32 protein-coding genes are annotated in these 40,804 nt (G+C 63.5%); 16 read left to right on the top strand and 16 right to left on the bottom strand.

Annotation, left to right across the window (positions count from 1 at the left end):
• Positions 1–197: 197 nt before the first annotated feature.
• Both meaB and RCO31_RS33100 read left to right on the top strand, forming a co-directional pair.
• Positions 198–1,199 carry a methylmalonyl Co-A mutase-associated GTPase MeaB gene (gene meaB / locus RCO31_RS33105; protein WP_308972648.1) on the top strand — a complete coding sequence of 334 codons (1,002 nt, stop codon included), beginning with the start codon at positions 198–200 and terminating at the stop codon, positions 1,197–1,199.
• On the top strand, positions 1,196–1,843 hold the full coding sequence (locus RCO31_RS33100; RefSeq protein ID WP_308972647.1) for a pyroglutamyl-peptidase I: 648 nt from the start codon (positions 1,196–1,198) through the stop codon (positions 1,841–1,843). Before meaB ends, RCO31_RS33100 begins: the two co-directional genes overlap by 4 nt.
• A 137-nt stretch (positions 1,844–1,980) precedes the next feature.
• Here the strand turns inward: RCO31_RS33100 and RCO31_RS33095 are convergent, their stop codons facing one another.
• Positions 1,981–2,298: a TIGR03809 family protein gene (locus RCO31_RS33095; RefSeq protein WP_308972646.1), complete on the bottom strand. Its 318-nt coding sequence runs from the start codon at positions 2,296–2,298 to the stop codon at positions 1,981–1,983.
• A 604-nt stretch (positions 2,299–2,902) separates the two neighbouring features.
• On the opposite strand from RCO31_RS33095, the gene RCO31_RS33090 reads away from it, so the two are divergent.
• Positions 2,903–4,105 carry an EAL domain-containing response regulator gene (locus tag RCO31_RS33090; RefSeq protein WP_308972645.1) on the top strand — a complete coding sequence of 401 codons (1,203 nt, stop codon included), beginning with the start codon at positions 2,903–2,905 and terminating at the stop codon, positions 4,103–4,105.
• A gap of 39 nt (positions 4,106–4,144) precedes the next feature.
• Here RCO31_RS33090 and RCO31_RS33085 read toward each other — a convergent pair whose 3' ends face one another.
• Positions 4,145–5,887 carry a cytochrome c biogenesis protein CcdA gene (locus RCO31_RS33085; protein ID WP_308972644.1) on the bottom strand — a complete coding sequence of 581 codons (1,743 nt, stop codon included), beginning with the start codon at positions 5,885–5,887 and terminating at the stop codon, positions 4,145–4,147.
• A gap of 77 nt (positions 5,888–5,964) precedes the next feature.
• The gene (locus RCO31_RS33080) at positions 5,965–6,768 is read right to left on the bottom strand and encodes an SDR family oxidoreductase (RefSeq protein ID WP_308972643.1); all 804 of its coding nucleotides are present in this window, start codon (positions 6,766–6,768) and stop codon (positions 5,965–5,967) included.
• A gap of 390 nt (positions 6,769–7,158) precedes the next feature.
• Here RCO31_RS33080 and RCO31_RS33075 point away from each other — a divergent pair, with 390 nt between their 5' ends.
• Positions 7,159–10,083, top strand: a complete 2,925-nt coding sequence (locus tag RCO31_RS33075; protein ID WP_308972642.1) for a winged helix-turn-helix domain-containing protein — start codon at positions 7,159–7,161, stop codon at positions 10,081–10,083.
• A 33-nt stretch (positions 10,084–10,116) separates the two neighbouring features.
• Here the strand turns inward: RCO31_RS33075 and RCO31_RS33070 are convergent, their stop codons facing one another.
• From RCO31_RS33070 to RCO31_RS33055, 4 genes are all read right to left on the bottom strand, one after another.
• The gene (locus RCO31_RS33070; protein ID WP_308972641.1) at positions 10,117–12,372 is read right to left on the bottom strand and encodes a DUF4384 domain-containing protein; all 2,256 of its coding nucleotides are present in this window, start codon (positions 12,370–12,372) and stop codon (positions 10,117–10,119) included.
• Positions 12,373–12,671: 299 nt separating this feature from the next.
• Positions 12,672–13,907 carry a S8 family serine peptidase gene (locus RCO31_RS33065; protein ID WP_308972640.1) on the bottom strand — a complete coding sequence of 412 codons (1,236 nt, stop codon included), beginning with the start codon at positions 13,905–13,907 and terminating at the stop codon, positions 12,672–12,674.
• Between the two features lie 546 nt (positions 13,908–14,453).
• Positions 14,454–15,125, bottom strand: a complete 672-nt coding sequence (locus RCO31_RS33060; protein ID WP_308972639.1) for a hypothetical protein — start codon at positions 15,123–15,125, stop codon at positions 14,454–14,456.
• A complete protein-coding gene (locus RCO31_RS33055) occupies positions 15,122–15,691 on the bottom strand; it encodes a sigma-70 family RNA polymerase sigma factor (protein ID WP_308972638.1) in 570 nt (189 codons plus the stop codon). Before RCO31_RS33055 ends, RCO31_RS33060 begins: the two co-directional genes overlap by 4 nt.
• A 300-nt stretch (positions 15,692–15,991) precedes the next feature.
• Here RCO31_RS33055 and RCO31_RS33050 point away from each other — a divergent pair, with 300 nt between their 5' ends.
• Positions 15,992–17,098 (top strand): DUF2336 domain-containing protein, encoded by a 1,107-nt coding sequence (locus RCO31_RS33050; protein ID WP_308972637.1) that lies wholly within the window; start codon positions 15,992–15,994, stop codon positions 17,096–17,098.
• On the opposite strand, the gene gcvA is transcribed toward RCO31_RS33050, so the two are convergent.
• A complete protein-coding gene (gene gcvA, locus RCO31_RS33045; protein ID WP_308972636.1) occupies positions 17,093–17,971 on the bottom strand; it encodes a transcriptional regulator GcvA in 879 nt (292 codons plus the stop codon). The genes RCO31_RS33050 and gcvA overlap by 6 nt on opposite strands.
• Positions 17,972–18,062: 91 nt before the next feature.
• On the opposite strand from gcvA, the gene RCO31_RS33040 reads away from it, so the two are divergent.
• Together RCO31_RS33040 and RCO31_RS33035 are read left to right on the top strand one after the other, a co-directional pair.
• Positions 18,063–18,821: a sulfite exporter TauE/SafE family protein gene (locus tag RCO31_RS33040; RefSeq protein WP_308972635.1), complete on the top strand. Its 759-nt coding sequence runs from the start codon at positions 18,063–18,065 to the stop codon at positions 18,819–18,821.
• A gap of 16 nt (positions 18,822–18,837) precedes the next feature.
• Complete coding sequence (locus RCO31_RS33035; RefSeq protein ID WP_308972634.1) at positions 18,838–19,125, top strand: hypothetical protein; 288 nt, start codon at positions 18,838–18,840, stop codon at positions 19,123–19,125.
• Here RCO31_RS33035 and RCO31_RS33030 read toward each other — a convergent pair.
• Positions 19,122–19,760, bottom strand: a complete 639-nt coding sequence (locus tag RCO31_RS33030; protein WP_308972633.1) for a DUF1109 domain-containing protein — start codon at positions 19,758–19,760, stop codon at positions 19,122–19,124. The two genes, RCO31_RS33035 and RCO31_RS33030, sit on opposite strands and share 4 nt — an antisense overlap.
• A 3-nt stretch (positions 19,761–19,763) precedes the next feature.
• Positions 19,764–20,309, bottom strand: coding sequence for a sigma-70 family RNA polymerase sigma factor (locus RCO31_RS33025; RefSeq protein WP_308972632.1), 546 nt, complete (start codon positions 20,307–20,309; stop codon positions 19,764–19,766).
• A 241-nt stretch (positions 20,310–20,550) separates the two neighbouring features.
• On the opposite strand from RCO31_RS33025, the gene RCO31_RS33020 reads away from it, so the two are divergent.
• Positions 20,551–21,282: a hypothetical protein gene (locus RCO31_RS33020; protein ID WP_308972631.1), complete on the top strand. Its 732-nt coding sequence runs from the start codon at positions 20,551–20,553 to the stop codon at positions 21,280–21,282.
• A gap of 116 nt (positions 21,283–21,398) precedes the next feature.
• Entirely contained in the window at positions 21,399–22,178 is a 780-nt protein-coding gene (locus RCO31_RS33015) for an enoyl-CoA hydratase (RefSeq protein ID WP_308972630.1), read from the top strand.
• 12 nt (positions 22,179–22,190) lie between these two features.
• Here the strand turns inward: RCO31_RS33015 and RCO31_RS33010 are convergent, their stop codons facing one another.
• Both RCO31_RS33010 and RCO31_RS33005 read right to left on the bottom strand, forming a co-directional pair.
• Positions 22,191–24,059, bottom strand: coding sequence for an acetyl-CoA hydrolase/transferase C-terminal domain-containing protein (locus tag RCO31_RS33010; protein WP_308972629.1), 1,869 nt, complete (start codon positions 24,057–24,059; stop codon positions 22,191–22,193).
• A 21-nt stretch (positions 24,060–24,080) separates the two neighbouring features.
• The gene (locus RCO31_RS33005) at positions 24,081–25,637 is read right to left on the bottom strand and encodes a carboxyl transferase domain-containing protein (RefSeq protein ID WP_308972628.1); all 1,557 of its coding nucleotides are present in this window, start codon (positions 25,635–25,637) and stop codon (positions 24,081–24,083) included.
• A gap of 320 nt (positions 25,638–25,957) precedes the next feature.
• On the opposite strand from RCO31_RS33005, the gene RCO31_RS33000 reads away from it, so the two are divergent.
• Genes RCO31_RS33000 through RCO31_RS32970 form a run of 7 tightly spaced genes read left to right on the top strand, consistent with a single transcriptional unit; the run spans position 25,958 to position 32,585 of the window.
• Positions 25,958–27,037 (top strand): ABC transporter ATP-binding protein, encoded by a 1,080-nt coding sequence (locus RCO31_RS33000; protein ID WP_308972627.1) that lies wholly within the window; start codon positions 25,958–25,960, stop codon positions 27,035–27,037.
• Positions 27,034–28,074 carry an oligopeptide/dipeptide ABC transporter ATP-binding protein gene (locus RCO31_RS32995; RefSeq protein WP_308972626.1) on the top strand — a complete coding sequence of 347 codons (1,041 nt, stop codon included), beginning with the start codon at positions 27,034–27,036 and terminating at the stop codon, positions 28,072–28,074. The genes RCO31_RS33000 and RCO31_RS32995 overlap by 4 nt, the downstream gene beginning before the upstream one ends.
• The gene (locus tag RCO31_RS32990; RefSeq protein WP_308972625.1) at positions 28,071–29,639 is read left to right on the top strand and encodes an ABC transporter substrate-binding protein; all 1,569 of its coding nucleotides are present in this window, start codon (positions 28,071–28,073) and stop codon (positions 29,637–29,639) included. Before RCO31_RS32995 ends, RCO31_RS32990 begins: the two co-directional genes overlap by 4 nt.
• A gap of 3 nt (positions 29,640–29,642) precedes the next feature.
• Positions 29,643–30,599 carry an ABC transporter permease gene (locus tag RCO31_RS32985; RefSeq protein ID WP_308972624.1) on the top strand — a complete coding sequence of 319 codons (957 nt, stop codon included), beginning with the start codon at positions 29,643–29,645 and terminating at the stop codon, positions 30,597–30,599.
• Positions 30,596–31,480, top strand: a complete 885-nt coding sequence (locus RCO31_RS32980; RefSeq protein ID WP_308972623.1) for an ABC transporter permease — start codon at positions 30,596–30,598, stop codon at positions 31,478–31,480. The genes RCO31_RS32985 and RCO31_RS32980 overlap by 4 nt, the downstream gene beginning before the upstream one ends.
• A 29-nt stretch (positions 31,481–31,509) precedes the next feature.
• Positions 31,510–31,731, top strand: coding sequence for an acetyl-CoA carboxylase biotin carboxyl carrier protein subunit (locus RCO31_RS32975; protein ID WP_308972622.1), 222 nt, complete (start codon positions 31,510–31,512; stop codon positions 31,729–31,731).
• Between the two features lie 38 nt (positions 31,732–31,769).
• Positions 31,770–32,585, top strand: a complete 816-nt coding sequence (locus tag RCO31_RS32970; protein ID WP_308972621.1) for an enoyl-CoA hydratase/isomerase family protein — start codon at positions 31,770–31,772, stop codon at positions 32,583–32,585.
• Positions 32,586–32,596: 11 nt separating this feature from the next.
• On the opposite strand, the gene RCO31_RS32965 is transcribed toward RCO31_RS32970, so the two are convergent.
• The 4 genes from RCO31_RS32965 to RCO31_RS32950 all read right to left on the bottom strand — a co-directional run bounded on the left by RCO31_RS32965 (position 32,597) and on the right by RCO31_RS32950 (position 40,042).
• Positions 32,597–33,991 (bottom strand): CoA transferase, encoded by a 1,395-nt coding sequence (locus RCO31_RS32965; protein ID WP_308972620.1) that lies wholly within the window; start codon positions 33,989–33,991, stop codon positions 32,597–32,599.
• 231 nt (positions 33,992–34,222) lie between these two features.
• The gene (locus RCO31_RS32960) at positions 34,223–37,714 is read right to left on the bottom strand and encodes an error-prone DNA polymerase (RefSeq protein WP_308972619.1); all 3,492 of its coding nucleotides are present in this window, start codon (positions 37,712–37,714) and stop codon (positions 34,223–34,225) included.
• Complete coding sequence (locus RCO31_RS32955) at positions 37,711–39,351, bottom strand: DNA polymerase Y family protein (RefSeq protein ID WP_308972618.1); 1,641 nt, start codon at positions 39,349–39,351, stop codon at positions 37,711–37,713. Before RCO31_RS32955 ends, RCO31_RS32960 begins: the two co-directional genes overlap by 4 nt.
• Positions 39,242–40,042 carry a DNA repair protein gene (locus tag RCO31_RS32950; protein ID WP_308972617.1) on the bottom strand — a complete coding sequence of 267 codons (801 nt, stop codon included), beginning with the start codon at positions 40,040–40,042 and terminating at the stop codon, positions 39,242–39,244. The genes RCO31_RS32955 and RCO31_RS32950 overlap by 110 nt, the downstream gene beginning before the upstream one ends.
• Positions 40,043–40,804 lie beyond the last annotated feature (762 nt).

Raw genomic sequence — 40,804 nt, 5'->3', positions numbered from 1 at the left:
TCAGAAATTCGCACCATCGTTGCCGCGAGTCCGTCGTGCGAATTTCTGATCCATAAACGACACTAGAATCATAAACTTGCTAGTGTCCTGATCGAATCCGAAGTTCGCTCTGAGCTCGCTGTAAAGTATGGCGAACTTCGGATTCGGGACACTAGCATCCCCTCGCCTGCGTTCGGCAATCGTTGTAAACCGAACCCATGAATCGCTTGGAACCACCCGGCGCAATCGATCCGTCCGCGCTTGCGGCCGGCCTGCGCAAGGGAAACCGCGCAGCGCTGGCGCGCGCGATCACGCTGGTCGAAAGCCGGCGCAGCGATCATCAGGCCGCCGCCCGCAACCTTGTTCAGGCGCTGCTGCCCCGGACTGGCAAAGCGATCCGCGTCGGCATCACCGGCTCGCCCGGCGTGGGCAAGTCCACCACCATTGACGCGCTCGGCATGTACCTGATCGGCCTTGGGTTGAAGGCCGCGGTCCTTGCGGTGGACCCTTCGTCCGCGCGCACCGGCGGTTCGATCCTCGGCGACAAGACGCGGATGGCAAGGCTCGCCGCGTCGGACGCCGCGTTCATCCGCCCGTCGCCCGCGGCCGGCACGCTGGGTGGGGTCGCCGCGAAAACCCGCGAGGCGATGCTGCTGTGCGAGGCGGCTGGATTTGAGGTGGTGCTGGTGGAAACCGTCGGCATCGGCCAGTCGGAAACCGCGGTCTGCGACATGACGGATTTCTTCCTCGCGCTGATGTTGCCGGGCGCAGGTGACGAACTGCAAGGCATCAAGAAAGGCCTCGTGGAGCTCGCCGACATGATCGCGGTCAACAAGGCCGACGGCGACAATATCGCGCGCGCCAATGCGGCGGCAGCGGAGTATCGCGCAGCGCTGCATATCCTGTCGCCACGCTCCGAGCATTGGCATCCGCCGGTCGTGACCTACTCCGCGCTCACCGGCGACGGCATCGCGGATCTCTGGCAGAAGGTTCTTGATCACCGCACGGCGATGCAGGCGTCCGGTGATTTCGCCGCGCGGCGCCGGGAGCAGCAGGTCAAATGGATGTGGTCGATGCTCGACGAGCGCTGGAGGTCACGCCTGCGGGCCGATGCCGCCATTCGCGCCAAGGTTCGGCAAACCGAGGCCGCCGTCGCTGACGGCCGCATGAGCCCGGCCGTCGCCGCCGAACAGATCGCGCAGCTTCTGGAGCGGCCGTGACCCTGCGCGTCCTGATCACCGGCTTCGGCCCATTTCCCGGCGCACCGTTCAATCCCACTGAGCTGCTGGTGGCGCGGCTGATGAAGCTGCGACGGCCGGCGTTCGCCGACATCGAGCGTACGTCGCACATCTTCACGGTCAGCTATGGTGATGTGGACCGCGATCTGCCGCGCCTGCTCAAGGACTGCCGCCCCCACATTCTGTTGATGTTCGGGCTCGCCGCACGCACGCCATATGTGCGGATCGAAACACGCGCGCGCAATGCGATCACCACCATCTGGCCGGACGCCGCCAATACCCAGGTCCGCCTTGGCAAGATCGCCGCGGGCCAGGCCGACGCGCTGGTTTTCGGCCCGCATACCAAGCGCCTTTTGCGCGCATCGCTGCGCTCCGGCGTCGCGACGCGATCCTCGCGCGACGCCGGACGCTATCTCTGCAACTATCTCTGTTGGCGGGCGATCGAGACGGCCGCGGCCTCGCCTCGGCCGCCGCTGACGGCATTCATCCACGTGCCGCTGGTCCCACGCGGCACCGTCTCGCGGCGCAGCGGTGCCACGTCGCGCGTCAGCTTCGATCAGCTTGTCGATGCCGGTGAAGCGATCCTGCTCGAGATGATGCGGTCGGCAAGGGGCTCGTGCGGTTAGAGCATGATCCGGAAAAGTGGGAACCGGTTTTCCGAAAAGATCATGCTCCAAACAAGAGGCTAGTGCGTGATCGCGATTCGAAGAAACGCTGTCACGGCTCTAGCCGACCGATACCGCTGCCCCTCCGTTGCCCGCGTTCAGGCGACCGAGCGCTGCGCCTCGATCGTTGCGAACGGCGAAGGTGGCGGTTGAGTGCGAACGAAGGCGGAATCAATTGATGGCATTGCGATAACTTGCGCGGCCGCGGCCGGAGTCTCCTGCGGAGCAATCCGCCGCCAGGCATCTGCGGCGGCTTTGGTCTCGCGGATGACGCTGAGAAACTTCTCTTCGCTGAAGTATCGACGCCAGCGGCCGCTCTCGTAGAGCTGCGTCATATGCTCTAGCCGGCCTTCAGCGAGCGCACGCCAACCTTCCAGCGCGCGCTGGTATCGCAAGGCATCAAAAGCGGTTGTCATTCGGGCGCCCGGCGCAATGCCGCTTGGAGGAAAATGGACTGGAATACTGGGATGGTACCGCGCTTCCAACGCTGCCGATCAATCGCAGCGGGCGGCACCTGAGAAACACGCTCACAACAATCACGGCACACCACTTGCGAATCGACCCTTATCTGATTCGTGGTTCGGAGAAAATCCGCAAGCCCGGTGCCGCAGTTATCCACTGAGGTTCGCGCGAGCCAGTCTTGCAAATCGCGCGCCTTCCGCGTGCGGCTTGTCGGCATGTCGAGGCCAGACGAGTCCCGACGCGCAATGTGGCGGCAAGCAACTATATTTCAACAAAATTTTAACGAGTATTTACACCTAATCAACGGTTAGCGCATTTGCCTGCACGATCTTAACCGAAATTGCGCTGGTTCGGCGGCATAATAGCCGCTTAACCGACGCTCGCATCGACTATTTGCCGGATGTCACAGCACCGTTTGCGACTTCTCGTCAAATTTTCAGAGGATTGTCGACGTTAGCGTTACCGCGATGTTCCCGTGCTTAATTGTCATACTCCTCGTTTAGGTCAGGATGCGATTCCATAAGACCGTCCTCTGCAAAGAAACCGCGAGGCACGTTTATGGGGATCGCCTTTCAAGCCGACGCGCGACGGACATTCGGCAAGCGCCGGATCGCACCGCGTGCGTGTGTCGTCGACAGCAAGCAACACCTTCAGACCTTTCTGAGTGAGGCGCTCGAAGAACTCGGCTTTATCGTCTGCCGCTGTGCGTCCGCCGAAAGCCTGGGCGCAGCGCTCGGTACGCACTTTCCGGATATCGTGATCTTCGGCCTGTCGGCCGGCGGCATGGAAGCCGCAGGCGCGCTGGAAACCGCCTCCGCGAACGGATTCAAGGGCAAGGTACTGCTGCTCGGGCCGGCGGCCTCGCCGATGGTGACAGCCGTTCACGCTTACGGCGAAGGACTGCGACTCTCGATGCTGCCTGTGCTGAAGACCCCTTTCAGCGACCGCGATTTGCGCGGCGCCGTGTCCGATTTCATTCCCGTTGAAGCGCCGCCTGCTCCTCCAGTCGATGCCGCCGAAGCGCTCGAGGCCGGCTGGCTCGAGCTGTGGTATCAGCCGAAGCTCGATAGCAAAACTCTTGCGCTGCATAGCGCGGAGGCGTTGGTCCGCCTAAGGCACCCCACCTGGGGAATCGTGCCACCGGCATACTTCGTACCCGCGGAAACGGATCCGAACTTCCAGGCTCTTTCCAAATTCGTGATCGCCCGGGCACTGCAGGACTGGCGCTATTTCGTCACCAAGCACGGGCGGATCCAGATCGCGATCAATCTGCCGCTGTCATTCTTCAGAAATCTCGGTGCGGCCCAGCTTCTCTGTCAGATGCTGCCGAAACACGCCGCGTTCGACGGGCTGATCGTCGAAATGAACGGTGCAGAAATCGCCGAGGACCTGTCGTTCAGCAACGAGCTGGCACGCACCCTGCGATTCCACAACATTGGCATTTCGATCGCCGATCTCGGCGAGGAGTGGCCAACGCTGATCGAGGCCGACGAGTTTCCGTTCGTCGAGGTCAAGCTCGACCAGACCTTCGTCTCCGGTTGCGCCGACGATCGGCTACGACGGGCCGCGTGCCGGCAGATCGTCGATTTCGCGCAAAGTTCCGGCGCGCGTACCGTCGCCGAAGGCGTCGAGAACCGCGACGACTTTCTGGTCATGCGCGAGCTGGGCGTCGACCTGATTCAGGGATTCATGTTCGCCAAGCCGATGCCGGCGCAGAAGTTCGCGCGATTCCACATCGGCCGGCTTGAAGCGCCTGCGTGAGGGCGTGAGATTGCGCCATCCGGCGACCGGACCGAAATGCTAGCCGAACGTGAAAGCATAGGCGCGAACGCCGGGGTCGAGAAATTCGATTTCGAACGTATGCTCCTTCACAGGCCCCGCTTGCCGGGCGAGCTGATACAGACGCTCCTCCTCAACACGTCCGTAGCCTTCGGCGTCCACGTCGACGCCATGGTCTGCGCCCGGTGGCGCGCCGTCGATCGTCACGCGAAAACGCACGGACTGGCCTTGAGCGGCAGGAGCCAAGACGAGGTGAAGGTCGCGCGCGTGAAACCGATAGGCGACACGGCCGCGCGCCTCGTTTAGCGTCGCAAACTCGCCGCCGATCGTCCAGTCGCCCTCCACGCTCCATCGGTTGAGCGAAAGCACGGATGCCGCGCGGTAGCGGCTGGGCGTATCCCTCTTGATGCCGCCGGGTGAAGCGAAGTTGCTGGCGTGCCTATAACCGACGTAGGTTTCCGCCGAACGCAGATTGCGTACGTCCGGCGCCGCCTGCGCGCCTTCGCCCCGAATGCCCGTGAGATCCTTGGCGGCTGTTCCAGTGGTCGTTTCGGACAGAAGCTCTTGGATCAGCCGTTCCGATTGATCGTAGTTGCCCTCACCAATCGCGTGATCGCGTATCCGGCCGTCGGCACCGACGAAATAGATCGCCGGCCATGCCTGATTGTTGAAGGCGCGCCAGACTGTAAAGTCGTTATCGATGACGACTGGATAGCCGACGCCAAGCGAAGCCAACGCCTTGCGCACATTGGCGACATCTTTCTCGAACGCAAACTCGGGGGTGTGCACTCCGACCACGACGAGCCCGCGATCCTTGTACTTCTGGGCCCAGGCACGGAGGTAGGGGAGCGTCCTTAAGCAGTTGATGCAGGAATACGTCCAGAAATTCACCAGAACGACCTTGCCGCGGACCTCGTCGGGCCGAAGCTGTGTGTTCAGCCACGGACCTGCCTCGAACAAGGATTTAAGCGGCGCAGGCAATGTAACACCTGAAGTGGCGGCGGCGTCTGCCCGGGCAGTCGCGGATACCGGAGCGCCACGCAGGGCCGCGATCAATCCTTGTTCCAGACTGTTCGTGCTGGCCGACGACAAGCGGGTGAGCAGGCCCGTGTCGGCACCGAGCCAGATGGTTACGGCGCCCGTCACGATGGCGGCGCCGAGAACGCGTCGAAACCAATCGTCCCATCGTGCCGATTGCCTGGTGAAAGCCAGCACACGGCGGCCGAACAGCATCGCAGCGCCGAGCGATGTCGCCGCTCCCAGTCCATACGTCAATAGCAGAAGCGCCGTCTCGATGCTCGGTCCCCGTAGTGCGGCACCCGTCAGGATCAATCCGAGCACCGGCCCGGCACAAGGCGCCCAAAGCAGACCCGCGGCAACACCAAGCAGGATCGACGAACCGGCTGCCCCCTCCTTCTCCTTGAGATGCTGTCCAGCGCGTCCAGACAGCCATGATCCGAGCGATACGAACGGGGCCATCATCCACACCGCCAACGCGGGAAATAGCATCGCCAGTCCGAACAGTGCCATGGCCGCAAGCGCCACGCTCCTGCCGTACCTGTTCACGTCCACGGCCCAGCCTCCCGCGACCGAAGCGAGGCTCGCGACAGCTGCAAAGGTCAGGGCGAGACCGATGAGCAATGGCAAGCTGCCCCGCCTGAAAGGCTGGCCCGCCCGCACCAGGACGAAGGGCACGATCGGAAGGATGCAGGGGGTCGCGATCGTCAGCAGACCGGCCGCATAGGCAAGCACGAAGAGCGTCATGGGTTGCACCGTTCAGAAACGTGATATGCAGGACGTGGTGGCAGTTTTCGGCGCGGGCGCCGCGAGCCGGTCTCGTTTCAAGTCTGTGCCACCCGGTAGCGCGCCGCCGGAGAACTGAGCGAGAGCCTCGGGATCAGTTTCTGCCGCGCGGCCTCGTAAGCCGCCCAGTCGGCGACATCCGGCAGCGACGGAATGGTGATCAGTTCGCCTTGATCGAAGCCGGCAAACGCCGCATCGACCATCGCATCGGTTTTCATCACGGTGGCGCTCGCGAGTTTCCCGACCGGCGTTCCGGCCTTTTCCCAGAAATCGGTCTCGGTCGCTCCAGGCAGAACCGTTTGAATGTGAATGTTGCTGTCGGCAAGCTCCTTGTGGAGGGACCTGCCGAACGCCACAACGAACGCTTTCGTTCCGGCATAAACGCCGTTCAGAAGCTCCGGCGCAATCGCGACGATCGATGCGATATTGACAATGGCGCCTCCCCCCTGCCGTACGAACGACGGCACCACCGCGTAGGTCAACCGCATCAGCGCAGTGACGTTGAGCGCAATCGTCTGCTCCATTTTGTCGACGTCAGACTCGAGCAGCGGCCCGACTCCGCCGATGCCGGCATTGTTGACCAGCATGGTGATGCTGGCGTCGCCGCGCAGGATCTGCTCCACACCTGCGAGCTCCCCCTTGTCGTTCAGATCGGCGGCGACGACCTGGACGGAACGGCCGGTTTCCCGCGTCAGCCGCGTTGCCAGGGCGTCGAGGCGTTCCCGATGGCGTGCGACCAGAATGAGGTCGTGACCTCGCCGCGCCAATCGATCGGCATAGACAGCGCCAATGCCGGAAGAAGCACCAGTTACCAGCGCCGTGCCTTTTGACGAAGCCGTCATGGATAACATCCTCCTTGGCGATCGACGACACCCAAGCAGAGGATTGAGGAAACCGCCCGTTATCGCTTGTGAGCGGTTGTTAGCAGTCGGAGATGAGCCCGAAACCGGTCGCAGAAAGCGAAGTCTCTCGCACGGCCCAAGACGCGCGGCCGACTGCGGGACGCGGCGGGACGTGGCAGGAAAGCCGCGCGACAGAGCCGCCTGCGGTTCAGGATCTGTCTCTATTTAATGAAAAAGGTGAGCCGCCCGCAGGCGAAAATCAGCGGCCAAATCAAAGCATTGTGTGGTTATCTTTCCAGCGGCGCATGAGAGAAGCGGCTCCCCCGCAGCTTCGCTACAACCTTCTTTTTGACCAGGGCTACAAGCAATGCAGTGGCGAAAGTTCGCTCAATGAAGACGGCAACGGCGACCGCAGACGCGATCGGCTTTGGCCCGTTCTGCCTGAGCACCAGCGAGCGGCTACTGACCAAGGAAGGTGTGCCCGTCGAACTCGGCGCGCGAACGCTCGATACGTTGATCGCCCTGATATCCCGTCCCAACGAAGTCATCAGCAAGAACGAGCTGATGGCTCAGGTCTGGCCCGATGTCACGGTCGAAGAAGGCAGTCTGCGCTTTCATATGGCAAAGCTACGTAAGGCGCTCGGCGATGGGAAGGACGGCGCCCGTTACATCACCACCCTGGCCGGCCGCGGCTACTGCTTCGTGGCGCCGATTTCGGTGGCGGCGGCCCCCGAGATCGCGGCATCAGATATCGCGAATGTCCCCCGCGCCAATTTGCCCGCACGGTCCACGCGGATGTTCGGGCGCGCAGACGGCGTCCGCGCGCTCTCGGCACAGTTGACCACATCGCGTTTCGTGACAATCGTCGGCTCCGGCGGCGTCGGCAAGACCACCGTCGCCGTTGAGGTCGCGTATGAGTTGCTGGAGACGTTCGCCGGCGCCGTCACTTTCGTCGATCTCAGCGCCCTGAACGATCCGAAACTGGTGGCCAGCTCGCTCGCCGCAATGCTGGGGCTGCCTGTGCAGTCCGACGATCCACTGCCCAGCCTGATCGCATATCTGCGCGACAAGCGGATGCTGGTGATCTTTGACAATTGTGAACATGTCATCGACGCCACGGCAGCTTTGGCTGAGCGAATATTCCTCGCCGCGCCTCAGGTTCATATCCTGGCGACGAGCCGCGAAGCGCTCAGAGTCAAGGGCGAGCAGATCCACCGGCTGGCGCCGCTCGCCGTCCCGCCAGCCGATAGCCAGCTCACGGCGGCGGCGGCGCTGGCGTTCCCAGCCGTGCAACTGTTCGTGGAGCGTGCGGCGGCCAGCGGCGCTCGGCTGGAGCTTAGCGATGCGGACGTCGCGACAGTCGCGAACATCTGCCGACGGCTCGACGGTTTGGCGCTCGCAATCGAGCTGGCCGCTGGTCGGGTTGAAGGTTATGGGCTGCAGCAAATCGCAACGCTTCTCGACGAGCGCCTGACTCTGATCTGGCTCGGCCAGCGCACCGCACCGCCACGCCAAAAGACCCTGCAGGCCACGTTGGACTGGAGCTATGGGCTGTTGTCCGAGACTGAACGGGTTGTGCTTCGACGGCTCGCCGTGTTCGTCGGCACCTTTACGCTCGAAGCGGTGCGGGACGTTGTGACCAGCGCCACCATCGATCAGCAGGCTGTCCTTGGCGCGCTGGACAGCCTCGTCGCCAAATCAATGGTTGCGACCACTCGCATCGGACCAGCGATGCGTTATCGGCTTCTGGATATGACGCGCGCCTATGCCCTGGGCATTGCCACTGACGATACTGAAATCCCCAGCCTGGCGGCGCGTCACGCGAACTATTGCCGGCGATCGCTGGAGCGGACGGACGTCGACCGGTCACCCCTGACGACCACCAACGAGCGTGCGCCGAACCTCGCCGACCTTGGCAATATACGTGCAGCCCTGGAGTGGTGCTTCGGCGAGAGCGGCGACACCGAAATCGGCGTCGGACTCGCCGCCGCCGCCGTTCCGGTGTTCTTGAAGATGTCTTTGCTGACTGAATGTCACCGCTGGTCGGAGCGGGCGATCCTCGCGCTCAACGACGCCAGCCGCTCGCAGTCCGAGGAGATGCATCTTCAGGCAGCGTTGGGGCTGTCGTCGATGTTCGCGCACGGCGAAAGCGAAGACGCGCGTGCGGCGCTGATCAGGAGCCTCGCGATCGCCGAACAGCGTGGCGACACCCATAATCAACTGCAGCTGCTGGGACCGCTGCACATGTTTCATCTGCGAACCGGAGACTTCAGGGCGGCCCTGCGGTATGCCATGCGCGGCGCATTGATCTCCAAGGACGACCCGGATCCTACAATTGTGGCCCTCGCGCTCTCGTTGCTGGGGATCTCCTTCAGTCACATGGGCGACCTCGACAACGCCCGTGCCGAGCTGGAGGCTGCGTTAGAACGTGGATTGGACTCGCCGCATACCAGCACGATTTACCTCGGCTTCGATCATCACAAGGTCGCCGAAGCAACGTTGGCAAGAACGCTGTGGTTGCAAGGACACCCGGCCGCCGCGCTGGAACGGGCGCGCAGAACCATCGAAGACGCCGCGGACTTGGAGCAGCCGGTGACGCTTTCCGTCGCGCTGATCTGGGCTGTTTCGATCTTGCTCTGGGCCGGCGATCTCGACCAGGCCGAAGCGCACATCGATTGGTTCATGTCTCATGCCGAGACTTATTCCATGGCACCATTTCTTGCGGTCGCACTCGGTTTCAAAGGTGAGCTCGCGATCCATCGCGGCGACGCGATGGGCGGGATCGAGAGCTTGCAGCAAGGCCTGGAGAAGCTCCATGCGTTGCGTTACGAACTGTTGACCCCGACGTTCAATATCGCGCTTGTCCAGGGATTGACGGCGGTTGGGCGCCATGCCGAAGCGCTTGCGCTGATCGACGAGACGATCCGGCAGGCCGAAGCGAACGAAGCGCTTTCGCACATGCCGGAGCTGTTGCGCGTGAAAGGGTGCGTCCTGCTCGCAATGGCACCGCCGATGCGAGATGAGGCCGAATCCTGCTTTGCGCAGTCGCTCGAATGGAGCGGGCGTCAGGGGGCGCGCGCATGCGAACTGCGCACTGCGGTTGATCTGGCGGCGCTTTGGGCGGATCAACGCAAATCGGACGCAGCAAGAAGCCTTCTGCAGCCGGTCGTCGAACAATTCGCGGCAGCCGCGAACACGGCGGACCTGACGGCCGCGCGACAGCTGCTCGCGTCCCTCAAGCAAGCTCGCGGCAGTTCTTCAGGTCAGCGGGGAGCATCGGCAAGCTCCACGGCAGAAACGGCCAAGAGACGGTAGCGCCGCGCGGCAAGACCGCACCTGCAGGCGATCCTATCGCACCGTCACCTGGATAGCCGCACGGAAGGATTGACGCGCGCCGGGCGCGTGCGGCGGACCTTGCAGCCTTTCCGCAGCGTTCGGCGCGCTGGTCGGCGCGGGCGACGACGAGCCTGTTGCGGCTGCGCCGGCGGGCACCACCTCCAGCGCACGTCCGACGGCCCGCGTGTAGTTCGGCACCGAGGTGAACGCCTCCCGCGAAAAGTCATGCGTGATGCCATCGTTGTCGCCGGATCGCACCCTGCAGACGGCGACGATGTTCTCCACGCCTTTGTCCTTCGTGCGATATTGAAACGGTGCATTGGATCCCGGAAACCGGATCGGGGAACCTGCGCGTATCAAATTGTCTTGCTGAAAGCGGTTCGGCAGCAAAACAGTACCCTCGCCCTTCTCATCGACATTGGTCAGCGTCAGGTAACAATCGCGCGGCGAAACGATGGTGAACACCGGTCCGTCACCCGGTCGATAGAAATCCGCATCCGAAGTAAGCGACAGCTCGTCAGTGCGCGACGCTTCGGGCAATCGTTCCCGGGCGCGAAATCCCGCAAGCCGGACGATCTTCTGATCCGTCATGGCTTCCGCCAGCTCGCGATAGCTGACCTCGAACTGATCGCGCGGAACGACCCCCTGCTCCAGCCGGCGCAGCAACGGATAGAATTTCTGGTCTGCTGACGACGACTTGATTTTCGCCTTGTCGATGCCGAGCTCAGCCGCCGCCGCTGCGAGGTCGATGTCGTGTTCATAGCGCTTCGCCAGCGCGTTGATTGGCTCGACTCCATTGAGTTTCAGCGCGGGATCCAGGCCGGCCGCCAGCATGGCTTCCGTAAAGCGCTTCATGTCGGCTGCTATCAGCGCATCCATCCGCATCTGGGGTGGGTGCAGTGCTTCCACCTTGTCGCGGATGTCGCGCGGCAACGTTTTTGATCCGAGCACGACGTCACGCACCTCGTCGCGTGCCCTGCGCAATCCCTGATCGTGGCAACCCATGCAGGAGACGCCATTGGTGACGGCAAAATCCTTTCGCGACGGATCGCGCACCATCGCCGTCGGCGCCTTGTCGAGACGCCCACCGGTCGCTGTGCTGAGATAGTAGGCCTGAAACCCGTTCGGCAGGCTGAAGATCGTCTCGCCACCATCGTGCTGGAATCCGTCCGGCCCCGGCCCGAGCGGGAACGCGAACAGGTTCTGGTTGCCGCGATTGGCCGCGAAATCGTACGAGGTCCACAGGTATCCACCGGGCGCCGTGTGCCGCTCGATCATGCGGTTGTTCTGGCTGACACCGGAACGCTGGAAGCCGGCGCGCTGCGCGACGAAGCTGCGGATGTTCGCTTCCATATTCACGCCCTGCTCGCGCGCGAGCTCGGTGAGGCTGTTCGGCAGTCGCATCAGGTCGTCGTAAAGCGGTGGCTGTGAGGCTGCATAGGCGAACCAGTCCGCGCGCACGATCGCAATTGGCGTTTGCGTCGCCGCCGCGATCGTCACACTCGATGGGCCTGCGGGTTGCATGTTGTAGGGATAGGCAGCCAGCACAGTTTCCCAGTCCGACGTGGTCCAGCCAATGTCTGCGAGGTTGAGACGCAAGATCGACGCATCGGCATCGATGGTCTCGACTTTCACGATGTTCGCCGACCGGCTGAGCGAGTTGACAAGCTTGATCGCTCCCTGCCGGTAGACCTTCATTGCGTTCGCGCCCGCGCAGCTATTGGCGAGGTGCGTCAGGGTCAGGTAACGCGTGGTGGCGCGCCGCTCAGCCGGCTGCCGTTCGAGATCAGACATCACGAGGTTTGCCATCGCGGCGGGCGTGACGACGGCGCGATTGGCGCAAGTTGCAGCGGAACGTGTGCCGAGTGAGACGATCCAGCGCTCCAGCGCCTGCAGATCATCGGCGGTGACGTGCGGATAGCGCGTGTCGCCCTCATAGGCCACATCGTAGGGCATTTCGCGGTCGGCGATCTGACGAAACAGTTTCGAACCGAGCGCATTGCCCGGCAGCACGTAGTGCGGACTTGCCGCCATCTCATCAAGCTTCAGGATGTTGCCGAAATTCTTGGCGGGCCTGTCGCGGTTGATCAGCCGGCCCTCCTGATGGCAGCGGGCGCAGTGCTTGTCGAGCACCTCAAAAGCCTGCCTAGCGATCGGGTCGGAGGGTGGTCCGAGCGCTTGAGCGAAAGACACCTGTGCCGGGAAAAGTACCAATACCGCGAGCAAGCCGACGCTCGCGGCACATTCCCAGAACTTCCAACGGTGCATGGATGTCCCTTCCACGACGAACCGCACACGGTTCAAACACTCCACCGTGTCATACGTCGCGAAAGCGCGGCTTAAGGTTCAACCCACCGCGTCACAAAACGAAAAGGCCCGTCCGGGGGGACAACCGGACGGGCCAGCCGTATTGGCGCTTGGGGTGGATGGGCGCTCGCGCCGAACACAGCCTTTCTGGGAGGGGATTGGGCTCCCTCGCCTCAATTGGTCATGGCACCCGGGACCCAGGTTCAACAGCCTTCAAAATTTTCTCAAAGAAAGTCGGCGGGCAAAAAATCGCCGATTTGTCAGCGATTTCCGCTGGGAAGTTCGATCGAACGCGAAGCTGCGCCGGCGGTCACGGACCGGGCAGCCTGAGCCGCAGCCAGGGCGTTTGCGAGCCCGGCACCAAACTGATCGTCTTTGCCCTTGGGTCCGAGGTCCCGGGCCGTGTCGGTCAGGATCCGGCGCACGAGGTCGGGCCCGGCGCCCGGATTTCGTTCGATGATCAGTGCTGCGAGCCCGCTCACATACGCGGCCGCGAACGAAGTGCCGGAGGCGACCTGATACTTTTCGTCCGGCGCCGGCAGCAGCAGATCGACGCCCGGGGCGGCAAGAGCAAGATGGTTGCCGCGGTTCGAAGCTGCGAACAGCTTATCCGCTGAGTCGGTAGCGCTGACCGCAATCACGTTGCGATCGGCGGCGGGAAAAAGCGGCGGTGATTTCGGGCCGGCGTTGCCGGCGGCCGCGATCAATACGATGTTGCGCTTGGCGGCTGCCGCCAGCCCGCGCTCGAGCAGCGGATCATTCGGCCCCGCAAAACTCATGTTGACGATCTGCGCACCGTGCTCGACTGCGTAATTGAGGCCCTTCAGTACGACGAACGAGGTGCTTTCGGCGCCGCTGACCGTGGCGCCGAAGGCGCGGATCGCCAGCAACCGCGCCCCGGGGGCGCTGCCGAGCAACCGCGACCTCGCTGCAATTGCGCCGGCGATGCCGGTGCCATGAGCGTGCGGGCCTTCCGTCGCGCGAAGCGCGTCGTAAGTTCCGGCAACCACCCCGGCGAGTTCGGGATGCGCCACGTCGATGCCGGAATCGATGACGGCAATACGGACCTCGTCGCCCTTCGTCACTGCATGTGCGTCGGCGAGGTAGAGCTTGCCGACGGCATATTGTGCGGGATCACCTTTCGCGCTCGCCGCCTGCTGCAATGTGAAGCGATAGTTGCGCTGCACGGATCGCACGCTGCCGTCGGCCATCAGCCGTCGCGCCACCACATCGATCGAGCGGCGGTCCGGAATGCGCCATCGGAACATGGTCGCGCCGATCAGCGGGAAATTCTGCGATTCCAGCCGCGTGAGACGATGACGTTGCGCAAGTGCAATCGCCTGGCCTTCCGTCACCGCGCCATCGACCTCGATGATGATCTCGTTCGGCACGAAGTCGTTCGATGCGACGACAACCGGTCCGCCCCCCTTCGGAGCAGCCCTCTTGGCGATGGCCGCCGCAGGCGGGCGATTGCCGGCGCCACCGCCCGGCCTCACAACGCGTTTTGCTTTTTGCGAGCAAGGCCTTCCGCCGAACCCTTCAAAATTCCGGTAAGAACTGCAGTTCGGGTTTGAGCCGAACGAAAAGCCCGATTGCGCCGGACCGACCAATGTATCGGGTGGCCGAGGATCGACGTGGCGTGTCGGGATGGAAGCGGCTCTTGGCGCTGGCGTTGCGCCGGGAATCGTCGCCGGTGCCGGAGCCGCACCTGGACCGAAGGTCGGCGACCCAGCCGGTGCACCAGTCGGCCGTGGAATGGTCGCTCCCGGAGCTGTGGGGCCGGAGGCAGCCGGCCCAACCGGTCCCAATCGCGGCGGCACCGAAGGCGTGAGCGGCGTCAGACGCGGTATGTTCGGAATCGATGGCGCTACGCCCGGAGCCGTCTGCGCGAAGCCGATGCTTGCACCTATGGCCGTCGCGATCGTGGCTGCGACGAAGGTTGTCAGGACAGGACCAGCATGCCGCACTGAACGACGCGACGTCGCCTCGGCTCCGCAATCGCTGGCCATCGTGACCTCTGCGCTCCCGCGTCTACCAGCCGGCTACTGCGCTGGAGCGACGAAGCTGACGATCTTGTCCTGTTCAACCTTCTTGATCAGGTCCGCGGCTTCGTCCTTCGTCATCCGCTGGTCGCCGAACTGAATGCGAAACATCCCGCCCTTCAGACCGGCAACGATCGACGCATGGTAGCTGTCGAGGAACTGGGTGATGTCCGACATCCGCGCGTCCGGCGTGAAGCGAACCAGGACGCGGGTACCGCCGTCGACCTGGCCTTCGTAGGCCGCCGACTGGAAATTGCTCTGGCTCTGCCTCATCAAGACCGCGCCGATGATGCCGGCCTGCAGCAGCAGTGCGATTGCGGCTGCAGCGGCCGAATATGCAAGCGTGCGAGGCGAGAGGCTTGCGAAGAACTCAGCAATGCGCGCGCCGAAGACCGACGAAGCCGGAGGCTTCCGTTCGGGCTCCGCGTCGATGCCGGCAAACAGGCGTTGCATGGCCCGCGACGAAGGCGCGCCCAAGCTTTCGTTGAGATGAATGGTCTCGGCGAACTCTTCCTGGATCACCGCGTACTGCTTTGCGAGCTTTGGATCACGGGCCAGCGCCTCGTCGACCCGCCGCGCATCGCGCGCACTCAGCGTTCCGGCGGCATGCCAGGGCAGCAGAGCCTCGACCTCCTCGGGAGGCATGTCCGGAACCTTGCTCAGAGCAGTCATGGCCAACCTCGCTCGACGCCGGCTGCCTTCAGCAGCTCAGCCAGTTTCTTGCGCGCATAGAACATCCGCGTCTTCACGGTGTTCTCCGGAATACCAACGATCTCGGCCACCTCCTCCACAGACTTTTCGTGGTAGTAGACCAGATCGATGATTTCCCGATGGTCCGGCGTCAGCGCCGCCAGGCACTGTCGCAGAACCCTCCCCGTATCCGTCTTCTGGGCCGTGACCTCCGGATCGTCCGACGGATCCTCGATCGCGGCCGCAGTCTCGTCGTCAAGCTCCGCGTCCTTCCTCTTGCGAAGAGCGGACAGCGCCTTGAACCTCGTTATCGCCAGCAGCCAGGTTGAGACGGTGGAACGCCCTTCGAACTTTCCGGCCTGTCGCCACACGTCGAGAAAAACCTCGCTGATGAGATCCTCCGCGACCTGTTCGTTCCGCACGAGCCGGAGCCCGAAACGATAAACTCGCACATGGTGCCGCCCATACAGCACCTGCATGGCGAGCCGGTCGCCATTGGCGATCCGTGAAATCAGGACCTCGTCCGATGCCGCAAGATTTGCGCTCAACGCCCGGCTCGCATGGTTGGTCGCGGCGTTTTTCCGACAGGTTCGATCGACAATGGAAAAAATCTTCTCAATTGATCGGAATCGCCGCAGCGGTTCCGTGACTCAGCGCACGCAAGGTGCCCTTGGTTGGGAGCCAAGAGCAAGAGTATCAGAATAAGCGGCAAAGGTAATTAAACACCTTAACTTGGACTTAACCGCGTCTGCCGCGCCCATGCGGAGCGCGCGGCGCTCGATACGAAAAGGAAAGGCTTTCTGCCCGAGGTTGACTGTCTAACCTCTCGGATTTCGACGCAGCCCTCCATGCCAAAACGATCAAGCGCCTTCCCTGCTCAACTGCTCGATGAACTCGACGAAGCCCTCATGCGCGGCAAGGAGGCGCACCGCGCGGCGCTGCTCCGCGGCGTCACCGACCTGTTCTTCGCCGGCAATAGCGACCATTCGGACGATACGCTCGCGCTGTTCGACGACGTGCTCACGACGCTCGCGCAAAACATCGAAGTCTCGGCCAGAGCGTTGCTGGCGAGCCGGCTGGCGTCGCACCCGGCCGCGCCGCCGCGCATCGTGCATGCGCTTGCGTTCGATGACCTCATCGAGATCGCGGCTCCAGTGCTGAGCCAATCGACCAGGCTCGACGACAATGCCCTGATCGAGAACGCACGCACCAAGAGCCAGGCACATCTGCTGGCGATATCCACGCGACTGCGGCTCAGCGGCCTGGTCACCGACGTGCTGGTCGAGCGCGGCGACACGCGGGTTGTCATGTCGGCGGCCTCCAATCCCGGAGCGGAATTCTCCGAGGCGGGCTATGCGAGGCTCGTCGAACGAGCCGAGGGCAACGATGACCTGGCGACTTGTGTCGGGTCGCGTACGAGCATCCCGCGGCATCACCTGCTGAAGCTGATCGCCAGAGCATCCGCTGCCGTGCGTGAGAAGCTGCGCGCCGTCCATCCCGATGCCCGCGAGGCGATCGACGCAGCAGTCCGGCGAGTTGTGGCAAACGCGCAAATTCGCTCCGCCGCTGATGACATTGACGTCATGGCCGCACAGTTGCACGTCGGCAGGCTGCACGAAGCGAGCCGGCTTGATGAGGCGCAGGTCGCGCAGTTCGCCCGTGAAAGCAGGTTCAACGAGACAAACGCCGCCATTGCCTGCCTGACCAGCCTCCCGTTCGTCACCGTCGAGAGCATGATGGCCGGATCCCGGTCCGAAGGCGTGATGGTACTTGCGAAGGTGCTCGATTTCTCGTGGTCGACCTTGAAGGCCATTTTCGACATGCGCGTCGGCCTGCAGGGGCCGCAGAGTACGGATGAATCATTCACCAAGGTCAGCTACGAGCGGCTGAAGCCATCCACGGCGCAGCAGATCCTGCGTTTTCACAGGATGCAGCAGGTGCGCGAAGTCTCATAAGCACGCACTGCCCGCTGTCCGAACGATCCATGTTCGGAAAGCGTCGAATCCCGGTTCGTCGCGACGCGCGTCGCGATAGATGAGGTACCAGTGCATGCCTTTCGGGATGCTCTTCCTGAACGGCGCGACCAGCCTTCCGGCGCGGAGATCGTCGTCTATGTAAGGGCTGATGCCCATGGCGACGCCGACGCCGTCCAGCGCCGCCTGCAGCGCCTGACCGTAGTATTCGAACTCGGGCCCCTTCGCCGACAGCTTCGACAGCCCTGACGCCTTGATCCAGCGCGGCCAGTCGTCGCGCGCATGCGTGACCCGCAAGAGGGTTGCCGATCGGAGATCCTCCGGCTGCTTCAGCCGTCGCGCCAGCGTCGGCGCACAGACCGGAGTGAGATCGGCTGCGAACAGCCGCTCCGAGACAAGCCCCGGCCACGCGCCGTCGCCGAGTGTAATGCCGCAGGTCCAGTCATCGCTGAAGGGAGCTGCCACGCCTCCGGTCGTAAACCTCACCTCGATCTCGGGCGCGACCTTCTGAAAGTCGGCAAGGCGCGGGATGAGCCAGCGGATCGCAAAGGTCGGCCCGACGCCGACGGTCAGCACGCGCGTCGTCGTCATCGCGGACACCTGCGACGTCAGGTTGGCGAGCGCATCGAACAGCGGTGTCAGTCCTGCCTGGTAGGCCTGCCCTGCCGGCGTCGGCGCGAGCCGGTTGGCCTTGCGCTCGAACAGTTCAGTGCCGATCCGCTCCTCCAGCAGATGCACCAGCCGGCTGACCGCCGCAGGCGTGACATGCAGTTCGTCGGCCGCCCTGGCGAAACTGCCGGTTCGCGCCGCCGCTTCGAATGCCTTGACGCCATTGAGAAACGGAAGCCGGCGCATGGTCGACCATTAAAAAAGCTGATGCTGAGACCTTGTTAAACCAGTTTGCGCCGCGCGGCAAACGGGTTCATCAAGTGGGCGGAGACCGATCATGAGTCCACTGCTCGTTGCCGTCGTTTGCCTGATCATGGTGGCGACGTCCTTCCTGTCCGGCATTTTCGGCATGGCGGGGGGCATGATCCTGATCGGCGTTCTCCTGGCGATCCTGCCCTTGCCGCAAGCCATGGTGCTCCACGCGGTGACGCAGATGGCCTCCAACGGCTGGCGCGGCCTGCTGTGGTGGCGATATATCCGCTGGCGGCCGGCCTTGGCGTATGTCGTGGGCTGCGTCGTCGTCCTCGCGATCTGGTCGTTTGCGCGCTACGTTCCGGAGAAGCCCGCAGCCCTGCTTTTGCTGGGGGTCACGCCCTTCCTCGCACGGCTGACGCCAGCGGGCTTCCAGCCTGATCCGACAAATCCGCTGCAATGCGCGGCCTATGGCGTCATCTGCATGACGCTGCTATTGATGACCGGTGTTTCGGGGCCGTTGCTCGATACGTTCTTCCTCGGTGGCGGACGCATGGACCGGCGCGAGATCGTCGCAACCAAGGCCGCGTGTCAGGTATTCGGGCACGCCGCCAAGCTCCTCTATTTCGGCGGCATCGTTGAGCAGGCAGGCATGCTCGATCCGGTGGTGGCGACCCTCGCCGTCGTGGCTTCCGCCGTCGGCACAAGCCTTTCGACCCGCGTGCTCGGCGCGATGAGCGACGGACAATACCGACTATGGGCCAATCGCATCGTCACGACGATCGCGTTTTACTATATCGGTCACGGAAGCTTTCTGCTGATCGCCCCGAGATTTTCCGCATGACTTGCCGGAGGCGTCGATGACGACGACATGCGATCCGCTGGTGTTCGATCTGGTGCAATGGGTGGCGCGCGAGCCGCGCACCTATGCGGAAGTGATCGATGCCTGGAAAACGTCCTGTCCACGACTGACTGTGTGGGAAGACGCCATCGATCAAGGCCTGATCACCCGCAAGAACATCGGCGCGCGAGGGACCATCGTCGTCGTAACCGCCGCCGGGCGCGCGCTGCTGGCAGCGCAACCCGTTGAAAGCGCCATCAAGCCAAGGGCAATATCCGCAAGCCGCAAACGCGAGCCGGCGCTCTAGAACCTCAGCACCCACCGGCCCGCGAGCGCGCCGATCAGCGCGACCAGCGCCCACGCGATCGTGTACCAGGTGGCGACGAACAGCGGCGAGTCGTCGGCGCAGTGTGAGGCATAGAACGTCGCTGCGATGGCGCCGGCACCAAGGCCGGCTAAAGCCCCCGTCAGCATCGGCCGCGTCGCGGCCCCCCGTCGAAGGCCGATCAGCAGAGCGATCAGCGGCGGCAGCGACAGCAGCGGAATTGCCGTCAGGCAGACGCGCGCATTCGACCCGATCAGTCTTGCGGTCCAGCCCGAGGTTTGCGGCAAGGCGAGGTCTGCCACTATCCCCGCCGCGAGCAATCCGACGGGCACGGCAAGTAGCCAGGACGCGTTGCGAACGGGCGCACCCGGCTGCACCAGCCGCAGCGCGAGGGCGAGACAGGCGAGTGCGAGCGCAGCCGTGACGATGAACTTCAGAATGAAGAACGCGCGACCGGTCGCGGCCATGAAATCAGGACGGAGGCCAAGCGCCATGATGAACATCGCGGCGGTCACGGGCAACGCCACCACAAGCGCCACCGCCAGCACCATGCCGACCGGTCGCGCGCGCCAGCCGTGGTCGGCCGCGAGACTGCGCACGAGCTCGTTGGTATCCATCCTTCAATCCCTCCGCAGCTTGGCTGCGAGATTGGCGAGCCCGCGGTGCAGCGCGACGCGCACGGCGCCTTCGCTCATGGCAAGCTTTGCCGCTGTCTCGCGGATCGAGGCGCTTTCGACCGCGATCGATTGCAGCACCTCGCGTTGGCGCTGCGGCAGCTTCTCGATATGTGCGTTGATATCGGCCGCGGGCAGTTGCTCACGCGCAGGCTCAGCCGGCAGCGTCTCCGCGAAATCGTCGATATCGACGAACACGCGCCGACCGCGCTTGCGCAGCGCGTCGATCAGCTTGTTGCGGGCAATCGCGAACAACCAGGGGCCGAAGGGCGCCGACGGATCCCACGTGTGCCGCTTCAAGTGCACTGCAAGCAGGATCTCCTGCACGATATCCTCGCATTGATCGGTCGGCTGACCCGCCCGCGCCAACCCGCGTTGCGCGGTCGCCCGCAACACCGGCGTGATCGCCAGAAGCAGGCGGTGATAGGCGGCGCCGTCGCCCGAATTGGCCGACCGCATCAGTTGCGTCCACTCGCCCTCACCTTTGCGCACGCGCGCTCAATTCCTCATTTCGTCGCAAATCGGCCTTTGTTACGCTGGGAGCAGCAGTTCCTGCAAATTTGCTGGTCCCACCGCGGTTTGGCCGAACGCCCGCGGCCCGGAAGTTACCGGGAACGCGCGGCCGCCCCGTTTTTGCCCCGAGACGATCGAAATGTTTCCCGCTTTCGCTCGCGTTAAGGACATGGCGCCGGGGTCAATCTCGTCGCGGGATCAGAATTTGGGGAAGCTTGCCATGAACAACAGGGCCAGAATGCGCTTGGCACTCGGAATCGCGGCAGCTGCTGCCCTCACTGCACTGACCGCAATGCCGCTTCATGCATGCGATTCCACCCGAGGGTGCCCATCCAGCACGACCAGTCTCGACGGTGTCGCCGCCAACGCGCTGCCGACCTATCCACAGCCGACCGAGGAGAAGGCCACCCAGGAAAAGGCGGCCGAGCCCATCGCCCTGAAGAAATTCACCAAGACGCAGTCCCGCACCGCGCGACGCGCGCAATCGCGCAAGGCGAGCGCGTCGCAGCGCACCCGCGTCAGTAAGGATGCCGCCAACAAGGAAGGACAAACCGCGCAGGACGAGACGGCAAGTTCCGAGCGCGCAAAGGTGGAGAAGGCGGACAAGAAGGTGACGCCGACAGTCGCCGATGCGCATGCAAAGCTGCTCGACGCGGCAGCCGCCACAACGGCGGTGAACAGCGAAGCGGCGCAGACTGCGGCGCCGCAACCGCCGGCCGAAGCTCCCAAGCCGAGCGTAGAGCTGGTGTCCGCTGACGAGTTCAACGATCTCGATCGTACGGCCTGGGAAGCGAATCAGATGCCGAAGCTGATGCAATTGTCGATCGCTGACAGCCAGGCGGAGTTGCAAGACGATTCCAAGTGGGCCCAGACCTCGATGATCGGCAAGCTGTTCGTCGCTTTCGGCGCACTGCTGACTGTTGGATCGGCCATCCGGATGTTCATGACCTGATCCGTCCGGCCTTGTCTCTCGACCTCTTCGCACGGCCTGCCGTTGTGCGGGCTTGCAGGCCCTGACGGCAATAGGCACAGTCCGGTCCGAAACTGGAATCGAACAGGATCACGGACATGAGTGCTTACCAACACATCCTCCTCGAACGGCGGGGCGCGATCGGCATCCTGCAGCTCAACCGGCCGAAGATGCTGAATGCGCTGTCATTCGATGTGTTCAAGGAGATCGGCCGGGCAATCGACGATTTCGAAAGCGATGACGCGATCGGCGCCATCGTGATCACCGGCAACGAGCGCGCCTTCGCTGCCGGCGCCGACATCAAGGAAATGCAGCCGAAAGGCTACATCGACATGTTCAAGGCGGACTTCATTGCCGTCGGCGGCTACCGCGTCGCCGAATGTCGGAAGCCGACCATCGCCGCGGTGAGCGGCTTCGCGCTCGGCGGCGGCTGCGAACTTGCAATGATGTGCGACATCATCATCGCCGCCGACACCGCGAAGTTCGGCCAGCCTGAGATTACGCTTGGCACCATTCCAGGGCTTGGCGGCACGCAGCGGCTGACCCGCGCCGTCGGCAAGTCGAAGGCGATGGACCTTTGCCTCACCGGCCGCATGATGGACGCAGCGGAGGCCGAGCGCGCAGGTCTCGTCAGCCGTATCGTTCCAGCCGACAAGCTGATGGACGAGGCGATCGCGGTCGCCGAGAAGATCGCGTCGATGTCGCAGCCGGCCGTGATCGCCGCCAAGGAAGCGGTCAATCGCGCCTATGAAACCACGTTGGCCGAAGGCCTCAGCGCCGAGCGCAACCTCTTTCACGGCACGTTCGCCCTCGAAGACCGCTCCGAAGGCATGGCCGCGTTCATCGCTAAGCGCCCGCCGGCGTTCAAGGGGCGATAACGCACCGACACTTCAGCTTTTGCTGAGGGCGCCGCTGACCAGCACGCGGTAGATCCGGTCCGACAGGCTTTGCGGCCTGTCGAGGCCAAGGCGCGCCAGGGCCGCCTCATCCGGCGCTCCGCTTGCGCCAAGCCCGCTCAGCAAGAGCTTCGTAAGCGCAAGCGGCGACGCCGAAGCCTCCCGCAACATCTGCAGCGCAGGAATGAGCTGCTGCTCGACCGGCGTGAAGTCTGAACCGAACGGAAATGAGGGCAATACCCCGGACTCGCGGAAGGGCTTCAGCGCCTCTACGATCCGTTCGGGGAAATTCTCCCGGTGTGCGGCCGGAATTTCGAAATCCTTCGCAAGCTTGCCGGCATCCTTCGCTTCGCGCACCAATTCGCCCTGAAAACGCGAGTCCGAAATCGCCAGCATCGCCGCGATCACTTCGCAATCGGACCTGCCGCGCACATCCGCCACGCCGTACTCGGTCACGAACACGTCACGCAGGTGTCGCGGGATCGTCTGGTGTCCGTAGGACCAGCGGATATTCGATGCCGACTTCGATCCCGAACCGCGGCTTGCCTCCAGCGTCAGAATCGAGCGCGCGCCTGGCAGCGCAAACGCCTGCGCCACGAAATTGTACTGTCCGCCCACCCCGCTGACGATGCGCCCGTCGTCGAGGCCGTCCGATATAGCGGCGCCGAGCAGCGTCGCCATCATCGCGTTGTTGACGAAACGCGCATCGATCCGGGCGCGACGTTTGGCGTCCGCCTCCTCCAGCAGATCGTTGGTGAACGAGACTGCTTTCATCTGGATGCGGCGCAGCTGCTCGGGCGGCATCTCGCGCAACGCACGATAGAACGCTTTCGGCCCGAGAAAGAATGCAGCATGAAGCAGCGCCCCATCAACCTCGCGCCTGATGATTCCGGCATCGATCAGCTTCAGGAACGGCTCGACGAACATCTCGCTGACGCCGTAAAGACCCTGCTCGAAGCGACCCGACTCGAACGCAACAGGCGCCGCGCCGTTCTGCAGCCTTTTCACGATGTCCAGGAAGGTCGCGTTGTCGCGATGCCTAACAATCAGCGACTGCGCCAGCGCATCGCTGATCTGGCCGATGCCGATCTGCAGCGTGCCGCCATCGCGCACTAGCCCTGACACGTGCAGGCCGATCGCGTACTTGCGATCGGAGATCGGCTCGGCCGGCGGCGCGAACAGTGGAAACTCGACGTCCGGCGCCTCAAGGAAACCTGCAAATTCGGATGCAGGAAGATCGCCGTCGCCCGGCATGAACGGCAGTTCGGAGTTCACCTGCCCGTACATCCTAAAATTCGCGCCGCCGGCGCGGCGAACCTTCAGGAGGTCGACGGTGATGTCGGTGTTGCAGCTCAAGCTGTAGCGCGGAGCGCCATCGACGGCACGGCACGCCACAAGCTGGGCGACAACATTGACACCACGGGACAGGAAATCGTTGAACGCCTGGGTGTAGTTCGCCGAGATGTAGTTCTGCTGCGCAGCCGGCGATCCCAGCCATCGGCCGGCCAGAAAGAAGAACTCGCTGACCTCGACGTTCGGCGGCAAGGCGTTCGCGTGCAACGCTTTGGCGTAGGCGAGATCGGGATACCCACCGAACAGCCGCTCGATCACAGGACCGATGAAGCGCTTTTCGAGGCCGCTCGACGGCTGCGGTTTCTCGAGCGTCAGTGCGGTGAAGATCCTCAGATTGATCGAGCGATCGGCGACCGCCCGCGCGAACAGGGCGTTGGCAATATGATTTGCTTTGCCGAGCCCGAGCGGTAGGCCGAGCACGATCGTCTTGCCGACATCGGCGATGATCTTTTCAGCAATCGCCTCAGCGCTGGCGAAGTTTGGCGTCAAAGCTTCGCGCCCGTCATGCACGCCTTCCCTCGCCCTCTCCGCTCACGGCCGGATCGCAAAATGGACCTTGCCCGGAGTCCGTGCGGGCTCCGCCAGCCGCGCAAAGTCGCAGAGCAGCGAGCGGGTCTTGCGCGGATCGATGATCTCCTCGACCCAGAACTTCTCGGCTGTGCGGAACGGGGACTTCATCTTGTCGAGACGGGTCTCGATCTCCTTCAGCTTGGCCGCCGGATCGTCAGACGCTTCGATCTCAGCGCGATAGGCTGCCTCGACACCGCCCTCCAGCGGCAATGAGCCCCACGAAGCTGACAGCCATGCATAGCGCAGCGACAGCCGACCGCCAGGCTGGTGCGCTGCGCCTGCCACACCGTAGGAATTGCGGACGATCACTGTACACCACGGGATTGTTGACTGGTTCAGAGCCGCCATCGCGCGCACGCCATGTCGAATGGTTGCAGATTTTTCCGCCTCGAGGCCGATCAGGAAGCCCGGGCAGTCGCAAAGATAAACCACCGGCAGATGAAACGTCTCGGCGAGATCGACGAAACGCACCACTTTCTGGCAGGCGTCAGCGGTCCACGACCCAGCGTAATGATAGGGATCGCTTGCAAGCAGCAGCACCGCACGGCCGTCGAACCGGGCAAGGCCGGCAATGACGGAGCGACCGAAGTACTGCGCCAGTTCGAAGAACGATCCCTTGTCGACAACCGACTCGATGATCGTGCGCATCTTGTACACCTGCCGACGATTGCGCGGCACGACGTTCATCAGCGCCTCGTCGGTGCGCTCCGGATCATCGTTGCAGGCGATGGTCGGCGGCAGCTCGTAGACCGACGACGGCAGATATGACAGAAAACGCCGCGCGCATTCGAAGGCCTCCTCCTCGGTCTCCGTCGCGTGATCGACGCCCCCCGCCCGCGTCTGGATTTCCCACCCGCCGAGTTCGGTCTTTTCCAGCGGCTGGCCGAGCCGCGCGACCACTGGGGGACCTGCGACGAACATCGCCGACTTCTTGGTCATGATGGAGTAATGGCTCGACGCCAGCCGCGCTGCGCCAAGTCCCGCGACCGAGCCAAGCCCGAGCGCCACCACCGGCACCTGCGCCAGATTTTCGGTCATGTAGTAGAAGCCGCGCGTGCCGCCGACGCCGCCGGGCAGGTTCGACGCCCCTCGCGTCTCGATCGTCTTCACCGATCCGCCTCCACCGGACCCTTCGATCACGCGAATGATCGGAATGCGAAACGCGTTCGCCGTCTCCTCGGCCATCAGCGGCTTCGCCGAGATCGCCGCATCGGCGGAACCGCCGCGCACCGTGAAGTCGTCGCCGACCACCACCACCGGCCGGCCGTCGACCTTTGCACGACCGAACACGCAGTTTGCCGGTGTCACCGTCTTCAAATCGCCGTTGGGCTCGTACTCGCCGAGGCCGGAGATTGTTCCGGTCTCCTGGAAGCTGTTCTTGTCGACGAGCTTGTCGATTCGCTCGCGGACGGTGAGCCGGCCTGAATCCCGCTGCCGCTTGACCTTGTCCGCGCCGCCCATTTCGAGTGCAAAGGCTTTGCGCCGGTTCAGTTCGTCAAACTCGGGCTTCCAGTTCATGCGCGGACTCCGTTTCCATCCTGTTCTTGCTTGTTCCAGATAGCGTTCTGAACGCAATGAGAAGCTTGAGCAAGAGCGAAGGAGGCAATGCCACGCGACAGGATCGCATTCGAGGACCGCGACCGCCGCACAGTTGCCGATATCATTCTGACACACGGAATAAAAATTCCGCTTGCCGGGCGCGCACCCACGCGCGATCCTTTGCGAACTAAGAAGCCGCGCAAGACGCGGCCTACGCTTCGGGAGAATGGGATGCCCCTGCCACACTTGCGCGTTGCCGAAACCGGCAGCGTGGCCGCCGCGACCCATTGCGCGCCGCGATGATGCAGGCCGCAACTCTTGCACAATCGAAACCGGCAACGGCTGCCTCGTCGCAACCGTTGATGTCGGTGCGTGGCCTCGGCATTCGCTTCAAGACTGCCCAAGGCGTCTGGCAGGCGACCCGGAAAATCGACTTCGATATTGCCCCGGGCGAACGCGTCGGCATCGTCGGCGAAAGCGGTTGCGGCAAGACGATCACCGGACTGTCGATCCTGCGTCTGTTGCCGAACAATCTGGCCGGCATCGACGGTTCGATCATGCTCGGCGAAACGGACCTCGCCTCCTGCAGCACACGGTCGATGCGTGCGATCCGCGGCAAGCGCGTCGCCATGATCTTCCAGGAGCCGATGAGCGCGCTCGACCCCGTGTTCACCGTCGGCCACCAGATCGCGGAGGCCTTGCTGATCCACACGCAGATCAGCAAGGACGAAGCCCGCGAAAAGACCATCGACATGTTGCGCCGCGTCGGCATCGCCTCGCCCGAGCGGCGGATCGACGATTATCCACATCAGTTGTCGGGCGGCATGCGGCAGCGCGTGATGATTGCCGCGGCGTTGATTTGCGGCCCGCAACTTCTGATCGCAGACGAGCCGACCACGGCGCTTGACGTGACCGTGCAGGCGCAGATCCTCGAGCTGCTGCGCGACCTGAGCGTGACATCGCAGACCGCGCTGATGCTCATCACTCACGATCTCGGCGTCGTCGCCGAGACCTGCACGCGCATGATCACAATGTATGCCGGCGAGGTGATCGAGGATGCGCCGACCGATGCGGCACTGGTGCGACCGCTGCACCCCTACACCTCCGGCCTGCTGCAGTCGCTGCCGCACCTCAGCCCGCGTCGCGGCAAGCTCTCTTCGATTCCGGGCCGCGTGCCTTCGATCACGGAAATGCCGAACGGCTGCCGCTTCAAGGCACGTTGCGCGTTCGCCGCACCGGGCTGCGACGCCGAGCAGGAACTGCGCGACGCCGGGCATGGGCGCAAGGTCCGCTGCTGGCGCTTCAAAGACCTCGATCTGCCCGGCGCGCTGCAGCATGCCGCGTCAAGCCCTGCGGCGGAAATGGTAGTCCAACGATGACGTCGGCGCCTGCGACCGAAACGCACCGGGACACTATCGTTTCGGTGCGAGATCTCGAGGTACGGTTTCCGACGCTCGACCGCCGTGCCACGGTGAAAGCCGTCGACGGCGTCAATTTCGATGTGCGCCGCGGCGAGACATTCGGCATTATCGGCGAGTCTGGATCGGGGAAGACGACGATCGGCCGCGCTCTGGTGTTTCTGCAACGCCCCACGGCTGGCGCAATCCTGCACAACGGTATCGATCCGCAAAGCCTGCCGCGCGCCCGCTTCCAGAGTCATCGCCGCGACTATCAGATCATCTTCCAGGACCCGAACGCGGCACTTAATCCGCGCATGAGCATCATTGCCTCGGTGCTGGAGCCGCTGGAGCTTGCGCGCGCCGGCACACGCGAGGAGCGCATTGCCCGCGCCCGCGAGGCGATGGACCGGGTCGGTCTGCCGCAGGAGATCTGCGAGCGCTACCCGCACCAGCTTTCCGGTGGTCAGAAGCAGCGTGTGCTGATCGCACGTGCGCTGACATTGCGGCCAAAGCTGATCGTTTGTGACGAGGTGGTCGCCGCACTCGACATGTCGATCCGCGGCGATGTGCTGAACCTGTTCGCCGAGCTGCAACGCGACCTCGGCCTTACCTACGTGTTCATTACTCACGACCTCTCGGTCGTCTCGCACATCAGCGACCGGGTCGCAGTGATGTATCTCGGCCGCTTCGTCGAGCTCGGGCCGACCGAACAGGTGTCCGGACGCCCCATGCATCCTTACACCCAGGCGCTGTTGTCGGCAGAGCCGTTGCCGTTGCCCTCGACCATGCGCAGCGACAAGCGCATCATCCTCGAAGGCGAGATTCCGAGCCCGATCAATCCGCCGTCTGGCTGCCGCTTCCGCACCCGCTGCCGCTACGCGCAGAATCTCTGCGCCGAGAAAACGCCCGAATGGCGCGAGCTCGCGGCCGATCACTGGGTCGCCTGCCATTTCGCGGACCGTCCGAATTTCTCCCCGAATGATGTAACTGCGCACCAAGAGAGGACAACGACATGACCCATGACCGTCTGGCGGCAGCAGCAATCACCAGACGCAATGCCATCGCGTTGATGACCGGCGCGGCGGCCAGCGCCTCGCTCGGCGGGGCGAGCTTCGCGCAAACGACGCCGAAGCGCGGCGGCACACTGCGGGTCTCGGCTTTCACCAATCCGTCGAGCCTGGATCCAGCCACAGGCGGCGCGGGCTCCGATCATACATTCCTTTACACGATGTATGACTCGCTGACCGAATGGGATTTCGAGACGCTGAAACCGAAACCGGGTCTGGCCGAAAGCTGGAGCTTCACCGATCCGACCACCTTCGTGATCAACATCCGCCAGGGCGTGACCTTCCATGACGGCACCCCCTTGAACGCCGAGGCGGTCAAATTCAACCTCGATCGAGCCAAGACCGATCCGAAATCGAACATCAAGGCGGACGTCGCAACCGTTGCCTCGGTAGACGTCACCGGACCGATGCAGGTGACGCTGAAGCTGAACACACCTGACACTGCGCTGCCGGCGATCCTCTCTGATCGCGCAGGGATGATGGTCTCGCCGACGGCGCTCAAGGCGGCCTCCGCCGGCAACCTCAACCGCACGCCGGTCGGCACCGGCGCTCACACCTTCGTCAGCTGGGCGGACGGCGAGCGCATCGTCACCAAGCGAAACGAGAAATACTGGAAGCCGAACCGACCCTACCTCGACGGGATCGAGTTCGCGCTGATCCCAGAGCTGACGACGGGTGCACGCTCGGTCACCGCCGGGCAGAACGACCTGATCTACCAGCTGCCGCCGCGGCAGAAGGCGATCGTCGAACGCGCACGCAATCTCAAGGTGGTTACAGGCCCGACGCTGTACTGCTTTCAGATCTTCCTGAACTGGGGCAAGCCGCCCTTCGACGACGTGCGGGTCCGCAAGGCCTTCAACTTCGCGGTCGATCGCGAGGCGCTGGTCAAGGCTTCGCTTGCAGGCCTTGCCGAACCCGCCGCCATGACGCTGCCGAAGGCGCATTGGGCCTACGACAAGTCGGTCGCCGAACTCTACCCCTACGACCCGGCCAAGGCGCGACAGTTGCTCGGCGAGGCAGGCTTCAAGGAAGGGACCGTCGTCGAACTGGTCAGCTATCCGGACCAGGACTCGGTGCAGCGACAGGAGATCCTCATCGAACAGCTGCGCAAGGCGGGCATGGCGCTGAAGTTTCTCAACGCGCCCGTTGCCGAGGCGTCTGCCGCGTTCTTCGGCAACGAAAAGCGCGGATCTGGACTGCTGGCGGCATGGACCGGGCGTCCGGACCCCAGTCAGACCTATTCGCTGCAGTACACCAAGGACGCCTACTTCAACGCCGGCCGTGCGCCGCTCCCGCCGGAACTCGACATAGCGCTCAAGGAATCGCGCGCCACCGAAGACATCGAGACGCGCAGGAAAGCCTTTGCAAAGGTGCAGCGGCTGGTGATGGAAAATGCCTTCTTCGTACCCCTCGCCTTCCAGTTCGAACTGGTGGCAATGAACCAGCGCGTGCAGGGTTACCGGCCTAACCTGCTCGGCAAGCCGAAATACGACGACGTGTGGCTGGAGAGCTGAGCGGTGGCGCGACGAAGCCCGGCAAAGGTCATCGGCAGCCGCCTGCTGCAGGCGTTGCCGGTGATGCTGCTCGCGACCTTCATGGTGTTCTCGCTGCTCAAGCTGGTGCCCGGCGACATCGCCGTGACGCTGGCCGGCGAGAATGCCAGCGATACGCGGATCGCCGAGATCAGGCAGATTTACGGGCTCGACCGGCCATTTCTCGTGCAGTACGGCTCGTGGCTCGCCAACGCCATGCAGGGCGACCTGTCGCAATCGCTGCTGTCGGGTGAGAAAGTCGCAACGTCGATCGCGCGCGCGTTTCCGAACACGCTGTTGATCGTCGCGATCGCGCTGGTGCTGGCGCTTGCGACCGGCATTCCGATGGGCATCGTCGCCGCGATCAAGCCGAACGGCCTGCTCGACAAGGTGGTCAGCATGCTGGCCTCGCTCGGTGTCGCCATTCCCGGCTTCTGGCTGGCGATGATTCTGGTCGCCGAGATCTCGCTGAAATTGAACTTGCTGCCTGCGACCGGTGCAAAGCCGTTCCTGGCCTCGCCCTGGGAGGCGATGCGGCACGCATTGCTGCCGGCGATCGCGATCGCCGCCTACGGCATGGCGGAAGTGGCGCGGCAACTGCGCGGCTCGCTCCTGGAGGTGCTGTCGTCGCAATATGTGCGGACGCTTCATGCCAAGGGCCTGTCGATGTCGAAGATCCTCTGGCAGCACGGCCTGAAGAACGTCAGCGTCAACCTCTTCACCATCATCAGCCTGCTGGTGAACCGCATGCTGGCGGCGACCGTGGTGGTCGAGGCGGTATTCGCCATACCGGGCATGGGCAGCCTCATCGTGCGCGGCGCAATCCAGCGCGATTTCCCGATCGTGCAAGGTGTCGTGTTCGCGATGGTCATCGTCGTCATTCTTGTCAACCTGATCACCGACCTGCTCTGCGCTGCGGTCGACCCGAGGATCGAGCAATGACCGACCTGGCTCTTCCGCGTCCGCAGCGCCGTGCCGAGCCCGGTCGCGTTCGGCGCTTCGTCCGCTGGCTCGCATCTGATCTGCGCGCCGCCCTCGCGCTTGCGGTGCTTGTCGGCGTTGTCATCATCGCCGCCACCGCACCGTGGATCGCGCCCTACTCGCCGACCGCGCAGGACGTCAACAACATGCTGGCCGCGCCGAGCGCTGCGCACCTGCTCGGCACGGACGACCTTGGCCGCGATATCTTCAGTCGGCTGATCTACGGCGCGCCGGTGACGGTCTACGCGAGCCTGCTGGCCGTCGGCGTCGCCATCGCCATCGGCCTGCCGGTCGGCCTGGTCGCCGGCTTCTTCGGCGGCTGGCTCGACGACGTCATCAGTCGCGTCATCGACACCTTCCTGTCGTTTCCGTCGATCGTGCTGGCGATCGCGGTGACCGGTGCGCTCGGCATCGGCCTCACCAACGGCATGATCGCCGTCGGCATCGTCATGTTCCCGTCGCTCGCCCGCATCGTGCGTGCACGCACTCTGATCGTGCGGCAGGAGCTCTATGTCGACGCGTCCCGCTGCTTCGGCGCGCCGGCCTGGCATATTCTCTGGAAGCACGTGCTGCCGAACTCGTTGCAGCCGGTGATCGTGCAGGTGACGCTGCTGCTCGCCGCAGCGCTGCTCGCGGAGGCAAGCCTCAGCTTCCTCGGCCTCGGTATCCAGCCACCCGATCCGAGCTGGGGCGCGATGCTCGCCCGCGCCTACCAGTACATGGAAATAGCGCCGGAGCAGATGTACGCGCCGGGCCTTGCAATTCTGGTGGTTGCCCTTGCATTCAATGCACTCGGGGAGTCCTTGCGCATCGTGCTCGACCCGACCATGAAGGATCGCTGACCAATTGAAAGTTTCAACAGGAGACATGAATGGCTGAAATCAAGATCAAGACCGAGGTGGCGGGCCGCGTCTGCTCGATCCCTGCCGCACTCGGCGCAAGCCTCAGCAATGGCGACGAGATTTTGCTGGTCGAGGCGATGAAGATGGAAATTCCCGTGACCGCGACCGCCGGAGGCAAGCTGAAGTCCGTACTGGTTAAGGTCGACGACGTGGTCAGCGAGGAGCAGGTCGTGGCGATCATGGAAGGCTGACGGCACGGCGAACTGAAACAAGAGGGAGGAACGGCAACATGGCTCACGATTACAAGACCATCATCGTCTCCGATGCAGAGCCGATGATCCGCCGCATCACGTTGAACCGCCCGCAGTTCCTCAACGCCTATAATCATGTGCTCTGCCACGAGGTTGCCGAAGCCGTGGACGAATACATGAAGAAGGACACGCTGCGCTGCCTGATCATCACCGGCGCCGGTCGCGGCTTCTGTGCCGGCGGCGACATTTCCGGCAGCGAACCCACCGAAGAACGGATGGCGCGCATCAACGTGCAGCTCGGCCGTGGGGTCGAGATGCGCGACGGCATGCACCGGGTGATCCTGGCGCTCGCGCGCTGTGACAAGCCGGTGATTGCCATGGTCAATGGCCCGTGCGTCGCCGGCGGACTGGCACTGGCGCTCGCCTGCGATTTCCGCATCGCCTCCGATGCGGCGAAGCTCGGCGACACCAGCGGCAAGTTCGGCCTGCTGCCTGACGAAGGCGGCGCCTGGCTGTTCCCCCGCTTCATGGGCATGGACAAGGCGCTGAAGATGACCCTCCTCGCGGAGGTCTACGACGCGGCCGAAGCCGAACGGCTCGGGCTGGTCACGAAAGTCGTGCCGCACGACCAGCTCGAGGCGAAGACCATGGAGTTCGCGCGCGCTCTCGCCGACCAGGCCCCGCTCGCGGTGCGTCTTGCCAAGCACATGATGCAGCGCTCGACCGACATCTCGCTGGAACGCTCCCTGCAGGATGCCTCGCTTGCGGTGATGATCGCCAATCCGGCCGAGGACGTGAACGAAGGCCGCAAGGCTTTCAAGGAGAAGCGCAAGCCGGTGTTCCAGGGACGGTAGGCTTCGCGTCGTCATCCCCGCAACGGCCATTGCGGCGGATGAGTGCCGAGCGGCATCGCGGGGCGGGCCCAGAAGGCCGGCGTCTTTGACAGGATCGCTGCATGGCGAACCGCGCTCAGTTCGCCGAAACCGGACGGCATCGTCTGCATGTATTTCTGCACCGTCTCCGACGGCAGGTCGGGCTTGCCCATGGCGTCGGTGATGCGACCAAGATTCCAGAGCCAGCGCCCGGTCTGCGCCAGCGACACGCGCACATGCCAGCTGCCGCCCTCGCGCGCCTGTCGCGCCCTGGCCATCATTGCGCCGAACGCCATCAAGTAGCCAGTGGCGTGATCGAGCATCTGCGAGGGCAGCTCCTTCGGCCCGTCGACACCCGCCACCTGTCCTTCCGCATGGTTGAAGCCGGTCGTCGTCTGCACCAGAGAATCGAAGCCACGCCGTTCTGCCCACGGACCCGCATGTCCATAGGCGCACATCGAAACATAGACGATGCCCGGATTGATCCGCGCGGCCTCCTCTGGCGAAAAGCCGAGGGCCGCGAGCGATTTCGGCCGATAGCCTTGCGAGAAAATGTCGGCGCCGGCGAGCAGCGACTGCAGCGTCGCCCTTCCCTGTTCGCTCTTGAGCTCGACGAACGCCGACAGCTTGCCGCGCCCGTTGTCGATGGTGAGCCAGTCGATCTGCGGCAGCGCGGGTCCGGCGATCAGCATCACGTCGGCGCCATGAACTGCGAGCGTGCGGCCCGCAACGGGACCCGCGATCACCCGCGACAGGTCGAGCACCCGCACGCTTTCGAGCGGCCGACGGCCGGAAGGCCACGACTTCGGCGCAGCCTCGCCGATCTTCTCGATCGTCAGCACCGGCAGCTCCGCCAGCGCCCGCGCATGAGGGTGCTTCGACCAGACCTCGTGCGAACGCATGAAGGAGACGACGCAACCGCCGGCATAGGCCCTGGTCTCGAAATCCTCGCCGTCCCAGTTATTCAGCGCGGCCTGTACCTTGTCCCGCTCAGGCTCGCAGTTCAGTACCTTGCAGACATTGTCGCGGTGATGCCGGAAATTGGTGTGAAGCCGCACGAAGCCGTCGCGCACCTTGTAGATGCCGGCAATCGCGTCCCAGGTTGGCGGCGGCGGTTTGCCGGCGACACGCAGATAGCGTTCGCTGCGGCACTCGACGACAGCATGTTCGAGATCGACCGAAACGTTCTGCTTTTCACCAGAGCGCTGCTTCCAGATTTCGGCGGCGGCAAGACCCGCAGCGGCAATGGTCACCTGGGCGGCGGTGTCGACTGCAAACGACGACGGCAGCAGCGGCGCCGCGCCTGTGAGCTTGACCGCGTCCAGCGCAGACGGATCGCCGCCGGCAAGAGCCCAGAGATCTTTCAGGATGTCGGAGCTGGAATTCATGGGAATGCCTTCAGTATCGGTTGCGTAAGGACAGTATGGCGGCAAGGTCCTTGAGCGTCATCATTGATTGAGCAAATCAACATATCCTGTTCGTCATTGCGAGGGCACAGCCCGAAGCAATCCAGCGCGGCATTTGCAGCAAACTCAGCGCTGGATTGCTTCGTCGCCATAGGCGAGCGAAGCGACGCCGTTCTTACGAACGGCTGTGCCTCGCAATGACAGCGGCCATACTCAATGGAAATCCCGTGACGGCGGCAGGATGCGCACGTTGCGCGGATGGTGGGCGCGGGACACTTTGCTCTTGTCGTAGCGGTGATGCATCTTCTCACCTGTGACGGGCTCGATCAGTGCTGGCGGCGCGGGCAAGGCCGTGAAGGATTCGAGCGAACCATCGGACAGGCGGCTAATCTCGTAAGTGCGGTCGATCAGTCGCTCGGCGACAATGTGCACGACGTTCTCAGCACTTTGGACCTTTCCTTCGATCAGGATCAGCCGGGCGCCCATCACCTCTTTCCGGAACTGCTCCATCTTCTTCGGCCAGACGACGATGTTGGCGATGCCTGTCTCGTCCTCGATGGTCATGAACACCGTGCCCTTGGCCGTGCCCGGTCGCTGCCGCACCAGCACCACCCCGGCGCATTTGACGTAGCGGCCGTTGCCGAGGGCGGTCGCATCGCGGCAGGACCTGATCCCCTCCTGAGCAAAGATCGGCCTCAGGAACTCCATCGGATGCCCCTTCACCGACAGGCGAATGGTCTGATAGTCGGCGACCACATGTTCGGACAGCGGCATGGCTGGCAGCGGCTGCGCCGCCTCGTCGGGCAGCTCGCGGGCGGATGCGGCTGTGAACAACGGCAGCTCAATGTCGTCGGGCAGTCGCCGTACCGCCCACAATGCCGCGCGGCGATCGAGGCCGAGGGAGCGGAAAGCATCGGCGTCCGCAAGCAGGACCAGCGCGCGCTTCGGCAAACCGGTGTCGCGTGCAAAATCCTCAAGTGAACTAAAGAGGCTTCGAGATTGAGATTCAGCAGCTCCATTGAAGTCAGTAGCCCCCTCACCCCAACCCTCTCTCCACCCGAACTCGGGTTTACCCGAGTTCGGCGCTATCAAATGGTCGAAGTCGGAAACATCCGACTTCGACGGGGGAGAGGGAGCAGGCCGGGCCCGCCGCGCACGCGCCTCGACGATGCGCCATCCCCAATCGTCCTCGGGCGTTTCCCGAAGCTCCTCGCCTTCCAGGCGTTTGAAGCCGTCGATCTGGCGGAAACCGAGACGCAGCGCCATGTGCTTCGATCCCGATGACGGCTCTACCGTATTGTCGCAATGGCTGAACGATACGTCGATGGGGCGCACCTCGACGCCATTTTCGCGCGCGTCGCGGACGATCTGCGCCGGCGCGTAGAAACCCATCGGTTGCGAATTCAACAAGCCACAGGCAAACGCCTCGGGGTGGAAATGCTTGAGCCATGACGAGACATAAACGAGCCGCGCAAAACTCGCCGCATGGCTTTCCGGAAAGCCATAATCGCCAAAGCCCTTGATCTGACTGAAGCAGTTTTGCGCGAACTCTTCCGGATAGCCGCGCGCCATCAGATTCTTCACCATCTTGTCCTCGAACTTGTGGATGGTTCCGACATGACGGAACGTCGCCATCGCGCGACGCAACTGGTTGGCTTCATCAGGTGTGAACTTTGCCGCCTCGATGGCAATGCGCATCGCCTGCTCCTGAAACAGCGGCACGCCAAGGGTCTTGTGCAAAATCTGCCGGAGTTCGTTCTTGTCGCCGTGTTGCGGCGACGGCGCGGGATAATTGACCTTTTCGATGCCGTTCCGTCGCTTCAGATAGGGGTGGACCATGTTGCCCTGGATCGGTCCGGGACGGACAATCGCGACTTCGATCACAAGATCATAGAAGGTGCGTGGCCTCAGCCGCGGCAACATGTTCATCTGTGCACGGCTCTCGACCTGGAACACGCCAAGCGATTCGCCTCGCTGCAGCATCTGAAAGACGACATCGTTTTCCTCGCCTTTGATATCCGCGAGCTCGTAGCGCTTGCCCTTGTGCTGTGCGATCAGATCGAAGCATTTGCGGATGCAGGTCAGCATGCCGAGAGCAAGCACATCGACCTTCATCATATGAATCGCATCGATATCGTCCTTGTCCCATTCGATGAACGTCCGATTTTCCATCGCCGCATTTCCGATCGGCACATAACTGTCGAGCCGATCCTGCGTCAGCACATAACCGCCGACGTGTTGCGACAGATGGCGGGGAAAACCGATCAGCTCGGTTGCAAGTTCGATCGCCCGCCCGATCATGGGATTATCCGGATCAAGTCCCGCCTGCTTGAGCTGCTGCCGGGTGTAGCCGTCACCCCAGCTCCCCCACACCGTGTCGGCAAGCGACCCGGTGATATCCTCGGTCAGCCCCAGCGCCTTGCCGACGTCGCGGATTGCACTGCGTGGCCGGTAATGGATGACGGTCGCAACGATCGCTGCGCGATGCCGCCCATAACGCTGATAGACGTATTGCATGACCTCTTCGCGCCGTTCATGCTCGAAATCCACATCGATGTCTGGCGGCTCATTGCGTTCCTCGGACAGAAACCGCTCGAACAGCACATCGATCTCGGTTGGATCGACCGAGGTGATGCCGAGCGCATAGCACACCACGGAATTCGCGGCCGATCCTCTGCCCTGACACAGGATGTTCTGCGAGCGCGCATAATGGACAATGTCATGCACGGTCAGGAAGTAATGCGCATACTGGCGCTTGCCGATCAGCGTGAGCTCTTTGTTCAGGATCGCCCGAATCCTGTCATCGATGTCTTCCGGAAAATATTTGGCAATGCCTGCCCAGGTCAGATCCTCCAGATGCTGCTGCGCACTCTTGCCCGGCGGCACCGGTTCATCCGGGTATTGATAGCTGAGCTGCTCCAGCGAAAACGAAATTCGCTCCGCGAAACGAACGGTCTCGGCGATGGCGTCCGGATGATCGTGAAACAGCCTCGCCATTTCATCGCCGGTCTTCAGATGCCGTTCGGCATTCGCCTGCAGTTTCCGCCCCACCTTGTCGATGGTCGTCTTCTCGCGGATGCAGGTGAGCACGTCCTGCAAGGGCCGACGGTTGTAGTCGTGATAGAGCACGTCGTTGGTGGCGATCAGCGGCACGCGCACGGTGTCCGCGACACGGCGCAAACGCGCCAGGCGGCGGTCATCGTCGCCGCGATAAAACGGACTTGCTGCAAGCCAGACGCCTGCAGCGCACGAAGCCACCAACCTGTCGAGCGTGCCCGCCAGGCTTCCCGGCTTGAACTGATGCGGCGGCATCAGCACCAGGAGCTGACCTTCGGAGAATTCGAGCAGGTCGGAGAACTGCAGCAGGCATTCGCCTTTTTCAGCCTTGAGCTTGCCTCTGCTCAGAAGCTGGCACAGCCGCCCATATGCCGCGCGATCTTTTGGGTAAACCAGGATATCGGGCACTCCGTCGATGAAGACGAGCCGCGCTCCGATCAACAATTTCGGTTTGTAGGCGAGCTCTTCATTCTCCAGTTCGGAATAGGCGCGTACCACCCCCGCCAGCGTGTTGTGGTCAGCGACACCGATCGCCGACAGTCCGTAATTGACTGCCTGATGCACATATTCCTGCGGATGCGACGCGCCGCGCAGGAACGAGAAGTTGGTGGCGACGCCGATCTCGACATAATTTGCCATATGGGTCATGCGAACAGCCCGTGCAGGAACCAGCGGAAGCTCGCAACTTCACGCTCGAAAATGCCCTCGCGGTAGATCCAGTAACGGACGCCCTGTCGGTCCTCTGCGCGAAAATAGTCCCGCGTGAGCACACGGCTATCGCGCTTGAAGACTTCCGTATTCGGCTGCGGCGGATGCAGCCTGGTGAATTCATCGGGTTCGACATCGTCCTCCTCGCGATGCCGCCACCATTCCATCGCGATGCGTTCAGGGCCCTCGGTGCGGATGATCACATGCAGATTGCGCCGCCAGCGGAATTGCGCCGGCGCGCCGTCGGGAAAGTCCGCCGTGACATCGATCGGCTCCGGCCGCTCGAACAGCCGCAACGGCCGCGACGGCGGCTCGCCCCTGACCGGTGCCGGCCATGTCGCTGTGCCCGTCCCCTCCTGCGCCGGAACAGCGAGCGCTGCGTGCTCCGGGATATGCGTCTCCTGCGGCACGTAGCGAACGATGCGCTGCCGGCCAATCCGCGCGGCCAGCCGGTCGACGAGCTGGTTCACGTCCTCGGCCTCGTTCGCAGCGGTATCGAAGCCGTGCTGAACCGGAATAGCACCGACCGTGCGGAGCGCGGACAGGCGGATCAGGTCGAAGCCGAAACCGGGATCAAGCGGATCGGCCAGCGCATCGAGCTTCTCGGCAAACAGCCGATCGACGATATCAGGACGCGTGATCGGCTGGCCAGCCTCCACCGCGATTGTCCGCACGACGCCATCGGTGCGGAAGAAACTGGCCTCCAGAAGCCGCGCGCCCTTGCCATGCCGCTCCATGGCGGCGGTCAGCACGGCGGCAAGCGAGGAAAGCGTCATCGCAATGACGTCGTTGGTTGCGACCGGATCCGCAAAACGCTTCTCCGCCACATAATCCGGCGCAGGCTTGCGCGGCGAGATCGGCGCATCGCCCTGCCCCAATGCCTGTTGCAGGAGGAACGTGAACTCTGCGCCGAACCGTGCGGTGATTTCCGCAGGTTCGCGCGCAGCGACATCGCCGATCGTCTTCAGGCCGGCGCGACCGAGCCCCCGCACGATCTTCTCGTCGGCGCCGAGCGTGGCGATCGGCAACGGCGCGACAGCCAAAGCCTCACCGCCACAGGCGACGACCCGCCCATGTGCATGCCGTGTCAGCGCACGAGCCGCAACCGCAGTTCCGGCGATCGCGCCGCTGACGATGAAACCCTGCCGTGACAGCGCATCGCAGACTTTCGCCAGCATCAAAGCTTCGCCGCCGAACAGGTGCGCGCAACCGGTGATGTCGAGAAACAAGCCGTCGGCACCATCCAATGCCACGAGCGGCGTGAAACGGTCGCACCAGGCAGCGATGGCGTTGAGCGTGTTGCCATCGGCAACAGGATCTGCATCGAGCACCTTGAGCGCAGGCAGCATCGCGCGCGCGGTTGCAAGCGGCATCTCCACCACAAGGCCTGCTTTTGCAGCCGCATCGTTCAGTGCGACAACCTGCAGCGCGTTGTCGATCTTCGCTGTGACCACCAGCGCTTCATCGTCAAGCGCTGCGGCGCCGGCCTGCCTCTGCAGGCGCCGAATCCGATCGGTCGGCAGGCGTGGCAGCCACACGCTGAGGATGCGCCGTCTGTTCGCGGAAAAGGTACTCATCACTCGTCCATTCCATGGTCCATCGCCCGACAGGTCCGTGACGGTTGCGGGCGAGCTCGGCATCGAACGCGGGAAAGCCCCATCCCTGCCAGGACGCAGCAGGCGGCGAAGACGCGGCCCGCACGAGCCAGCGCGTCTCGGCGGTGCTGGCCTGCGGCACAGCGCCAAGCCGCAGCATCAGCGCCGTGACACCGGAGGCGCCGGCAGCCAGTGTCAGCTTGCGGCTCGCCACCAGATCGAACGCACGCGTCTCGCCCCAGATTTCGGCAACGACGACGCCGAGCGCATTACAGGCAAGTCCGTCGGCGGCGGTACGCAATACGGTTTCTGCCGCAGGCGCACGCACGACAACAATGTAGCGGGGGTCGAGACCGAGCTCGGCGAAACCGGTCATTGACAGGTCGCCGGACTCGCGCGCGGAAAAGTCCTGCCTGATCCAGAGGACGAAGCGCTTGCCTTGCGTCAGGCGGCGCGCCAGCCCAAGCACGAAGCCGGTCGCAGCGGCCGACTGCGCACCGGCAGCACCGAACACCTCATGCATCGTCCCCTGCGCGAGGCCGCCTTTCAGCGCAGCATCGGCGCCGGCAGCCCCGAGTCTCACGCGCGGAAACAGGCGTTCGCTGCCGCCCGTTTCCAGCCGCTCCACTTCGCTGCGTAAAGACGCAAGCCTGCTCACGCGCGCGAGGCTCATATCGCGCCGCTCCTGGATCGTTTTGGCGAGCCCCGACAGGTTCAAATAACCAACCTGCCAGAGGCCGCATTGTTCATGATATGTTCTCATTAAAGGCCGAAGGCGAAGCAGAGTCAATCGGTTCGCGCGCCGAAAGTTTTCTCAATAATAATCAATGCGTTACACACGCGCCTTATCGCCCCCTGTTTCTGTCCGGCCTGAGGCTTGCCGGTCGTCTTGTGCCTTCCCTTGCCCGAAAGGGCTGTGCGGAACGCAAGGGCGTTTCACCGCGCCCGCGGCGCCATGTGCTCTTGGCAAGCACATGGCAAAAAACAAATGCCACGGAGGAGGCTCAACGCCTGCGCTCCGCACGCGATGGTTCTTTTAACGGCTTGCTGCATGTCCCCAGGCCTCGCCACTTTCGCTGGCTTCGCCCGGTTCGTGCAAACTCCTCGCCCGGACATGCACTTGGACCGTCCGCCCGTCGTACCGGCGTCTTTCCTTCAGGCATCACACGGATTTCTCCGGCACTTTCCAAAGGCCCGGCATCGTAACGGCCACCGCATCCCGCTCCGCATCGATAAGACGACCGCGACGCGCCCTTCCGTTGGAGCGGGACGGGAGCATCGTATTACGGATAGGAATGAAGGCAAGAATAATTTCTGAAAAAACGAACTCGCTGTGAGCATCCTGTGCAGATCGTCTCACTCGTCATTGCGAGCGCAGCGAAGCAATCCAGCGCTGAGCCTGACGCAACCGCTGTACTGGATTGCCGCGCCGCTT

Source organism: Bradyrhizobium sp. LHD-71 (assembly GCF_031157255.1).
In the GTDB taxonomy this organism is placed as follows: domain Bacteria; phylum Pseudomonadota; class Alphaproteobacteria; order Rhizobiales; family Xanthobacteraceae; genus P52-10.
Note: the sequence above shows the minus strand (reverse complement) of the source record. Positions and strands in the feature narration are given on the sequence as shown.

Coding starts and splice junctions, on each gene's coding strand:
- RCO31_RS33030 (WP_308972633.1), bottom strand. CDS start 19,760: ATGGATACCAACGAGCTCGTGCGCAGTCTCGCGGCCGACCACGGCTGG.
- RCO31_RS33050 (WP_308972637.1), top strand. CDS start 15,992: ATGCCAAAACGATCAAGCGCCTTCCCTGCTCAACTGCTCGATGAACTC.
- RCO31_RS32995 (WP_308972626.1), top strand. CDS start 27,034: ATGACGTCGGCGCCTGCGACCGAAACGCACCGGGACACTATCGTTTCG.
- RCO31_RS33070 (WP_308972641.1), bottom strand. CDS start 12,372: ATGCACCGTTGGAAGTTCTGGGAATGTGCCGCGAGCGTCGGCTTGCTC.
- RCO31_RS33090 (WP_308972645.1), top strand. CDS start 2,903: ATGGGGATCGCCTTTCAAGCCGACGCGCGACGGACATTCGGCAAGCGC.
- RCO31_RS33080 (WP_308972643.1), bottom strand. CDS start 6,768: ATGACGGCTTCGTCAAAAGGCACGGCGCTGGTAACTGGTGCTTCTTCC.
- RCO31_RS32950 (WP_308972617.1), bottom strand. CDS start 40,042: ATGAGCCTCGCGCGCGTGAGCAGGCTTGCGTCTTTACGCAGCGAAGTG.
- RCO31_RS33020 (WP_308972631.1), top strand. CDS start 20,551: ATGAACAACAGGGCCAGAATGCGCTTGGCACTCGGAATCGCGGCAGCT.
- RCO31_RS32955 (WP_308972618.1), bottom strand. CDS start 39,351: ATGAGTACCTTTTCCGCGAACAGACGGCGCATCCTCAGCGTGTGGCTG.
- gcvA (WP_308972636.1), bottom strand. CDS start 17,971: ATGCGCCGGCTTCCGTTTCTCAATGGCGTCAAGGCATTCGAAGCGGCG.
- RCO31_RS33085 (WP_308972644.1), bottom strand. CDS start 5,887: ATGACGCTCTTCGTGCTTGCCTATGCGGCCGGTCTGCTGACGATCGCG.
- meaB (WP_308972648.1), top strand. CDS start 198: ATGAATCGCTTGGAACCACCCGGCGCAATCGATCCGTCCGCGCTTGCG.
- RCO31_RS33060 (WP_308972639.1), bottom strand. CDS start 15,125: ATGACTGCTCTGAGCAAGGTTCCGGACATGCCTCCCGAGGAGGTCGAG.
- RCO31_RS33075 (WP_308972642.1), top strand. CDS start 7,159: ATGAAGACGGCAACGGCGACCGCAGACGCGATCGGCTTTGGCCCGTTC.
- RCO31_RS32970 (WP_308972621.1), top strand. CDS start 31,770: ATGGCTCACGATTACAAGACCATCATCGTCTCCGATGCAGAGCCGATG.
- RCO31_RS33005 (WP_308972628.1), bottom strand. CDS start 25,637: ATGAACTGGAAGCCCGAGTTTGACGAACTGAACCGGCGCAAAGCCTTT.
- RCO31_RS33040 (WP_308972635.1), top strand. CDS start 18,063: ATGAGTCCACTGCTCGTTGCCGTCGTTTGCCTGATCATGGTGGCGACG.
- RCO31_RS33035 (WP_308972634.1), top strand. CDS start 18,838: ATGACGACGACATGCGATCCGCTGGTGTTCGATCTGGTGCAATGGGTG.
- RCO31_RS33095 (WP_308972646.1), bottom strand. CDS start 2,298: ATGACAACCGCTTTTGATGCCTTGCGATACCAGCGCGCGCTGGAAGGT.
- RCO31_RS32975 (WP_308972622.1), top strand. CDS start 31,510: ATGGCTGAAATCAAGATCAAGACCGAGGTGGCGGGCCGCGTCTGCTCG.
- RCO31_RS32965 (WP_308972620.1), bottom strand. CDS start 33,991: ATGAATTCCAGCTCCGACATCCTGAAAGATCTCTGGGCTCTTGCCGGC.
- RCO31_RS33000 (WP_308972627.1), top strand. CDS start 25,958: ATGATGCAGGCCGCAACTCTTGCACAATCGAAACCGGCAACGGCTGCC.
- RCO31_RS32960 (WP_308972619.1), bottom strand. CDS start 37,714: ATGACCCATATGGCAAATTATGTCGAGATCGGCGTCGCCACCAACTTC.
- RCO31_RS33015 (WP_308972630.1), top strand. CDS start 21,399: ATGAGTGCTTACCAACACATCCTCCTCGAACGGCGGGGCGCGATCGGC.
- RCO31_RS32980 (WP_308972623.1), top strand. CDS start 30,596: ATGACCGACCTGGCTCTTCCGCGTCCGCAGCGCCGTGCCGAGCCCGGT.
- RCO31_RS32990 (WP_308972625.1), top strand. CDS start 28,071: ATGACCCATGACCGTCTGGCGGCAGCAGCAATCACCAGACGCAATGCC.